The sequence below is a fragment of the Bacteroides sp. An19 genome (assembly GCF_002160215.1).
Lineage (GTDB): Bacteria > Bacteroidota > Bacteroidia > Bacteroidales > Bacteroidaceae > Phocaeicola > Phocaeicola intestinalis.
The window spans coordinates 1-57,671 of sequence record NZ_NFKD01000016.1 but is presented as its reverse complement, the minus strand read 5'-3'; the positions used below and the strand labels follow the sequence as shown (position 1 = coordinate 57,671).

General features: G+C 44.7%; 49 protein-coding genes and 2 tRNA genes. 32 read left to right on the top strand and 19 right to left on the bottom strand.

Annotated elements, in window-relative coordinates; genetic code table 11:
* The first annotated feature begins 141 nt into the window (after nt 1-141).
* Entirely contained in the window at nt 142-1,644 is a 1,503-nt protein-coding gene (locus B5F25_RS08615) for a family 10 glycosylhydrolase (protein ID WP_022039595.1), read from the top strand.
* A 250-nt stretch (nt 1,645-1,894) separates the two neighbouring features.
* Nucleotides 1,895-2,515, top strand: a complete 621-nt coding sequence (locus B5F25_RS08610; protein WP_022039594.1) for a porin family protein — start codon at nt 1,895-1,897, stop codon at nt 2,513-2,515.
* 98 nt (nt 2,516-2,613) lie between these two features.
* On the opposite strand, the gene B5F25_RS08605 is transcribed toward B5F25_RS08610, so the two are convergent.
* The 4 genes from B5F25_RS08605 to B5F25_RS08590 form a co-directional block, all read right to left on the bottom strand.
* A complete protein-coding gene (locus B5F25_RS08605) occupies nt 2,614-3,387 on the bottom strand; it encodes a prephenate dehydrogenase/arogenate dehydrogenase family protein (RefSeq protein WP_022039593.1) in 774 nt (257 codons plus the stop codon).
* Nucleotides 3,388-3,502: 115 nt separating this feature from the next.
* Nucleotides 3,503-4,570 carry a bifunctional 3-deoxy-7-phosphoheptulonate synthase/chorismate mutase type II gene (locus B5F25_RS08600; RefSeq protein WP_022039592.1) on the bottom strand — a complete coding sequence of 356 codons (1,068 nt, stop codon included), beginning with the start codon at nt 4,568-4,570 and terminating at the stop codon, nt 3,503-3,505.
* Nucleotides 4,571-4,696: 126 nt separating this feature from the next.
* Nucleotides 4,697-5,881, bottom strand: a complete 1,185-nt coding sequence (locus B5F25_RS08595) for an aminotransferase class I/II-fold pyridoxal phosphate-dependent enzyme (protein ID WP_087248948.1) — start codon at nt 5,879-5,881, stop codon at nt 4,697-4,699.
* Nucleotides 5,856-6,698, bottom strand: a complete 843-nt coding sequence (locus tag B5F25_RS08590) for a prephenate dehydratase (RefSeq protein ID WP_022039590.1) — start codon at nt 6,696-6,698, stop codon at nt 5,856-5,858. Before B5F25_RS08590 ends, B5F25_RS08595 begins: the two co-directional genes overlap by 26 nt.
* Nucleotides 6,699-7,128: 430 nt before the next feature.
* On the opposite strand from B5F25_RS08590, the gene B5F25_RS08585 reads away from it, so the two are divergent.
* From B5F25_RS08585 to B5F25_RS08575, 3 genes are all read left to right on the top strand, one after another.
* The gene (locus B5F25_RS08585; RefSeq protein ID WP_087208775.1) at nt 7,129-8,307 is read left to right on the top strand and encodes a PatB family C-S lyase; all 1,179 of its coding nucleotides are present in this window, start codon (nt 7,129-7,131) and stop codon (nt 8,305-8,307) included.
* 108 nt (nt 8,308-8,415) lie between these two features.
* Complete coding sequence (locus B5F25_RS08580; RefSeq protein ID WP_087248946.1) at nt 8,416-9,294, top strand: hypothetical protein; 879 nt, start codon at nt 8,416-8,418, stop codon at nt 9,292-9,294.
* A gap of 46 nt (nt 9,295-9,340) precedes the next feature.
* On the top strand, nt 9,341-11,299 hold the full coding sequence (locus B5F25_RS08575) for a biosynthetic peptidoglycan transglycosylase (protein WP_087248944.1): 1,959 nt from the start codon (nt 9,341-9,343) through the stop codon (nt 11,297-11,299).
* Between the two features lie 321 nt (nt 11,300-11,620).
* Here the strand turns inward: B5F25_RS08575 and B5F25_RS08570 are convergent, their stop codons facing one another.
* The gene (locus B5F25_RS08570; protein WP_087248942.1) at nt 11,621-12,595 is read right to left on the bottom strand and encodes an ROK family protein; all 975 of its coding nucleotides are present in this window, start codon (nt 12,593-12,595) and stop codon (nt 11,621-11,623) included.
* Between the two features lie 160 nt (nt 12,596-12,755).
* Between B5F25_RS08570 and B5F25_RS08565 the strand changes: the two genes are divergently transcribed.
* The 5 genes from B5F25_RS08565 to B5F25_RS08545 all read left to right on the top strand — a co-directional run bounded on the left by B5F25_RS08565 (nt 12,756) and on the right by B5F25_RS08545 (nt 18,584).
* A complete protein-coding gene (locus B5F25_RS08565) occupies nt 12,756-13,475 on the top strand; it encodes an ABC transporter ATP-binding protein (protein ID WP_022039062.1) in 720 nt (239 codons plus the stop codon).
* A gap of 8 nt (nt 13,476-13,483) precedes the next feature.
* Complete coding sequence (locus B5F25_RS08560; RefSeq protein ID WP_087248940.1) at nt 13,484-14,734, top strand: ABC transporter permease; 1,251 nt, start codon at nt 13,484-13,486, stop codon at nt 14,732-14,734.
* Nucleotides 14,735-14,761: 27 nt separating this feature from the next.
* Entirely contained in the window at nt 14,762-16,006 is a 1,245-nt protein-coding gene (locus B5F25_RS08555) for an ABC transporter permease (RefSeq protein WP_022039060.1), read from the top strand.
* Nucleotides 16,007-16,148: 142 nt separating this feature from the next.
* Nucleotides 16,149-17,249 (top strand): efflux RND transporter periplasmic adaptor subunit, encoded by a 1,101-nt coding sequence (locus B5F25_RS08550; RefSeq protein WP_022039059.1) that lies wholly within the window; start codon nt 16,149-16,151, stop codon nt 17,247-17,249.
* Between the two features lie 12 nt (nt 17,250-17,261).
* Nucleotides 17,262-18,584, top strand: a complete 1,323-nt coding sequence (locus tag B5F25_RS08545; protein ID WP_022039058.1) for a TolC family protein — start codon at nt 17,262-17,264, stop codon at nt 18,582-18,584.
* Between the two features lie 204 nt (nt 18,585-18,788).
* On the opposite strand, the gene B5F25_RS08540 is transcribed toward B5F25_RS08545, so the two are convergent.
* The 5 genes from B5F25_RS08540 to rsmI form a co-directional block, all read right to left on the bottom strand.
* Complete coding sequence (locus tag B5F25_RS08540; RefSeq protein WP_022039057.1) at nt 18,789-19,604, bottom strand: SDR family oxidoreductase; 816 nt, start codon at nt 19,602-19,604, stop codon at nt 18,789-18,791.
* Between the two features lie 28 nt (nt 19,605-19,632).
* Entirely contained in the window at nt 19,633-20,082 is a 450-nt protein-coding gene (locus tag B5F25_RS08535) for a transcriptional repressor (RefSeq protein ID WP_022039056.1), read from the bottom strand.
* Between the two features lie 21 nt (nt 20,083-20,103).
* Nucleotides 20,104-20,595 (bottom strand): DUF4251 domain-containing protein, encoded by a 492-nt coding sequence (locus tag B5F25_RS08530; RefSeq protein ID WP_087208766.1) that lies wholly within the window; start codon nt 20,593-20,595, stop codon nt 20,104-20,106.
* A 239-nt stretch (nt 20,596-20,834) separates the two neighbouring features.
* Nucleotides 20,835-21,689 carry a hypothetical protein gene (locus B5F25_RS08525; RefSeq protein ID WP_022039842.1) on the bottom strand — a complete coding sequence of 285 codons (855 nt, stop codon included), beginning with the start codon at nt 21,687-21,689 and terminating at the stop codon, nt 20,835-20,837.
* Between the two features lie 29 nt (nt 21,690-21,718).
* Nucleotides 21,719-22,393: a 16S rRNA (cytidine(1402)-2'-O)-methyltransferase gene (rsmI, locus tag B5F25_RS08520; protein ID WP_022039841.1), complete on the bottom strand. Its 675-nt coding sequence runs from the start codon at nt 22,391-22,393 to the stop codon at nt 21,719-21,721.
* A 183-nt stretch (nt 22,394-22,576) separates the two neighbouring features.
* Between rsmI and B5F25_RS08515 the strand changes: the two genes are divergently transcribed.
* The 3 genes from B5F25_RS08515 to B5F25_RS22445 all read left to right on the top strand — a co-directional run bounded on the left by B5F25_RS08515 (nt 22,577) and on the right by B5F25_RS22445 (nt 24,485).
* Nucleotides 22,577-23,182, top strand: a complete 606-nt coding sequence (locus B5F25_RS08515) for a thymidine kinase (RefSeq protein ID WP_022039840.1) — start codon at nt 22,577-22,579, stop codon at nt 23,180-23,182.
* Between the two features lie 120 nt (nt 23,183-23,302).
* Nucleotides 23,303-23,375 (top strand) — tRNA-Lys (locus tag B5F25_RS08510).
* 243 nt (nt 23,376-23,618) lie between these two features.
* Nucleotides 23,619-24,485 (top strand): Arm DNA-binding domain-containing protein, encoded by an 867-nt coding sequence (locus B5F25_RS22445; RefSeq protein ID WP_239414034.1) that lies wholly within the window; start codon nt 23,619-23,621, stop codon nt 24,483-24,485.
* Nucleotides 24,486-24,582: 97 nt separating this feature from the next.
* On the opposite strand, the gene B5F25_RS08500 is transcribed toward B5F25_RS22445, so the two are convergent.
* The 7 genes from B5F25_RS08500 to B5F25_RS08470 form a co-directional block, all read right to left on the bottom strand.
* Nucleotides 24,583-25,926, bottom strand: coding sequence for an MATE family efflux transporter (locus tag B5F25_RS08500; protein ID WP_087248957.1), 1,344 nt, complete (start codon nt 25,924-25,926; stop codon nt 24,583-24,585).
* 126 nt (nt 25,927-26,052) lie between these two features.
* Entirely contained in the window at nt 26,053-26,556 is a 504-nt protein-coding gene (locus tag B5F25_RS08495; RefSeq protein WP_072530493.1) for an HD domain-containing protein, read from the bottom strand.
* A 39-nt stretch (nt 26,557-26,595) separates the two neighbouring features.
* A complete protein-coding gene (locus B5F25_RS08490; RefSeq protein ID WP_087248939.1) occupies nt 26,596-27,306 on the bottom strand; it encodes a DUF542 domain-containing protein in 711 nt (236 codons plus the stop codon).
* Between the two features lie 91 nt (nt 27,307-27,397).
* Nucleotides 27,398-28,270 carry a bifunctional hydroxymethylpyrimidine kinase/phosphomethylpyrimidine kinase gene (thiD, locus tag B5F25_RS08485; RefSeq protein WP_072530490.1) on the bottom strand — a complete coding sequence of 291 codons (873 nt, stop codon included), beginning with the start codon at nt 28,268-28,270 and terminating at the stop codon, nt 27,398-27,400.
* Nucleotides 28,263-29,411: an aspartate aminotransferase family protein gene (locus B5F25_RS08480; protein ID WP_072542228.1), complete on the bottom strand. Its 1,149-nt coding sequence runs from the start codon at nt 29,409-29,411 to the stop codon at nt 28,263-28,265. The genes thiD and B5F25_RS08480 overlap by 8 nt, the downstream gene beginning before the upstream one ends.
* Before the next feature lie 14 nt (nt 29,412-29,425).
* Nucleotides 29,426-29,941 (bottom strand): pyridoxamine 5'-phosphate oxidase family protein, encoded by a 516-nt coding sequence (locus tag B5F25_RS08475; RefSeq protein ID WP_072530488.1) that lies wholly within the window; start codon nt 29,939-29,941, stop codon nt 29,426-29,428.
* Nucleotides 29,942-30,195: 254 nt separating this feature from the next.
* Nucleotides 30,196-30,969, bottom strand: a complete 774-nt coding sequence (locus B5F25_RS08470; protein WP_087248937.1) for an IS5 family transposase — start codon at nt 30,967-30,969, stop codon at nt 30,196-30,198.
* A 282-nt stretch (nt 30,970-31,251) separates the two neighbouring features.
* Between B5F25_RS08470 and B5F25_RS08465 the strand changes: the two genes are divergently transcribed.
* Complete coding sequence (locus tag B5F25_RS08465; protein ID WP_072532061.1) at nt 31,252-31,941, top strand: Crp/Fnr family transcriptional regulator; 690 nt, start codon at nt 31,252-31,254, stop codon at nt 31,939-31,941.
* Nucleotides 31,942-32,662: 721 nt separating this feature from the next.
* Here the strand turns inward: B5F25_RS08465 and tilS are convergent.
* On the bottom strand, nt 32,663-33,961 hold the full coding sequence (gene tilS / locus B5F25_RS08455) for a tRNA lysidine(34) synthetase TilS (protein ID WP_087248933.1): 1,299 nt from the start codon (nt 33,959-33,961) through the stop codon (nt 32,663-32,665).
* A gap of 211 nt (nt 33,962-34,172) precedes the next feature.
* Here tilS and feoB point away from each other — a divergent pair, with 211 nt between their 5' ends.
* From feoB to B5F25_RS08390, 14 genes are all read left to right on the top strand, one after another.
* Nucleotides 34,173-36,653: a ferrous iron transport protein B gene (feoB, locus tag B5F25_RS08450; protein ID WP_087248931.1), complete on the top strand. Its 2,481-nt coding sequence runs from the start codon at nt 34,173-34,175 to the stop codon at nt 36,651-36,653.
* Nucleotides 36,654-36,747: 94 nt separating this feature from the next.
* Complete coding sequence (locus tag B5F25_RS08445; protein WP_022039495.1) at nt 36,748-36,912, top strand: FeoB-associated Cys-rich membrane protein; 165 nt, start codon at nt 36,748-36,750, stop codon at nt 36,910-36,912.
* A 134-nt stretch (nt 36,913-37,046) separates the two neighbouring features.
* Nucleotides 37,047-37,232, top strand: a complete 186-nt coding sequence (locus B5F25_RS21625) for a hypothetical protein (protein ID WP_162614379.1) — start codon at nt 37,047-37,049, stop codon at nt 37,230-37,232.
* Entirely contained in the window at nt 37,226-37,819 is a 594-nt protein-coding gene (locus B5F25_RS08440) for a hypothetical protein (protein ID WP_241148380.1), read from the top strand. Before B5F25_RS21625 ends, B5F25_RS08440 begins: the two co-directional genes overlap by 7 nt.
* 179 nt (nt 37,820-37,998) lie before the next feature.
* Nucleotides 37,999-39,786 carry a hypothetical protein gene (locus B5F25_RS08435; RefSeq protein ID WP_087248927.1) on the top strand — a complete coding sequence of 596 codons (1,788 nt, stop codon included), beginning with the start codon at nt 37,999-38,001 and terminating at the stop codon, nt 39,784-39,786.
* A gap of 191 nt (nt 39,787-39,977) precedes the next feature.
* Nucleotides 39,978-40,364, top strand: coding sequence for a hypothetical protein (locus B5F25_RS08430; protein WP_087248925.1), 387 nt, complete (start codon nt 39,978-39,980; stop codon nt 40,362-40,364).
* Between the two features lie 199 nt (nt 40,365-40,563).
* Complete coding sequence (locus B5F25_RS08425; RefSeq protein WP_087248923.1) at nt 40,564-41,265, top strand: outer membrane beta-barrel protein; 702 nt, start codon at nt 40,564-40,566, stop codon at nt 41,263-41,265.
* Nucleotides 41,266-41,569: 304 nt separating this feature from the next.
* Nucleotides 41,570-41,641, top strand: a tRNA-Cys gene (locus tag B5F25_RS08420).
* Nucleotides 41,642-41,729: 88 nt separating this feature from the next.
* Complete coding sequence (locus B5F25_RS08415; RefSeq protein ID WP_087248921.1) at nt 41,730-42,989, top strand: glycoside hydrolase family 88 protein; 1,260 nt, start codon at nt 41,730-41,732, stop codon at nt 42,987-42,989.
* Nucleotides 42,990-43,343: 354 nt separating this feature from the next.
* Nucleotides 43,344-45,149 (top strand): LysM peptidoglycan-binding domain-containing protein, encoded by a 1,806-nt coding sequence (locus B5F25_RS08410; protein ID WP_022039502.1) that lies wholly within the window; start codon nt 43,344-43,346, stop codon nt 45,147-45,149.
* 281 nt (nt 45,150-45,430) lie between these two features.
* Nucleotides 45,431-46,123 carry a porin family protein gene (locus B5F25_RS08405; protein WP_162614380.1) on the top strand — a complete coding sequence of 231 codons (693 nt, stop codon included), beginning with the start codon at nt 45,431-45,433 and terminating at the stop codon, nt 46,121-46,123.
* A gap of 192 nt (nt 46,124-46,315) precedes the next feature.
* The gene (locus B5F25_RS08400) at nt 46,316-47,071 is read left to right on the top strand and encodes an exodeoxyribonuclease III (protein ID WP_087248917.1); all 756 of its coding nucleotides are present in this window, start codon (nt 46,316-46,318) and stop codon (nt 47,069-47,071) included.
* Nucleotides 47,068-47,436, top strand: a complete 369-nt coding sequence (locus B5F25_RS08395) for a diacylglycerol kinase family protein (RefSeq protein ID WP_087248916.1) — start codon at nt 47,068-47,070, stop codon at nt 47,434-47,436. The genes B5F25_RS08400 and B5F25_RS08395 overlap by 4 nt, the downstream gene beginning before the upstream one ends.
* A 4-nt stretch (nt 47,437-47,440) precedes the next feature.
* Nucleotides 47,441-48,001, top strand: a complete 561-nt coding sequence (locus tag B5F25_RS08390; RefSeq protein ID WP_087248914.1) for a phosphatase PAP2 family protein — start codon at nt 47,441-47,443, stop codon at nt 47,999-48,001.
* Between the two features lie 341 nt (nt 48,002-48,342).
* Here the strand turns inward: B5F25_RS08390 and B5F25_RS08385 are convergent, their stop codons facing one another.
* Complete coding sequence (locus B5F25_RS08385) at nt 48,343-48,807, bottom strand: MaoC family dehydratase (RefSeq protein WP_013618596.1); 465 nt, start codon at nt 48,805-48,807, stop codon at nt 48,343-48,345.
* 303 nt (nt 48,808-49,110) lie between these two features.
* Here B5F25_RS08385 and B5F25_RS08380 point away from each other — a divergent pair, with 303 nt between their 5' ends.
* From B5F25_RS08380 to B5F25_RS08365, 4 genes are all read left to right on the top strand, one after another.
* Complete coding sequence (locus tag B5F25_RS08380) at nt 49,111-51,612, top strand: heavy metal translocating P-type ATPase (protein WP_087248913.1); 2,502 nt, start codon at nt 49,111-49,113, stop codon at nt 51,610-51,612.
* A 105-nt stretch (nt 51,613-51,717) separates the two neighbouring features.
* Entirely contained in the window at nt 51,718-52,524 is an 807-nt protein-coding gene (locus B5F25_RS08375) for a hypothetical protein (protein ID WP_140406894.1), read from the top strand.
* Between the two features lie 2 nt (nt 52,525-52,526).
* Complete coding sequence (locus tag B5F25_RS08370) at nt 52,527-56,780, top strand: AAA domain-containing protein (RefSeq protein ID WP_087248909.1); 4,254 nt, start codon at nt 52,527-52,529, stop codon at nt 56,778-56,780.
* A gap of 13 nt (nt 56,781-56,793) precedes the next feature.
* Nucleotides 56,794-57,540, top strand: coding sequence for an SDR family NAD(P)-dependent oxidoreductase (locus tag B5F25_RS08365; RefSeq protein WP_087248954.1), 747 nt, complete (start codon nt 56,794-56,796; stop codon nt 57,538-57,540).
* Nucleotides 57,541-57,671 lie beyond the last annotated feature (131 nt).

Here is a 57,671-nt window from a genome sequence, read left to right as displayed (position 1 = left end):
AATCTTCACGCTGTAAGATTAATAATCTTACAAACGATGCAGCTATATTGCGGAGTATTATTTTTCCGAAATCCATCCGTATTTGGGAGAGTTTCTTTATCTTTGTTCCCCGACTAAAAACATTGAAACGAAAAGACAATAATGAAAGCGAAATTTTTCTTGGCGGCTTGCCTCTTCTGCCTGTGCTTCTGGCAGGCAATGACGGCACAGAATGCTTATCCGAAGCGTGAGTTCCGCGGAGCATGGATACAATGTGTAAACGGACAGTTTCAGGGGATGCCTGCACGGACCATGCAGACTGTATTGGTGAACCAACTTGACAAGCTGAAGGAGGCGGGCATCAACGCCATTATCTTTCAGGTACGGGCAGAGTGCGATGCACTTTATCGTTCATCATACGAACCGTGGAGCCGCTTCCTGACCGGTGTACAGGGCCAGGCACCCACTCCGATGTGGGATCCTTTGCAATTCATGATAGACGAGTGCCACAAGCGAGGCATGGAGCTTCATGCGTGGATTAATCCGTACCGGGCACAGACCAAGGGCACGACGGCGCTTTCTCCGCTTCATCCCTATAATAAATATCCCAATCTTTTCGTACGCTATGCGGGTCAGCTGTATTTCGACCCCGGACAGCCCGAGTCACGCAAGTACATTTGCCGCATTGTGCGTGACATTGTCTCGCGTTACGACATAGACGCCATCCACATGGACGATTATTTTTATCCCTATCCGGTGAACGGCATGGACTTTCCGGATAACGTCAGCTTTGCGGCATATGGAAGGGGCTTTACAAACAAGGCAGACTGGAGGCGCGATAATGTGAACGTATTGATAAAAGAGATTCACGAGACCGTACGCCAGTGCAAGCCGTGGGTGAAGTTCGGCGTATCGCCTTTCGGTATCTACCGCAACAAGAAATCAGACCCGAACGGAAGCAATACGAACGGGCTTCAGAACTACGATGACCTGTATGCCGATGTACTGTTGTGGGTGAACAACGGCTGGGTGGATTACAACATCCCGCAGGTATATTGGGAAATCGGGCATCCGGCGGCAGACTATGACACCTTGGTGCGCTGGTGGGCGAAGCATTCGGCGGCACGTCCGTTGTATATCGGTCAAGACGTAATGCGTACGGTTTCGAATGCTGATATAAAGAATCCTCGTCTGAACCAGATGCCGGCAAAGTATCAGTTGCAGCGCTCGCTTCCTGCCATCGGAGGAAGTTGCCAGTGGTATGCCGCCGCTGTGGTGGACAATCCGGGTAATTATCGCGACATGCTGGAAAAGGTTTATCACAAATATCCTGCCCTCCAGCCCCGTTATCCGTTTATGGACGACAAGGCTCCGAAAAAGGTGCGCAAGGTGAAGCCGGTATGGACCGAAGACGGATACATTCTGTTCTGGACGGCTCCGAAAGCCAAAGACGTGATGGATGAAGCGGTGCAATACGTGGTGTACCGCTTCGGGAATAAGGAAGATGTCAACCTGAAAGACCCTTCGCACATCGTAGCCATTACGCGCGATTGCTTCTATAAGCTTCCGTATGAGGACGGGAAGACAAAGTACCGCTATGTAGTGACTGCCCTCGACCGCTTGCAGAACGAATCGAAGGCGGTGAAGAAGAAAGTTAAATTATAGTCCTTAATTTGTTCCGGATAGTATCGTTTTATGTTGCGATGGTTATTAAAAAAGGCTTTTAGGCAGACTCTATGTTTGGAAAAGTTTGTATATTCCGTAAAATTTTCTAACTTTGTCTTAGTTTAATTTGCTGGAAGTGGGCTTTCTGTTCTTATCTAAAGGGAGCCATCCCTTCGCTTTCCGGCAAAAGAGATTATAAATGAGTTTCGGTCTGTTAAGGGAAGGGCCATGACTTAAAAAGAAAAGAGCTATGAAAAAGTTAGTGTTAACCGTATTGTTCGGAATGATTGCCTTGGTTGGTTTTTCACAAGTACGTTGGGATGCCCAGTTTGGCGTGAACTTCAGTAACATGACGAAGATGGACGATTCGAAAGCATTGCCTGGCTTTAATTTAGGTATCGGTATGGATTACAGCATCACGGATATGTGGTCGTTTAAGTCGGGGGTGATGTTTTCTTCCAAAGGATGGAAATATAAAGAGGATGGATACAAGGATACGTATCGTCCTGTTTATTTGGAAATACCGCTGATGGGAGCTTGGAAAACAAACATTACAGATAATGTTAAATTTGTTGTAAACGCAGGTCCTTATCTTGCTATCGGGCTTGGTGGAAAGAATAAGGAACATTGGGATAGTGGAGAAGATACTAAACTTTTTTCGGGAGAAGATGGACGTGATGCAATAATGAATCGCTTTGATCTTGGATTGCAATACGGAATTGGTTTTGAATTGGCAGACCGCTATCTGATTAATTTAACGGGACAGAACGGATTTATTTGTCCATTTAATGGTGACGTAATTGATGAAGATGGTGATAAAATTTCTCCAAAGAACATGAGTTTTGCTATTTCGGTAGGCTATATTTTCTGATAATTCAAACAATGTATAAATGTGCAAATGTGCTAATACGGAATTGGCACATTTGCACATTCTTATATTAGCACATTCTTTATTTTCACATTTCCACATTACTTTATATGTCCTCGAATCTTTTCCAGATAGGCACGCATCCTCCCGGCGTCTTTTTTGCTGATGATGTCCAGCAGCTCGTTCAGTTCGGTGCGGATGCCTTCCACGTGTGCCGGGGTGCGGGGATTGAACAGGATTTCCTGTAACAGGTAATCGTCTTCGCTCAATACGCCTTTGGCGATAGCCATGTGACGTTTGAATGTGGTGCCCGGCGCATCCTGGTGCTTCATCACCGCTGCAAAGGCGAAGGTAGACACAAACGGGATGGAAAGCGAGTATGCCATGGTCTCGTCGTGCTCCTCGAACGTATATTCGAAGATGTTCAAGCCCAGGCGTTGATACAGGTCTTTAAAGAATATCTTGCCCAGATGGTCGCCTTCCTTGATAATGATGGCGTTCTCCGAACTCAGTTGGTCTAAGTTGGCAAAGGTCGGTCCGAACATCGGGTGGGTAGATACATAACGGAATCCGCATTGCTCGTAGAACGCCTGCAGGTCGGTCTTGACCGAAGCGATATCGCTGATGATGCAATCCTTGGGCAAGAACGGCATTACCTGGTTGAAGGCTTGAAGGGTGTATTTTACGGTTACGGCGTTGATGACCAGTTCGGGACGGAAAGCCTCGATTTCTTCTTCTTTCGTAAACCGGTAGCAATTGTACATGAAGCGCAACCGCTTCGGGTCGGTTTCGAATACAGCCACTTCGTGCTCAAAGCTCAATACATCGGTAAAGAAGGAGCCCATTTTACCGGCTCCCAATATCAGAATCTTCATCTTTTTTATTTACGATTTACTATTTACGATTTAGCGATTTATCATTTAGTAATTTGTGTCTCATTCTTGTTGAAGCCCTAAATTGTAAATAGTAAATCGCTAAATCGTAAATCTTTTATTTATTAATGATTTCCAGTTGTTGGCGCACGCTTTCTTCGTGGATGGCTTCGAATACGGTCTTTACGAATTCGGGATCCATGCCGCAGAGGCTTCCCTGCGCTCCGCGCTTGTCGAGGATTTCGTTGTAACGTCCGGTCTGCAGGACGGTCATGTTGTGTTCCTTCTTGAACGTACCGATTTCGCGGCATACACGCATACGTTTTGCCAAAATCTCCATCAGGTTATTGTCGCACTCGTCTATCTGCTGGCGCAATTCGTGCAGGCTTTCGGTGGTCTGGTGTTCCTTGCGGATAACCAGCAGGTTGAGGATGTAGTCGAGTACATCGGGCGTGACTTGCTGCGAAGCGTCGCTCCAAGCGCTGTCCGGATTGCAGTGCGATTCTACGATGAGTCCGTCAAAACCTAAGTCCATGGCCTGCTGGCAGAGCGGGGCAATCAGTTCACGTTTGCCTCCGATGTGGCTCGGGTCGCACAGGATGGGCAGAGCCGGGATGCGGCGGCGCAATTCGATGGGGATATGCCATTGAGGCAAGTTACGGTAGATTTTCTTGTCGTACGAAGAAAAGCCGCGGTGGATAGCTGCCAGACGTTTCAGCCCTGCGGCGTTGATGCGTTCCAGTGCGCCAATCCATAACTCCAAGTCAGGATTAACAGGGTTCTTTACCAATACCGGGATATCCACGCCTTTCAGCGCGTCGGCTATCTCCTGTACGGCAAAGGGGTTTGCCGAGGTGCGTGCGCCAATCCACAGGATATCGATGCCAGCTTTCAGGCATTCGTACACGTGTTTGGCAGTAGCTACTTCGGTAGCTACATACATGCCGGTTTCCTTCTTCACGTTCTTCAGCCAAGCCAGCCCTTCCACGCCGATTCCTTCGAAGCCTCCGGGTTTGGTGCGTGGCTTCCAGATGCCTGCACGGAAGATTTTGACTCCTTTGTTGGCAAGTTGGGTTGCGGTTGACATCACTTGTTCTTCTGTTTCTGCACTGCAGGGGCCTGCAATGACAACGGGACGTTCTTTCGATACGCCTTCCAGTTCGATGGGTTGTAATTCGAGTTCCATATCTTTTGAATTTTTTGAGTTCGTAAGTTTAAGTTTGCTAAAACGCAGATTAACGCAGATTTTTATTGTTACAGAAAATGCAGAACTTTAAATTATTATCTGTGAAAATCTGCGTTTCATATCTGATTACATGATCGCTTGAATCCGTTTGAGCGCTTCCGCCAGCTTCTCGTCTTTGGCGCAGAGCGAGATGCGGATATACCGCTTGCCGTTGCTTCCGAAGATGAATCCGGGGGTGATGAATACACGGGCTTCGTGCAATACCTTTTCGGTCAGGTCTTCTACATCGGCATACGTGTCGGGGATTTTCCCCCACAGGAACATGCCTACTTGTTCGGGGTCGAACGTGCAACCCAAGGCGTGCATGATTTCCTCTGCCAGCTTCCGGCGGCGAAAGTACACGTTATAGTTGGCTTCCTCGTGCCATTCCGCGCTGTTCCGGTATGCTTGCGCTGCGGCAAGCTGCAAGGGGCGGAACGTGCCCGAGTCGATGTTGCTCTTTATCTTCAGTATCCATTGGATGAATGTGGCATTTGTGGCAATCATACCTACACGCCAGCCCGGCATGTTGTGGCTTTTGCTCATCGAGTTGAACTCGATGCAGCACTCTTTCGCCCCTTCAATGTTCAGGATGCTGATGGGCTTGCGGTTCAGAATGAAGCTGTACGGGTTGTCGTTTACTATCACGATGTTGTGCCGGCGTGCGAAGTCTACCAGCTTTTGATACAGTTCCAAGGTGGCATTGGCTCCGGTGGGCATGTTCGGATAATTGGTCCACATAATCTTCACGCGGCTCAGGTCCATCCGTTCCAGTTCGTCGAAGTCAGGTTGCCAGTGATTGTCTTCTCTGAGTGTATAGTTGACGATTTCGCTTCCCAGTATCTTGTTCAGGGATGTATAGGTAGGATAACCCGGATTGGGCACCAATACCTGATCGCCCGGATTCACCAAAGCCAGTGTCACGTGCAGGATGCCTTCCTTCGAGCCGATAAGCGGCTGGATTTCGGTATCCGGATTCAGGTCTACATCGTACCAGCGCTTGTACCAGTCTGCCATGGCACGGCGCAGTTCAGGGATGCCCACGGTAGGCTGATAGCCGTGCGCGTCGGGTTTCTTGGCGTTCTCGCACAACACGTTGATGGTTTCTTCCGAAGGCGGCATGTCAGGGCTTCCGATGCCCAGGCTGATGACGTCTTTTCCTTCGGCATTCATGCGTGCCACTTCTTTCAGCTTGCGGCTGAAATAATATTCGCTTACATTCGCCAGCCGGTCGGCAGGCTGGATGTTATAAAGTTGATTCTCCTTCTGCATATTCTCCTAATATTTTAAGTGCTTTGGTAAGCGGGGTTACGGCATCAATAGCTTGTTTATATCTCAGATAGTCGGTGAACATTACATCGACGTAGAACATGTATTCCCATTCGCGTCCGATGATGGGCAGCGACTGTATCTTGGTCAGGTTGATTTTATAGAACGAGAAGATAGACAAAACTTGCGAGAGGCTTCCTTCGTTATGGGGAAGAGAGAAAACGATACTCGACTTGTTCAGCTTCGGGCGTTCGCGTAAATCATCGGCTATCCAAGGGTCGCATACCACGAGAAAGCGGGTGAAGTTGTGTTTATTAGTTTCGATACCTTCTTGCAGGATTTTCATGCCATAGAGTTCGGCAGCATATTTCGAACAAATGGCAGCATGACCTTTCAGCCCTTTTTCTTTGATGTCTCGTGCACTGGCTGCGGTATCTTCGGTTTCTACTACTTTCAGCTGCGGATGGTGTTGCAGGAAGTCTCGGCATTGCGCCAGTGCTACAGGATGCGAGTTGACTTCGGTCAGTGTGCCCCAGTCTTCGCCGGGCAGGCACATAATGCTGTGGCTGATGCGCAATTTGTGTTCGCCTATGATGGTGGCTCCGCTATCACGAAGCAATTCATAGTTATGGAGCAGGCTACCCGCAATGGTATTTTCGATTGCCACCACTCCGAGGACGCTGTCGTCTTGCTTCATTTCGGCAAACACTTCTTCGAATGTGTTGCAACAAATCAGTTCGATGGTTTCGTCCTTAAAGTATTTGTGGGCCGCAATGTCGTGATACGAGCCCAAGACTCCTTGTATGGCTACTTTTTTCATTTTCAAAATGCTTTAAATAAAAAAAATCCCGTCTTCGTTTCGGAAGCGGGATTTCGTATCATTTTTTAGTTTGGTTTTCTCTCTTGTTTGTTATCGTTTAACGTATGCATACAAACTCCCGCTTCACTTCATTGCTAAAGTAAAAGTAATAAAAGAAAAAGAAGAAGTATGTAGCAAATGTTTTCATACGTTTGTTTTGTTAGTTTGTTAGCTTTCTGGGTGCAAATGTAATACTTTTCTTTAAAAAACAAACAATTTATGAACTTTTTCTTGAAATAATTTTGGAGATAATCAGAATCGGCTACCTTTGTGAGCTGTTTTCGGGGAAGATTTGACACTGATTGATATCGGTGTCTGACCAATCGGTAAACGAACTTTCCTAACGTTTGATTTCTAGTCTTTATAATGGCTGATACCTAACATATACCGTATGATTTATAATTTTGATGAACAAATAGACCGTCGCGGCACGGATGCCGAGAAGATAGACGGCATGAGAGCAATTTGGGGAAGAAGTGATTTAATTCCGATGTGGGTGGCAGATATGGATTTTGCTACTCCTTCTTTTGTAGTTGATGCCATACGCCGGCGTTGTGAGTGTCCGGTGTTAGGATATACCGCAAAACCGGACAGTTATTATCAGGCTATTATCCGTTGGGTGAAGGCACGCTATGGTATGGAGGTGAAACAAAGCCAGCTTCATTATGTACCAGGTATTGTACCAGGGCTGGGGATGGCACTCAATGCCTTTACCCGTCCGGGCGATAAAGTGTTGATTATGCCTCCTGTCTATCATCCTTTTGCCTGGCTGGTGACCCGTAACCGGCGCGAATTGATTACGTGTCCGCTGGTATTGAAAGACGGACATTACCGGATGGACTTGGAACTGTTTCGCCGGTTGGCGAAAGACATAAAAGTATTTATCTTATGCAATCCTCATAACCCGGGAGGCGTGGTATGGACACGTAAGGAACTGGAAGCCATAGCGGCTATCTGTGCCGAAAACAATGTACTGGTATTCTCTGATGAGATACATGCCGACCTTACGCTTCCTCCCTACAAGCATGTGCCTTTTGCACTTATTTCGGAAGAAGCCCGTGAACATTCGGTTACGTTTATGGCTCCAAGTAAGGCTTTTAATATGCCGGGCTTAGCGGCTTCGCATGTCATCATATATAATAAGGAATTATTGAACCGTTTTCATACTTACGTGGAGGCAGGCGAACTGGATATGGGACACGTTTTTGCTTTCCTTGCAGTAGAGGCAGCCTATTCGCACGGCACGGAGTGGCTGGAACAATGTATCGCCTATATCCAAGGTAATATCGATTATGTAGACGAATGTCTGAAAACGCATATGCCCAAGATAAAGGCTATGCGTCCGATGGCATCCTACTTAATTTGGCTGGATTGCCGGGAACTTGGTTTACCGCAAAAAGAATTGAATGCTTTTTTTGTAGAAAAGGCTGGGCTGGCATTGAACGATGGAGAAATGTTCGGCAAAGAAGGCATTGGTTTCATGCGGATGAACGTAGGCTGTCCACGTGCTGTAGTAGAACGGGCGATGAAACAACTGGAAGCGGCATATCGCGGGTTACCAATTGCCTGAAATCCCTATCACAAATAGGAAAGTCCCTACCAATGTGTGGGGACTTTCTGTTGCAGGAGGAATTTTATCCTCCTATTTTTGTATCAAGAAATTTAAACCGTTACCCATATGAAGACAAAAAAATGTATATGGAGCCTGCTCCTTGTCATCTGTTGCCTGACATCATCGGCCATGGCTTCCGGATTGGGGGATATCCGCATCAATGCCCGCTTCCTTACCGACCGGATGGCGTTTGAACTGAATTTGACCCAAACACAGTACAACGATCTGTACGAGGTCAATTACGACTTTTTTCATTGCGTCGACCCGTATGTAGCCGCTATGGCACGTTCGGAGTCATATGCGCTTGATGCTTATTATCGTTATCTGGACGAACGGAACGATGACTTGCGCTGGATTTTGTCCAGTGCCGAGTATGTGCGGTTTATGGCATTGGATTATTTTTTCCGTCCGGTTTATGCGATGAACAATATCTGTTATCTGCGTGTTTACAAAATGTACCCCAATCGTACGTTCTTTTATTTCGACCGTCCGGCACACTACTTGACTTATTGTGGGGCACATAGCCGGCACCATTGTGGCGGAAGAAGTTTTTATCAGAAACGTTACCCAAGGGTGTACCATCATGCGATATATCGAGGAGATTTCCGTTGTCGTCCCGATAATAGGAAGCACGATTTTATGGCAAGGCGTCCATCCTCTGGACCCGGTTATCATTTTACCCCTGCGCATCGTCCTCCGCATCCGGCAATGAGTCCGGAGAAGCCCCACAGACCTGCGCATCGTCCGGACATCCGGCCTTCTCATCCGGCTAAACCACATCCCCGGCGTCCGAATGTAAAACCATCACGGACGGATAAACCCGGCAAACATCCGATAGCCAAGCCTGTACATCCGAACCGTAAACCACAGGCACGTCCGCGTTCGGAACGTCCGGAACGGAATGTATCAAAAGAAAGAGGCAACAGACTCTTGCACAGAACCTGAGGATGATGTATTTTTGTGGGTGATTAGTTGACAAGATACCCAGAATATGATGATATTGAAGCGAATCGGTATAGTGATAGTCTTGCTCGCGATATTTTCGGGAGCAGGACTTTTTTTGTTCCGTGGCACTTTGCTGCGTCATGTGGTAAAGGGAAAGATAGAAACTTATTCGGACCGTTATGGACTTCGGATAGCGTATGCTTCGTTAAAGATGCCTTCACTTGCTACGGTCCGGGTAGAAGGGGTAAGTGTGGTTCCTTTGCATCGGGATACGTTGTTGAAACTCCGTTCGGCAGAAGTTGAGCTCGAACTCTTACCTTTGTTGCAGGGAAATTTGTCGGTAAAAAGCATGCATACCGATGGCTTGACGTGCCGGTTTGTCAAATGCGGAGGTAAATCGAATTACGATTTGTTCTTTCAGCGTATACCACAGGAGCCGCGTGGGCAGGAAACAGAAGATGTTGTTCCTATCGGTTATGCCAGGCGGGTAGAACAAGCGTTGGGAGCATTGTTTCGTTTGCTCCCCGAAGATGCTACGCTTCGTCACACTACGTTTATGGGTGAGCGTGATTCACTTCAGACCGTTTTTATGATTCCGGACCTTGTATTGGAAGACCGGAAATTTGTTTCTGAAATCGCAGTATCGGAAGAGAAGATGAACGGGAAATGGCGAGTAGCAGGTACACTTGACTGCAAGACGCGCCTGATAGAAGGAAGTATTGCTTCGGCTGAATCCGGAAAGCGTATCGTGGTGCCTTATATTCTTCCGCATTACCAGACGTTTGTGGCATTCGACTCAGTGGCATTCAGTATGAAACAGGAACCGTTTTCGGCCGGCAATCAAACTCTTACCGGATATACCGAAGTGGGTGGGCTGGAAATACATCACAAGGCTTTGTCGCCCGACACGATTGGATTAGACAAGGGAGAAGTAGAATATATGGTACATGTCGGTGAACGTGCGTTCGAGTTGGATAGTGCTACTACCGTCCGTTTCAACCGCCTTTCGTTTCATCCTTTCGTGCGTGCCGACAAGACCGACAGATGGCACTTCACAGCATCTGTTCATCGTCCTTCTTTCCCGGCACAAGATTTGTTTGCTTCTCTTCCTTCTGCCCTGTTCAGTCATTTGCGGGGCTTGGAGGTAGAAGGAGAATTGAGTTATGACCTGAATGCCGATGTGGATTTCAACTGTCTTGACAGTTTGAAATTTTCTTCCAATCTTCGTGGGCACGGATTTCGTATTCATCGTATGGGGACTACCGACTTGTCACGGATGAGTACGGAGTTCGAGTATACGGCTTACGAGCACGACACCCCTGTGCGTACATTTGCCATTGGCCCGTCAAATCCTCATTTCCGTCCGCTTTCGTGCATTTCCCCTTTGCTTCAGATGGCAGTGATGCAATCCGAGGACGGTAGTTTTTATTATCACGATGGCTTTTATCCCGGTGCTATCCAAGAGGCATTGGCATATGATTTACAAAAAGGAGGGTTTGCCCGTGGAGGCAGTTCCATTACGATGCAGTTGGTAAAAAATGTTTTTCTGAATCGCCATAAGAATATTGCACGCAAGCTGGAAGAAGCCTTGATAGTCTGGCTTATCGAGTCGCAGCATCTCACCTCGAAAGAACGTATGTACGAAGTTTATCTGAATATTATCGAATGGGGACCGTTGGTATATGGGGCGGCCGAGGCAAGCCGTTTTTATTTCGAAAAAGAACCGTCTGAGCTGACGGTCAGTGAAGCTATTTTCCTGGCATCCATCATTCCACGGCCGAAACATTTCCGTTCGGTGTTTAATCCTGATGCCACATTGCGTGAAAATCAGTTGGGATATTATCGTGTCATTGCCCGGCGTCTTGCGGTCAAAGGACTGATGACGGAAGAGGAGGCTGAAGCATTTGTGCCTGATGTACAAATCAGAGGGGAGGCCCGTCAGCTGGTGCTTCAGCCAGACACACTGATATCGCCGGTACATGCTACTGCATGGGAGGCTGAATGAATATAGCTGCATCGTACGACGGATATAGCTGCCTTGCTTGTAAGATTATTAATCTTCATGCCGAAAGATTATTAATCTTCACGCTGTAAGATTAATAATCTTACAAACAATGCAGTTATATTGCGAAAAAGCCAATGTCTTGCTTGTCATGCCGGATGTGTAATCCGGCGTAATTGAAAAAGCTGATTTGCAACCCTGCGTGACACTGGAAACAGGCTTTGTTCTACTATAAGTTGTAATTGTAAGGATCTAAAATTAAAGCCGGACGATACATCACGTACCATCCGGATTTGATTGTTTTTTGTCGTTTATACCGACTTGTTAGTTTTCTTTTACTTCCCATCCCAAAGCGCTGGCGCCTAATACGGCTGCATCAGCATCTTTCAGTTGAGAAAGAAGTATTTTTGTTTTGCCTTTGAAGATGTTCAGCACATTGTCTTCCATAGCTTTCTGGATAGGCTTCATGATGTAATCGCCCGATTTGGCCAATCCTCCGAACAGGATGATGGCTTCAGGGCTGGAGAAAGCAATGAAATTAGCCAGCGCACGGCCCAATATGTCGCCCGTGAACTCAAAAATATCTTGAGCCAGCTTGTCGCCTTTTACGGCTGCATCATAAACGTCTTTCGATTGGATTTCTTCGGCCGGGACATTGCGCAGCAGGCTGGGCTCGGAACGTGCTACCAGAAATTCGCGTGCCGTACGTGCCACACCGGTTGCTGAACAATAAGTCTCCAGACATCCTTTACGGCCGCATCCGCAGATACGTCCTTCCTTGTCTACGATGACGTGACCCAGTTCGCCTGCGAATCCATCGTGACCGTATACCAGTTGTCCATTAATGACAATACCGCTTCCTACGCCTGTACCTAAAGTAATCATGATAAAGTCTTTCATACCGCGTGCGGCTCCATAGGTCATTTCACCGATGGCAGCTGCATTGGCATCGTTGGTCAGGGCAGTAGGAATACCCAGACGTTCTTCGAACATGGCAGCCAGGGGGATGATGCCTTTCCATGGCAGGTTAGGCGCAAATTCGATAGTGCCACTATAATAATTGCCGTTGGGCGCACCTACACCCATCCCTTTGATTTTGTCGGAACCTCCGAATTGTTCCAATAACGGACGCATCCGCTCGCATACGGCATCGACGTAATCTTCTACTTTTTCAAATTGGTGTGTCTTGATAGAATCGGAAGCCAGTACGGTTCCGCGTGAATCAACAATACCGAACACGGTGTTTGTTCCACCGATGTCCATACCTACTACGTAGGGTTTTTCCATATTTGTTGCCATGACATTAAATCGTTTAAAGGTTAGTTATGAGAACAAAAGTAAGCAATCGGGCACAACGGAGCAAATTTTTAATGAATTTATTTAAGCTGTTGCGTAACTTTTTATATCTTAGCAGCGTCTAAAGGGCATAAAAACGAAAGAAAAACCAAAGTTTTACATTATGATACAACTAAAGGATATCAATAAAACTTACCACAACGGAGCTCCGCTTCATGTGTTGAAAGGCATTGATTTGACTATCGGGAAGGGAGAATTTGTTTCTATTATGGGAGCTTCAGGTTCGGGAAAATCCACCTTATTAAATATATTGGGCATTCTTGACAATTATGATTCGGGTGAATATTACCTGAATGATGTGCTTATCAAAAATCTGAGCGAGACGCGTGCAGCCGAATACCGCAACCGGATGATCGGGTTTATTTTTCAATCGTTCAACTTGATTTCGTTCAAGAATGCCATGGAGAACGTGGCCCTACCGCTTTTCTACCAAGGTGTGAACCGAAAGAAACGGAACGAACTGGCTATGGAATACCTCGACAAGCTGGGACTGAAAGAGTGGGCACACCATATGCCCAACGAACTTTCGGGCGGGCAAAAGCAACGTGTGGCCATTGCGCGTGCTTTGATATCGAAGCCGCAGATTATTTTGGCTGATGAACCTACCGGTGCACTGGACAGCAAGACTTCGGTGGAAGTGATGAATATCTTGAAAGACCTGCATGACCGGGAGGGACTGACCATCGTGGTGGTGACGCACGAGAGTGGCGTGGCCAACCAGACGAACAAGATAATCCATATCAAAGACGGCGTCATTGAACGTATTGAAGACAACATTGACCATAACGCTTCACCTTTCGGACAAAATGGTTTCATGAAATAAGTAATCTTATGGTAGACTTAATACAAGAAATATATGGCACCATTATGCGTAATAAATTGCGCACGGCTCTGACGGGCTTTTCGGTGGCATGGGGGATATTTATGCTTATTGTGTTGCTGGGTGCAGGCAACGGACTGATACATGCCTTCGAAGGACAATCGGAAGATATGCTAATGAACTCGATGAAAATCTATCCGGGATATACTTCAAAGCCGTTTCAAGGCATGCAGGAAGGAAGAAGCATTTCACTGGATAACCGTGACCGGGAGTTGAGTGCTACGGCTTTTCCCGAACATGTCATTGCTACGGGGGCTACGGTGAGCCAGAGCGATGTCACTCTAACCTATGGCAAAGAGTTTTTAAGCATAGGGGTGGATGGGGTATTTCCCAATTATCCAGAACTGGAAGCAATGAAACTGAAAGAAGGGCGTTTCATCAACGAACGCGATATGGCAGAACGCCGCAAAGTGATGATTCTCCATGAAAAGACTGTAGGAATGCTTTTTCCGCAAGGACATGCAATAGGAAAATACGTCAATGCCAGTGGAGTCGGTTATCAGATAGTCGGGGTCTATAAGGACCAGAATAGCTTCTCGCCTACTGCGCTTGTACCTTTTACTACCTTACAGACGGTGTACAGTAAGGGAGACAGTATTGACAACATTATGTTTACCACCAAGGGCTTGACAAACGAAGCCGACAATGATGCTTTCGAAGCCGACTATCGCCGTATGCTGGGAAGCCAGAAACAATTCGACCCGTCTGACGACAGTGCCATTTGGATATGGAACCGCTTCACGCAATACCTTCAGCAGCAGACTGCCACAAAGATCTTGCATATAGCCATTTGGGTAATCGGAATTTTTACTTTATTAAGCGGCATTGTGGGCGTGAGCAACATTATGCTGATAACGGTACGCGAACGTACGCACGAGTTCGGTATTCGTAAGGCGTTGGGAGCAAAGCCTTTGTCTATTCTCCGGCTGATTATTTCAGAAAGTGTGACCATTACGACTTTTTTCGGATACCTTGGCATGGTAGCAGGTATAGCGGTGACCGAGTATATGAACATGGTGGCAGGTAAGCAGACCATGGATATGGGAGTGTTTTCAATGACTTTCTTTGAAAATCCGACGGTCGACCTTTCCATTGCCATTGAAGCTACTTTGACATTGATTATTGCAGGAACATTAGCTGGACTTTTTCCTGCATTGAAAGCTGTAAAAATCCGTCCGATAGAGGCATTGAGGGCAGACTAGTACATTGACAAGAGAAATATTTAAGTTATGAAACAGTTCGATTTAGATGTTTGGGAAGAGATATTGGTTACCATTACCCGTAACAAAACCCGCAGTTTGCTGACAGCTTTCGGTATCTTTTGGGGGATTTTTATGCTCATTGCACTGATGGGGGGAGCGCAAGGCATGCAGCAGATGCTTTCGCGGGAATTTGAAGGATTTGCCACCAATTCAGGATTCATGGGTGCGAACAAGACCAGCAAGGCTTATAAAGGATTCCAGCAAGGACGGTACTGGGATTTGGAAAATAGTGATGTAGACCGTGTCCGCCGGAGTGTAAACGAAGTAGATATTATTACTCCCAGCTTGGCAAAGTGGGGAGTGGATGTGATTTATAATGAGCAGAAAATTTCGGGAACATTGAAAGGGCTTTATCCCGAATATGGCAAGATAGAGGAACCGATGATTACTTACGGACGATACTTGAATGACATGGATGTGAAAGACCGGCGCAGGGTATGTGTCATAGGAAAACGTATCTACGAGACGCTTTTTCCCGGTAAGGAGAATCCGTGTGGAAGGTTCATCAAGATTAATGGCATCTATTATCAGGTAATTGGAGTAAGTGTTTCATCGGGGAATATTTCTATAAACGGGCGTTCGGAAACTTCTGTGACTATCCCTTTCACTACGATGCAGCAAAACTATAACTTCGGGCAAAAGGTGCAACTCTTGTGTTATACCGCCCGCAAGGGATACTCTATCAGCGAGGTGGAAAAGAAAGTGGCACAAGTGGTGAAACGTGCGCATTACATTCATCCCGATGACAGCCAGGCAATGATACAGGTGAATGCAGAGGCTATGTTCAGTATGATGGACAATTTGTTTTCGGGTATCCGTATCCTGGGATGGATGGTAGGATTAGGTACCCTGCTTGCAGGTGCCATCGGTGTGAGCAATATCATGATGGTAACGGTAAAAGAACGTACGGTGGAAATAGGTATCCGCCGTGCCATCGGTGCCCGGCCGAATGATATTCTGCAACAGATTCTTTCAGAAAGCATGGTTTTGACCATCCTTGCCGGTATGGCGGGAATTGCTTTTGCAGTCTTCTTGCTGAATGTGGTCGAGGTAGGAACTTCCGAGCCGAATGCACCCACACATTTCTTGATTAGTTTTTGGGAAGCTGTCGGGGCATGTGTCCTTTTGCTTTTCCTTGGCTTGCTTGCGGGACTGGCTCCTGCTTATCGTGCAATGTCGGTAAAGCCGATTGATGCGATTCGTGACGAGTGACGCCTACCACAGACTGCACTGATTTAAAAAATAAAAACGGGAATAGAAAATTTGCCATAAGAGTGCACAGACGAGGAAATCTTTTTTATCTGTGTAATCTGTAGTGAACAAAAAAAAGAAACAAATAAAAACCATAACCTATATGAAGAAGTTTATGAAAATTGCTGTACTGGTTCTGATAGCCATTGTGTTTATTGGGACATTTGTATTTCTTTATCAGAAATCGCAGCCGGAAAAAGTGAGTTATCAAGTGTTGAAGGCAGAAACCAAAGACTTGGTACAGACTACTGTTGCCACGGGAAAGATAGAGCCACGTGACGAGGTGGAAATCAAGCCACAAATATCGGGTATCATAGCTGAAGTGTATAAAGAGGCAGGACAGACCGTGAAAGAAGGTGAGGTTATTGCCAAAGTAAAAGTGATTCCTGAACTGGGCACACTTAATGCGGCAGAGAGCCGGGTCCGGCTGGCAGAGATGAACGGCAAACAGGCAGAAATCGATTTGGAACGTATGGAAAAACTTTACCAAGGTAAGCTGGTAAGTAATGAAGAATACGAAAAGACGTTGCTTGCTGCCAAACAGGCACGTGAAGAACTTCAGGCAGCAAAAGACAATCTGGAAATCGTGAAAGAAGGCATTACGAAAAACAGTGCTTCATTCAGTAGTACGTTGATACGTTCTACGATTACCGGATTGATATTGGATGTACCTATCAAGGTGGGAAATTCGGTGATAATGAGTAATACCTTCAATGACGGAACGACGATTGCTACTGTGGCAGATATGAGTGACTTGATATTCCGTGGAAATGTAGATGAGACTGAAGTGGGACGTATCCGCGAAGGGATTCCAGTGAAAATCACCTTAGGAGCCTTACAGAATATGAAGTTTGATGCCGTATTGGAATATATATCTCCTAAAAGTACAGAAAATAATGGCGCCAATCAGTTTGAAATCAAAGCTGCTATCGATGTGCCCGATAGTGTGACTATCCGTTCGGGGTACAGCGCCAATGCAGAGATGGAATTGCAACATGTTGACGGCGCGTTAACTGTTCCCGAAAGTGCCGTCGAATTTAGCGGTGATTCTACTTTTGTTTATGTATTGACAGACAGTGTGCCTGACCAGAAGTTCAAACGCCAGCAAATCGTAACAGGTATCAGTAATGGCATCGATACGGAAGTGAAACAAGGATTAAAGTCCGGTGACAAGGTTCGCGGACTGAAAATAGAAGACCAATAAATATTCGCGATGATGAAATTCAGTTATTTATTTATAGGGATAGGAGCCATGTGTATGCCTGTGCATGCTCAGCAGGCATGGACATTGAAGAAATGCATTGATTATGCCATCGAACATAACCTAACCATCAAGCAGCAGGAAGCTTCTGCCGAGCAGAGCAAGATAGAACTGAGCACAGCGAAAAACAGCCGTCTGCCCGATCTGAACGGAAGTGCATCGCACTCTTTTAGCTTCGGCCGAAGTTTGCAGGCAGACAATACTTACAATAGCATCAATACCCAAAATACAGGCTTCAGCCTTTCTACCAGTGTACCGCTTTTTACCGGATTGCAGATTCCTAACAACATTGCCCTCTCGAAACTTAACCTGCAGGCGGCTCTTGAAGACCTGAATGCTGCTAAAGAAAATGTCAGTATACAAGTGGCATCCAGTTATTTGCAGGTCTTGTTTAATGACGAATTGGCACGTGTGGCGCACGAACAGGTCGACCTCAGCCGTGAAATGCTGGTACAGCGCGAAGCTTATTTCCGAAATGGCAAGGCCTCGGAGTCGGAACTATATGAGGCTAAGTCACGCGTGGCTCAAGATGAGTTGTCGGCAGTGCAGGCAGACAACGACTATCAGTTGGCATTGCTTGACCTCAGTCAACTGCTTGAGTTACCTTCTCCTGACGGATTTGCTATCGTTTCGCCCCAAACTGATGCCGTGGAGAATTTGGGCACCCCGCTTCCACCTGCTGAAATCTATGCCGATGCCTTGCTGATAAAGCCTGTCATCAAGGCGGCGCAATATCGTTTGGAAGGAGCACAAAAGAGCATCCGCATCGCACAAAGTGCTTACTATCCTCAGCTGAGTTTAGGAGCAGGGTTGAGTACTAATTATTATAAAATGTCAGGCATGGACAATGCAGGCTTCGGTTCACAGCTGCGAGATAATTTTAGCCAGTATGTGGGGCTGACATTGAGCATCCCTATCTTCAACCGTCTGGCAACGCGCAATCGTGTACGGAGTGCACGCATCCAACAAACTACGTTGGGATGGCAACTGGAAGATAGCAAAAAAACTTTGTACAAGGAAATACAACAGGCGTATTATAATACGTTGAGTGCGCAGACACAATACACCAGTAGCCGTACTGCAGCCGAAGCTGCTAAGGCATCATTCGACTTAATGAAAGAACGTTACATGAATGGCAAGGCGAATGCTACCGAGTTTAATGAGTCGCGCACGGCATGGATGCGTGCGGTGTCCGATCAGCTGCAGGCGAAATACAACTATATCTTCCGCTTCAAAATACTAGACTTTTACCGTGGCGTGCCTTTGGAGCTGAAATGATGTGCTAAATTTCTTGGCAGTACTGATTCAGAAAAAGGATAATCCTCTTCGTTGAAGAAGATTATCCTCTTTTTTTGAATGTTCGCATAGAAGAAACTGTTTTGAACTTATCATGTGCTGATTGGGGTTTGCAGACTTTCATTTTTTATATGTCGAAACACATAGGATTTATAAATTTGTAATGGTGAGTACACCTGTAGTTAATCAGACGCCGCTGAATGCGCTGAAGCCGCCGTCTACAGCCAATACAGCACCCGTGATGAAGCTGGCAGCATCACTACATAAGAACTGTACAGCACCGTTCAGTTCAGAAATATCACCAAACCGCCGCATCGGGGTTTTGGCAATGACCTTCTTGCTACGGTCGGTTAACGAACCGTCGGGGTTTATCAGGATGGCACGGTTCTGGTTGCCGATGAAGAAACCGGGGGCGATGGCATTGACACGGATTTTCTCGCTGAACTTGATTGCCATTTCCTGTGCCATCCAGCGTGTAAAGTTTTCTACAGCACTTTTCGCCATTGAATAACCAGGTACACGGGTGATGGATTCGTAGGCAGCCATCGAAGAAACGTTAACGATAGCACCACTCTGTTGCTTTGCCATGATTTCACCGAACACCAGACAAGGGTAAACCGTTCCGTTCAGGTTCAGGTCAACCACTTTGTCCAAATCTTCAACTTTCATGTCGAAGATGTTTTGGTCTACTGTCAGTGTACCACCTGGAATATTTCCTCCTGCGGCATTGACCAAAATGTCTACTCGTCCCCACTGGGCCAGTACTTCGTCTTTTACTGCATTCAGACTTTCAATGTCGAGTACGTTACATACTGTACCTCTTATTTCACCTCCTGTCTGTTTCAGGCGTTCTACAGCTGCATCTACGCGGTCTTTGTGGGCACCGATAATGATTACTTTAGCACCGGCACGTAAAAAACCTTCTGCAATATTACTCCCTAACACACCGGAGCCGCCGGTTACGACGGCTACTTTTCCGGCAATACTGAAAATTTCGTTCATAATGTTTTTACTTTAATTAAATGGATATTTAGATTGGTTGTTTATTCGCTTGCCTGCGTTGACGAGTACAATCGCGGCAGATTCCCTTCGCCATATAGTTGATACTGTGCATGTCGAAACCTTCGGGCAGATTTACCACAGGAATGTGTATTCCTTTAAAACAGAATGTACGGTGACACACTTCGCAATAAAAATGCGTATGCATGTCGTCAATGCTGCATGCATTTTCTCCCGAACAGATTTCGTATTTCAGCGACCCGCTGCCGTCTTCGATGTCATGTATCAGATGGTGGGCAAGAAAAGTGTTTAAGGTACGAAATATAGTTGATTTATCAACCGTTTCGAGTATTGTCTCTAAGTCAAGCAACGAAACCGGATGTTCAGCTTCTACCATTGCCTTGAATACTAAAAGACGTATGGAAGTAGGTTTTACGCTTTTCTTTTCCAGCCGGTCAATATAGTATTGGTTATTTTCCATAAAAACGGATATCTTTATTTATTATTGCATTTCTTCGGCCACTATTTCTCCACTGTAACGGATTGGTTGCCTGTTGTGCATCGTGACAGAAACCGTTACAGAACCTCCTGTAGAAATGTCGAGATAAAAATCGAAAACATCTTCTTCGGTTTTCGAAGAAAAGCGGACTTCGTATCCTTTCTTTTTCTTTTCAAGGCAAAAGCCCGTAATTTCCGATTGGAAATGTAAGCCTTTTCCACCTCCGTAAGGCACCGAGTAAGCTCTTCCGAAATAGGGAAGATATACGTCTACCGAGTCGTTTTTCATCTTCAGGCTGTAAGAACTTGTCAACGGAATACTCCTTCCCCGCATGGGATAAGCCATCGATACATCTACCGTGAAACAACGGTTGTCCAGTTGTTTCTCAATGTAAATTTCGGTTGTATCCTTTTTTGTCTCACTTGCCTGCGTTCCGGCATTTCCGGTCAAGCATACACATGCCCAAAGTATGAAAAGCAAACAGATTTTTCTCATTTGTTTTTGTTTATGCTGATTTCGGATTGCAAGTTAGCTAAAAAAAATGAGAACTTACCTTATAAAATGAATAATTGTTTGGATAAATAAAGATAAACTTAGGTATTTGGCTATATTAGATTGGATAATTTTGTTTGGAGAAATTCAAAACAACTCCGAAGTGTTGGTGTGAGAGAACATGTAAAATGAATTGTGCCCAACATTTATCGGGCACAATTCATTGTTTAATATGAGCCGTGTTAACGTACTTGGATAACCAGATAGCGTGATACACTCCAGAACTGGCTGGGGTTTGTGATTTTCAGAGTCAACTGTCCTTTGTCATCTTTTACCAGTTCGTATGAACCTTCAGGATGTGTAGTCAGCAGTTCAGCGCGTTTGGAGTAAAGTTTGATTTCTTTGTCCTGACGGATATCAATTTCAGTAAAATAATCCTTGTTAAATTCGTTATCTTTTAATACATCTCCACGTTTCAGGATTTTCTGGTCTTTCAGTTCCGATTTTGTTCCGAATACATACCAGGCAGTATTCAGTGCCTTGTCTTGTGCCACTACAGTTTCTGTTTTGGCTTCATTTTCTGCCGTCAGTTCGTCTACGTTTTTGTTCAAGTCGGCTACAGCTTCATCCAGTTCAGCAATGCGGATGTTTTTCGAAGCCAGTTCTGCCTGCAAGGTTTCTATTTGCTTTTGTTTCGATTCCAGTTCAGCGGTCAGGTTCTGGATTGCTTTTTTCAGTTGTGCAGACTGGTAGTTGCTATTTTGCAGCTGTTTCTCCAGTTCTGCAATTCGTGCACGATTGGCTTGCAATTTCTGGCTGATGAAACGGATATCTTCCTTGATTTTCTCTGCACTCGATTTGCTTTCCATTGCATCACCTTTCAAGTCAACACGGTTTTCGGCTTCATTAATTTCGCGGAAGCCTTCTTGTATCTCGTTGAAAGCTCCCATAATCTCATCGAGTTCTGCATCCCGATTAGACAATTCCAGCATCAATGAGTCGTTTTGAACTTGTAATGCGTCTTTTTTCTGCCCCGAATTTGTACAGGAAGCCAATAAGGCTGCTGCGCATAGCGAAAATAAAACAACTTTCTTCATAGTTTCTTATCTGTTTAGAATTTATACTTTTATTTTTCTTTCCCTGCAAGTATGATTACTATTTCTCCTTTAGGTTCGGCAACGGTGAAATGCGCTATTACTTCTGCAAGCGTCCCTCGTACGCTTTCCTCATGTATTTTTGAAATTTCCCGACAAACAGAAACCTGCCGTTCTTCACCGAAAAGTTCGGCGAATTGGGTTAAGGTTTTTACCAGCCTGTATGGAGATTCATAAAATATCATCGTCCGTGTCTCTTCTGCCAGTGAGTTCAAACGTGTCATCCGTCCTTTTTTCTGAGGCAAGAAACCTTCGAAACAGAAGCGTTCATCCGGCAGTCCTGAGGCTACCAATGCCGGAACAAAGGCTGTTGCCCCCGGCAGGCATTGCACTTCGATGCCGTTCCTTACGCATTCGCGGACAACCAGAAATCCCGGGTCGGAAATGCCTGGCGTGCCTGCATCCGATATCAAGGCGATGTTTTCTCCAGCCTTGAGCCGCGTGATGATGCTCTCCAGTACCTGATGTTCATTGAACTTATGGTAAGATTGCAGGGCGTTCTTGATTTCGAAGTGCTTCAGCAGAATACCCGATGTGCGGGTGTCTTCCGCTAAAATCAAGTCGACCTCTTTCAGCACCCGTATGGCACGCAATGTCATGTCTTCTAAATTGCCTACTGGAGTAGGTACTACATACAGTTTACCCATATTTGTCATTTATAATATAGCAAAGGTAGAAAGTTTTTGATTGTATGTGTTAATTTGCTCCATTATTTAACAGAAGTTGTATTATTCTAGCCTAAAACATCGTTTTTTAGTCTGGACTGTATTCTTTTTTACTTTAGAAAACGTACTTTTGCAACCGCAATTATTCAAACAGAAGATCATATCATGGTAGTATTTTCAGAAGACCATACACAAGAGACTTTTCGTCGTGGACGAATTGAGGTGATATGCGGTTCGATGTTTTCGGGTAAAACTGAAGAACTGATACGCCGCCTGAAGCGTGCAATGTTTGCTCGTCAACAAGTAGAAATATTCAAACCAGCTATCGACACACGCTATTCGGAGGCGGAAGTGGTGTCACACGATAATAATTCCATTAAGTCAACTCCGGTAGAAACATCAGCGAGCATTCTTTTGCTTGGCTCCGAAATTGATGTGGTTGGTATTGATGAAGCACAATTCTTTGATGAAGGCTTGATAGGTATCTGCAACGAACTGGCTAACCGCGGGGTACGGGTTATCATCGCCGGTTTAGATATGGATTACAAAGGTGTTCCTTTCGGTCCGATACCCGGATTGTGTGCCATAGCCGATGAAGTGACGAAAGTGCATGCTATTTGTGTGAAATGTGGTGATTTGGCATATATTTCTCACCGCACGGTAGCGGATGACAAGCGTGTGTTGCTTGGCGAAAAAGAAGAATACGAGCCTTTATGCCGGAGATGTTACCAAAAAGCGTTACGAGGGAAATCTGGTAGGGAAACAGAGTAAGGAGGTCGGGGAAAGAACCGAAAAATGAAATAATCAGAAAAAAAACTTCAAAAGTTTTGCCAGTTCAAGAAAAGTGTCTATCTTTGCACCCGCAATCAGAAATGATGGCAAAACAGGTTTGATTCGCTAGCTCAGCAGGTAGAGCACAACACTTTTAATGTTGGGGTCTTGGGTTCGAGCCCCAAGCGGATCACTCAAACAAAAAGCAAAACAATGAAAACCGCTGATAATCAATCATTATCAGCGGTTTTTCTTTTTATCCATACCGCAAATTGAAGCAGAATACCGCATCTTACTGGAGGTGAAATAGGTGGACTTAATTTCCACATAAAAACAAGTCCACCTGATTGGATTATATTTCACTGATTTTCTGTGTTTTGCATAAAACAAACTCTTTTCAAAACATGTATTTTTACACCATCAAAAAAAGAAGAGTATGGCAATGCAAAGAAACTATTTTACGGTATTGTTTTTCCTGAAGAAATCAAAGCTGCTAAAAAATGGAGAAGCACCAATCTGTATGCGTATCACAATAAACGGAAAACGTGCAGAGGTACAAATCAAGTTACTTATTCCATTTATGATAATTACAATTTCAGGAACATTCTTAAGACCTCCATTTCTGCTATTTGTTGCAAACTCATCAATAGCCCCTATACCAGGAACAAACATGGAATCAGAAAACAAATGGAAGGATCTGCTTAGGGCTATTAGATATGACAAGTATAACAATAGTTGGTTAATATATACTTCAGATGGAATGTATGAATTTAAAGACTTATGGACCTCAGAAAGAATATCAAGACTAAATACTCCACCCATAAGTGTCATGGGATTAAACGTAATGGAGCAAATCAATGAAGATGAATGGATTATAGGCTCCTTTAGTGGCCTGTATATATGGAATAAAACTTTTGAAACATATTATGATGCTTTAAACAACAATATAGAAGCTCAAAGTTATGGTTTGCCTTTCTCTAATAATCAAGTATCAGGTCTTGTTTTCTACAACAATGAGCAAACAATACTATTTGATTATAATAATGGAGCTAGCACAATCGAATCTAAAAATGGTTTTATCAAAATGCCAGACAAATACAAAACAAGGCCAATGTCACTATGGAATCTGTCTTTAGAAATACATACTGGCAGAATTGTTACCTTTTTAGGAATCATGACATTACTAATACCATGCATATTAGGTATCACAATTATTATAATTCTTATAAGCGGTTGGAAAATAAGTAAATTAAAATGCTTTATTAGGAGTGCAACTTCTTATATAAAGAAAGTATATAAATAATTTTAAAGTTTATCATATAAATAGGGATATACGGAATTAAGTATTGTTTATGCTTTTTATAATAGACAATACTTGTTCCGTATAATGGATATAAAATTCAGTTATTTATTAACAACGATTTTCTATTAACAAACTTAAATGCAGGTAAAAGAAATAATACAGCAAACGTCCAAGCAATGGGGTCTCCAAAACAAATAGCCCAGAATTTGAATATGGGGACTGCAAAAACACTAACAAATGTCCTTGCCAGCATTTCTGATATTCCGGAAAACAAAGCCAGTCGAGTATAACCTACCCCTTGGATAGTATATCTGAATATAAATGAAACTCCCAATACAATAAAGAATATTGCAGAAATCCTTATGAACAAAGCTGCATTCTCAATAACATCAATCTCTGAGGAATCAATAAACAACAGAACCAATTCTTTTGAGAAACTCCAAACAATTATATTCAATATTAAAACACATACTATTACTATTTTTAAAGCTGATTTTATTCCTAACCATATTCTTTCAGGTTTTCCAGCACCATAGTTCTGTCCACTATAAGTAGCCATAGCTATACCAAGACTTTCAAGCAAACAGACAAAAAATATTTTAATTCTCATTGCGGAAGTATATGCAGCAATATAAACAGTTCCAAGAAAATTATTGGCACTTTGCAGCATAATCATCCCTATAGCTATTATTGAAACCTGCAGTCCCATAGGAATACCTATATACAATAACTGCCTTGCAATTCTTAAATCAAATTTTTTATCGTGTTTGGAACCCTTAAGTATATCATACTTTCTGTAAATGTATATATAACAAAGTAAGGCTGATATTCCTTGTGAAAGCACCGTTGCAATAGCTGCACCAGTTACACCCCAATCCAATAAGAGAATAGTCAATAAATCCAATAATATATTTATCAGAGTTGATAAAGCCAAAAACAAAAAAGGTGTTCTACTATCTCCAATAGCACGTAGAATACTTGAAAAAAGATTATAGAAGAAAGTAAATGGAATACCCAAAAATGTAATGAGCAAATATATATAAGCTTTATTCATTATCTTTTCAGGAGTTTTCATCCAACCCAATATATCCGAGCACAACAGGCTTGTTATTATGGCAATCATTATAGACATTACTGCTGAAATCTTCAGACTAATAAAAATATATCTACGCAATGTCAAATAATCATGTGCACCAAATTTCTGAGCCATAGGGATTCCAAAACCACAACAACAGCCTGTACAAAATCCCAATATAAGGGTTATCACAGAAGTACCTGCACCAACAGCCGCAAGAGAGTTTATACCTAAAAATTTACCAACTATTACTGCATCAACTATAGAGTATGTCTGCTGGAGAAGATTGCCCAACAAAAGAGGGACTGTAAAATTAATCAAAACAGTCAATGGAGATCCAGATGTCATATCTCTATTACTTGCTATTTTCAACATACCAGAATTTATATACTTAAAAATGACTACTAAATAAAAAAATCCCCCAGACAGGGGATTCCTTCATTTAGATCTTACTACAATATAAAAACAGTATTCTCAAGCTATATCATAAAATCAGTTAGCTTTCAAATACATATCTTCTAAACATTGTATTCCTGATTGTGTTCTAAATATCTTATTTCTTACATTCTCAATCATTTCAGCAGAGAATCCATCCTCGAATATATTAACAAGAAAGTCTGCTTCAACAAGCAACTGATAATCTATTCCACTGATATTTGTATATGTGTGATGATGACCGACTAACCAACAAACCCGTTCTATCTGTTCACATGTATAATTACCTGTTTTTATCAAGAGTTTCTCCGCTTCTGCCGGACCTTCAAGTTCCTGGTGTTTTCCATCACAAACTCCATACTTCTGTTCACATATACGTATGCCAATATCATGAACAATTGCTGCTGTTTCAAGAATAAAAAGAGTTTCTTCGTCCAATTGTTCTTGTCTTCCAAGCAATGAAGCAAAATTATATACTTTGATAAAATGTTGTATTCGTTTAGCATCACCCCGATAGTATTCTATCATAGAGGAAATTAGCTGCAAATGTGTTGTATTCATAATTTCATTCTGTAAAAATAGGATTTACGTCATAATTAATCATCTTACCCATTCTCTCTCCAATTTCTCAAATTGAGGAAATAGAATATTATTTTCAATGAATATATGCTCAAATAAATCCTCTACAAACGTTTCCAGTTCAACCATCATCTGTTCATAATTTATACAAAGATTTTCATCCGGTACTCTAAAACCGTTTGTAATCTTTCTCAAATGCATATAGCGCATCCTTTCATTTTCATGCTCCATTGTCATTACTCTGATAGGATTTGAAATTGTTCCACAATGCATAGTCTCTATATATTCTTCATTATGTGAAGCATCGAACAATTCATACAAATATGGGAATAACACACTCTCTTCTTTCTGAAAATGCGATTCCAATTCGTGCATTGACAACTTAACCTGATTAAACAATTCATTTAATTCAGGATATTCCATTCCATAATTGTCCTTCACATTCTCAATCATAGAAAGAAGATAAGCCCCTTTTTCCTTTGTATTCCTGTGATGATACTTTATAATATAATCTAAAAGCAAATCTAAAGGCCATAAATAAAATGGTGTTCCCTGATGTGATATATTTTCCAAATCGTGGAGGACTTCATCTATATTAGCGCTATTTTCTCCAGATAAATCTTCCAAACTCATATTTCCATTGCAATAGTCTATCCCATATCTGAAGAAAACAGACGCACTTGCAGAGTTTTCTAAGACAATATCCTTTACTTTCTTACATCTAAGTTCCATAAAATCAATATCTATTTTAAAATATTATGCAATAATCATTTTATATATCAAGATTTCACACTCTAGATAATTAATAACATCAAACAATATATCACCTATTATTTCTGTCTTGAGAGATATTCATTCTATATCTGAGATTTTCTTTCTGTAATTTAGTATAATTCTTGTAGAATGGAAAAACCGGCCCAAAACCTGTCCCGAAAGAAAATTTTGCTCCATAACTTATGGCCTTATGAATAAAATCTTCAGATTTATCTATTGCATCAATAATATTCCATCCTCTTGCTAAATAAGTAGCAATAGATGATGCGAACATATCACCCGTTCCATTCACATTCTTTGTTTTAATTATAGGTTTAATATATTCCCTAAAATCACCATTTTGTGGACAATAAAAATAATCTGCAAGTTTATCTTTATATGGCACAGATTTTATTATCACAGAATTACCCCAAATAGAAAGTTCCTTCAAGTCGTCTAGAATCCCATGTATATTCAATTTTCGCCCGAGTAGAATCTCTGCCTCTCGCATATTAGGTGTAATGATAGTGGCTAGTGGCATCAGTTTCTTTTTATAACAAAAAATAGCTTCATCTTCAAGAAGTTGATCACCCGAGGAACTAACCATAACAGGATCTACCACCAACGGTATACCAGCATAGTTTTTTATCGTCTCAGAGACTTTCAATACCAAATCTTTCGAATACAGCATTCCAGTCTTAATACAGTCGGCCTCGACATCCTCCATAAAAGACTGTATTTGAGACACTACCATATCAACAGGTATTAAACAAACATCCTTTACATGCTCTGTATCTTCATCAACAACACATGTGATAGCCCCTGCAGCGTATCCTCCACATGCAGATATTGCCTTGACATCTGCCTGTATCCCTGCAGAGCCAAGAGGTTCACTACCTGCTATAACAAAAACCCTGTAAGGGACCTTTCCTTCCTTAATCATTCTTACATCCTAATTTATCCAAACAACATACTAACTTATCAATGAAATAATCAACTTCCGACTTTGTAATACATAATGGAGGCAATATTCTCAGAATATTCCTACCAGAATATCCGGTAAAGATATGGTGATTGAACAGAAGCATCTCTCGGATCTTTGACACAGATATGGCAAACTCAACTCCTATCATTAGCCCACGTCCTCTAACATCAGTGATTAATGGCGATTCAATAGAACGCAGTTTGTGTATGAAATAATCTCCCACATTATTTGCATTTTCTATCAGGTTTTCAGTTTTCATGACCTGTATCACCGACAATGCAGCAGCACACCCAAGATGATTACCGCCAAATGTAGTTCCAAGCATTCCCTTACGAGGTTTGAAAACGTCACTTATCAGAACACCTGAAAATGGAAAGCCGTTGGCTATACCTTTGGCTACAGTAATGATATCCGGTTTAATGCCACTCCATTGATGAGCAAAGAACTTTCCTGTACGCCCGTAGCCAGACTGTATTTCATCCATAATTAGAATTGCGCCATATTGTATAGTCAGCTTACGCAATTCTTTAAGAAAATCATCCTCTGGAACTCTTATTCCACCAACCCCAGAAATACCTTCTATTATTACAGCACAAACATCTCCACTACGCAATACACTTTCCACCTCAGCTATATCCATTCCTGAAAAATATACATTATCATTGCAATTAAGAGGAGCTGTGATCAAAGGATTGTCTGTTACCTCTACTGCTGCTGATGTACGACCATGAAAAGAGTTTCTGAATGCTATCACCTTTTTCTTTCCGGTATGGAACGAGGCTAGTTTAAGGGCATTCTCATTTGCCTCAGCTCCAGAATTTACAAAAAATGCACTATAATCAGAATACCCGGAGATTTCCCCCAATTCATATGCAAGCTTCTCCTGAAGTTTATTAACTACTGAGTTAGAGTAAAACATCAGATTCTGCATCTGCTCATACATACATTTTACAAGGTACGGATGAGAATGCCCTATTGATATTACAGCATGTCCACCATAAAAATCCAAATATGAATTACCGTTGTCATCGTAAACATAACAACCAGAACCCCTAACAATATTTATAGGGAATATAGAATAAACATCAAACAAATTCATAATCTAATATTTTACTACTCCATCCTTCCATACTTCATTTCATCGCCATTCTTATCGTATTGTTTACGCTTGCCTGTTGGAGGAGCCGACAAGGTTACTTTGACTACAGCTGTACGATGAAGGCTTCTTTTAACTGCTTCCTCAAAAGCGTCCATGTGTTTTGGCAGAAAGCGTTGGCTAATTAATCTCAATGCCAAAATCTTTTCTTCATTATCAGTAACAACCTCAGCTTTTCCAAATGCAATAGCCGAACGGTACTGAAGAGTGAAAGTTCCATCTTTAGGACCAACCGTAGGTTGGCATTTTGTAACAGCAGAAAGACATACTTCTGGATTTACTGCTATAGCATCAAGTTTATCACCTTCTGGAGCACAATGAAAATACCAAATATCATCACCATTACTGGCCAAAGATAATGGTACTCCATATGCAGTACCGTCCGGTCTTGTAAAACTAACCGTTATATATGGAGCTTTGCGCATTATTTCCAATGCCCAGTTGCTGTCCATTTCCCTACTTACTTTTCTCATAAAGTTCTAAATATGCTTAAATATTTGCCTAATATTACAGGTAAGAACAACCTCTGTTCTATTACCTAGGTATAAAATATTCTATAACTATACGACAAAATTACCTTAGATGAAAAAAATACGATGTAATAAAAATGACACCATTGATATTTATTAGAGAAAATACCTGATGAAATAATCAATCCAATACATTTTCATTCTTAACTGTATGTTTTATTCAGCGAATATTTCAAATCTAAGAAGCTGTTTTGATTTCATTCGATAAATTTGTTAAGCATGATTTGGATGAATGCGATTTGTACCATGGCTTCCGCAGTTTCAGCGAGGAATTCATAATCGATGGTTAGCCTTCTGAAGTTTTCCAGCCATGAGAAAGAGCGTTCCACAATCCAGCGCTTAGGCAGAACTTGAAACTTGGTTGGACATTCGTCCGGCCTGAGCACGACATCCAATACCCATCCGAATTTCTTCTTGACCCAATCAGCCAACTTTCCCTTATAACCACCGTCTGCCAGGATTTTCACCAAGCGCGGGAATTTATAAGCAAGTTTCTCTATGACTTGCGGAGCGCCTTTGCTGTCATGCAGGTTGGCTTCATGGATTGCGACGGCTAACGGAAGACCAAGCGTATCGACAATTATGTGCTCTTTCCGCCCCTTGGTTTTCTTGTTCCCGTCTATACCGCGGTCAGAATCAACATGATGGGAAGTCTTCACACTTCTGGAATCCATGATGCCAAGGCTGGGGCTTTCCTGACGCCCTGCCTGTTTACGGATGAAAGCGTGCAAGGTATCCATCACCTCTTCAAACACGCCTTCAAGCTTCCATTTACGGAAATAGTAATAGACGGTTTGCCAAGGGGCGAAGTCAGAGGGAAGCATACGCCACAGGCAGCCGGTCTTGTTGATATAAAGGATTGCATTCATTATCTCTTTAAGAGAATGTTTTCGGTTCCTCGCTTGCGGTTCTAAAATATTTTTTATAACTTGCCACTGTTTTTCAGTCAGGTCGGTTGGATAGTGTGTCATAACTTTATAGTTTGGTACCTTTAAAGATATAACATTTTTCCAATTGGCCTGCTGATTTCAAATTTTAAGGAGACTGTAACATTATTCTTGAATCAATTCAAAACAGTTTCTAAACTTTTGAAAAGCATATAATATACATACATGAAACTTCATCTATGAATAAAACACTATGTTCACATAATCCTCAGTAATCTGATAATCAGATTGGATATTAGTCCGGATAAAGTTTCATAATGTCGGCAGAAAATACTAACTTTGTACATTTTCAAAAAGAATAAGATTATGGAGACAATTGAATTTAATGACTATTATAAAGATATATTATTCTCAATACCACTATTCCGTGATTTAAATACTATATTAAAAAAGAGACTCATTCAGGAACTTGATTTTAATTTATTCAAGATTCAAAATAATGAAATAATTGCAGAACAAGGAGAAGCCTGTTCCAGGCTATATATCTTATTAAAAGGAGAATTAGAGGTCAATATTATTGATGCAAATGGCAATGAGGTTCTAATCGAAAATATTGTGGCCCCACGTGCATTTGCAACTCCTCATTTGTTTAAAGAAGACAACAGATTCCCCGCAACATTTAAAACGATTGAAGAATCTATACTTCTGACAGCTACAAAGGATTCCACATTCCGTCTCATCAGTGAATGTCCTGATATTTTAAGAAGTTTTCTTTGTGTATCCGGAAAATGTAATATATGTACAACTGTACGTTTGGATGTTTTATCCAGAAAAACAATTAGAGAACGTATCCTAGTATATCTGTTTAAAAAGCAGGCTAAAGACTCTAATATCATTAAGATGCCTCATACTTTAACGCAGCTGGCTGAATATTTGAATGTTACAAGACCTGCATTATCAACTGAATTCAATAAAATGGAAAAGGAAGGATTAATAAAAAGAATACCTAATGGTAACATAGAATTAAACTTGGCTAAAATTAAAAGGCCCATATAATATCAAGATTAATTTCAATTATAATAGAAGACCTGACAAATAGCTCATTTACTTTTATTTCATGACTATTTGCCAGGTCTTCTATTTTCTACTTACAGTAAATTATATGTAATTTACTCAATTGAGCGTTCTGTTTAATATACATTTTATTATCGAAACTTGAATTCAGAATAATTACCACCAAAACTCATACAGGAATCGTCACTTACAAAAGATTTGTGGGTTTATATTCAGTGATATCCATCCCCAGTCTTGCCAGCTGTTATGGTTACCTCCTTTTACAATATCCATTGTTGAAGTCCCGAACATTACAGAATAGCCTAAAGACAAACTTACATCCTTCATTATCTTCCAGTCCAGCTGATAATCAATTGATAAATCCAAAACAGCTTCTTAATTTTTCTGATAAATTTGTTTTGCGGATATGAATCAATGTATGATTGAAAGGTTCAATATCTGTTTCAGGCTGTCTTCCTTTTACGTTCTCCATATGGAAACCGTACGGTTTCCATATCGAAAACATACGGTTTCCATATCAAGAACGTACGGTTTTGATATGGAAACTATAAAAGGAAGCTATCTGGATTAATAACGCAACCCAATCAGATACTTCAATTATATGGCTTGGGGAATTTGATTATAAATGCCCATAACATTTTTCTTACCCTGGAGCGACAGGGAAACGACCTTTAAAAACGCCCTATAAAGACTGCTCCAACCATTAGAGAATGGCTGGAGTATCTTTTTTTACCCGCAACATCAATACCCGACGGGTCTGTCCCGTTACCCGGAAACGATTATCGGTACGTTCGTTTACCAGCCATACGATATCATCACCGGCACACACCACATATTGGTTTTCTTTATCGAACAAAGAGTACTTGCGGTCGCGCAAATAGTCGCGCACCTTCTTGAATCCACGCATACCAAAGGGAACGAACTTATCGCCCGCCTGCCATTTACGCAATACCAGCGGAGCCTTTACCTTCGAAGCATCCAGACAAGCCACATGCACATCTTTCGGCACTTGGAAGCCTGCATTCACCTCAACCGTTTCCTGCTGCAAAGTCCATACCACTTCTTCCGTTTCTTCCCGTTTTCTGACCAGCAGGCAATCACGGTCGCGCAGAACCACATAATCCGCCGAATAAAACAACCTGCCCGATTCTCCATCCAAGCTACGGTAAATATCATTCAGTTGCGCCGAATTGAATCCCAGCGGATGCAACAATTCAAACAAAACCGTCTGCGGAGACACTTCCCGCAGCACAGAACTGATATGAATGCGCCCTTCATCATCCTTTACCCGCTTGCAAGACTCTTCCATTGACGAACGATAGACCGCCTCTACATCAGCAAGCCTACGCGCGGTCCCGGCGATGGTCTCGCTTACCGACGGATTGATTTCTTTCAATAGCGGAAGCACATCGAGCCGTATTTTATTACGCATAAACACATCCTTTGCATTAGTACTGTCGGTCACATAGTCCTGCCCCAACTGCTTCAGATAGCACAAAATCTCCTCACGGCTCACCTCCAGAAGCGGACGCACCACCTTGCCGTTCTTTGCCGCAATGCCTTTCAATCCCTGTATGCCTGTTCCCCGAACCAGATTCAACAAGAAAGTCTCTACACTATCGTCACGATGATGAGCCACAGCGATTGCCTGCGCTTGCTCTTGCATACGGATTTGTTCGAACCAAGCATAGCGAAGCTCGCGTGCTGCCATCTCTACCGAGACATGATGCGCAGCGGCATATGCCTTCGTATCAAAATCAGCCACATGCAAAGGCACTTCCAGCCTTGCACACAAAGTCCGCACAAAAGCCTCATCCCGGTCCGATTCCGTCCCGCGCAAATGGAAATTACAATGGGCTGCCACACATCGTACACCCGATTCCACCAGCACACGCAACAAAGCTACCGAGTCGGCTCCCCCACTCAGTGCCACCACAACCGTATCACCTCCGGCAAACAAATCTTTCTCGCGGACAAATCGCAATATTTTCCTTTTAAACATAAAGCAAAGATAAGAAAAATACCTGACTATATGCAATGCCTCATGCACCTATGTGCAAAACCTCTTGCAGATAAGTGCTCCCAACACCCCATATACATACATTCTGAAGCGAAAACCGATGCAACTTCTTTACATTCTATTTAAAAACAATCTAAATAACTTGCATAGCAAAAATCTATCCTATATCTTTGCCGCAAAATAAACGGCAACTATGAGACTATCAGAACTTAAAACTGGAGAAAAAGGAGTCATCATCAAGGTAATGGGGCACGGAGGATTCCGCCGGCGCATCATCGAGATGGGCTTCATCAAGGGAAAGACGGTGGAAGTACTGCTGAACGCACCGCTGAAAGACCCTATCAAATACAAAATCATGGGATACGAGATTTCACTCCGCCGGCAAGAGGCAGAGATGATTGAAGTGATGAGCGAAGAAGAAGCACGTGCCTCCATGCACGAAGACCGGGTGCTCAACCCCATCGAAGAAGACATTCCCGTATCCGAAGAAAAGCTGAAGGAAATAGCACAGGGCAAACGGCGCACCATCAACGTGGCACTGGTGGGGAACCCCAACTGCGGCAAGACTTCACTTTTCAACATCGCTTCGGGAGCGCACGAACATGTAGGCAACTATAGCGGAGTAACGGTAGATGCCAAAGAAGGGCATTTCGATTTCCAAGGCTATCACTTCCGGCTGGTCGACCTGCCGGGCACCTATTCGCTCTCGGCATACAGTCCCGAAGAACTTTACGTGCGTAAGCACATCATCGATGAGACACCCGACGTCATTATCAACGTAGTGGATGCAGGCAACTTGGAGCGCAACCTCTATCTCACCACCCAACTCATCGACATGAATGTGCGCATGGTGGTGGCACTCAACATGTACGACGCACTGGAGCATAGCGGAAATACCCTCGACCATAAAACACTGGGGCAACTGTTAGGCGTACCTATGGTGCCCACCGTAAGCCGCACAGGAAAAGGCATCGATACACTTTTCCACGTCATCATCGGGCTATACGAAGGTGCCGACTTCATGGGGCAAAAAGATGAGATAAAGAATGAAGCCCTGCGCGAACTACGCCAATGGCACGACCAGTACGCGCCCGACCACAAGTTCGGAAGCAAGGAAGAAGAAGTACAAGAGTTTGACTCGAAAAGCTATATCCGCCACATCCACATCAACCACGGACCGGAACTGGAGCGCAGTATCGATGCCGTAAAGAAAGAAATCTGCAAGAACGAGAACATCCGTTACAAATACTCCACCCGCTTCCTGGCCATCAAGCTGCTGGAAAACGACAAGGATATCGAGCAGCACGTCATCTCTACCCTTCCCAACGGCACAGAAGTCATCCAGATACGCGACAGAGAAGCCGAACGCATCCGCCGGGCGATGAACGAAGACAGCGAACAAGCCATCACCGATGCCAAATACGGCTTTATCTCGGGCGCACTGAAAGAAACTTTCGTGGAGAAGAACCAGAACACCGAAGCATTCACCCGTGTGGTAGACAGCATCGTGACCCACAAGATATGGGGCTTCCCCATCTTCTTCCTTTTCCTTTACATCATGTTCGAGTGCACCTTCATCCTTGGTGCCTACCCGCAGGAGTGGATTGAATGGCTGGTAGCACAAATCGGTTCACTGGCCGAACATTACATGCCCGCAGGCCCGCTCAAGGATTTGGTCATCGATGGCATCATCGGAGGTGTGGGAGGCGTCATCGTATTCTTGCCCAACATCCTGCTGCTCTACATCTTCATCTCGTTCATGGAAGATACGGGTTACATGGCACGCGCGGCATTCATCATGGATAAAATCATGCACAAAATGGGATTGCACGGCAAGTCGTTCATCCCCCTCATCATGGGCTTCGGATGCAATGTACCGGCTATCATGGCTTCGCGCATCATCGAAAGCCGCAAGGCACGCCTGGTCACCATGCTCATCAACCCGCTGATGTCGTGCAGCGCCCGCCTGCCCATCTATCTGGTATTGATAGGAGCCTTCTTCCCCAGCCACGCCAGCCTGGTATTGCTCTCGCTCTACGTAGCCGGCATCCTGCTCGCCGTGCTCATGGCACGCATCTTCAGCAAGTTCATCGTAAAAGGCGAAGATGCTCCTTTCGTCATGGAACTTCCACCCTACCGTATGCCTACGGCAAAATCGGTGGCACGCCACACCTGGGAAAAAGGCGCGCAATACCTCAAGAAGATGGGAGGGATCATCATGATAGCGTCCATCATCATCTGGTTCCTCGGATATTATCCCAACCACGACCGGTATGAAACTACCGCCGAACAGCAGGAGAACTCCTACATCGGCCAGATAGGCAAAGCCATCGAGCCCGTTATCGAACCGTTAGGATTCGACTGGAAGATGGGCATCGGCATCTTGTCGGGCGTAGGAGCCAAAGAGCTGGTGGTCAGTACGCTGGGCGTACTCTATACCAACGAAGAAGACATCGAGAATGTCAATCTCTCCGAACGCATCCCCATCACGCCCTTAGTGGCATACGGCTATATGCTCTTCGTACTGATATACTTCCCCTGCATCGCCACCATAGCGGCTATCAAGAACGAGTCGGGAAGCTGGAAGTGGGCAGCTTTTGCGGCTTGCTATACCACCGTACTTGCCTGGATAGTGGCGTTTGCGGTGCATCAGATAGGGAAATTATTTATTTAATTGACTAGTTGACATCGGTTTTAATTAGATAAATACATGCTATTAAAGACCTAGTACCTGGTCAACTAGTGCCTAGTTCCTAAAAATAAAACTCATGGACACACAAACTATCCTTGTTTATATCATCGTGCTGCTCTGCGTTATTTACGCAGGGCGGCACTTCCTGAAGTTCTTCAAGAAGAAGAAACCGGGACAAACCGATTGCGGGTGCGGATGCGGATGTGCCGGATGCCAGAAAGGGAAACACAAGAAACCTTGAAAGCATTGCCCGATTAACCAATATTCACTATCCGCCAATAGGGAGCTTCCGGTTTCTTTCCGTCATACAGATGAAACCAATTAAAGAAGCCAAAGTTATGAAAAAGTTAGAAGCTGTTTTGAATTTATCGTGCGATGATTTGGGATGAGTTTTTGAGGCATTTTTGCTTCTGTGATGAGGAAGATAGCGGGCTATCTGACGAAGAACAGGAGCGAAAAGGACCAAAAAATCGCCCAAAGCACACACGAAAACGGATACATCAAGCCAAGAAAAACTTTTTGGAGAAATTCAAAACAGCTTCTTATTCTTTTTATTGTTAGTAATCTTTTCCACCTCCGCCTTCGCGCAGAAGGTGGAACACGGAGTGTTAGTCGGCGGAGGTATCGGATTCCCCATGCAGGACAGCAAGCAACTTATTCCGCCTACCAACGAATTACGCTACGACCATAACCTGAAAGGAAACGGGATGATAGGATACCGCTTACGCTTCCTGCCTCAGCGGAAACACTTCTTCGACCTCGACCTTACCATCGGATTCCAAGGTATGAGCACACAAAAATACGTGCCGTTCCTTTCTAAACAAGACGGCACTTACACCGGCAATGAAGGAGATGAGTTCAGCGAGTTCGTCATGCCCGTATCCATAGCTGCCAGCTGGAACTACCGCATCACCGGGAAGTTCTTCTTCGGGCTGGGTATGGCTCCTACCCTCTATGTACGCCCGCAAGCCGTATTCGACCTGCCCGTCTTGACTAAAGTGGGCTATCGCATAGGAAAGCATTGCGAGCTTGCCCTCTCCTACCAATACGGATGCCTCGACGTGCTGAAGCATTTCAACAAAGGAGCGGCAAACGGACGCAAAGGGCATCTGTCCGACCTCATGCTCTCCGTGTACGTTCCTTTCTGAGCAAACAGAAACAAATAGATGCGAACAACAGACATAAATTGAAAAGTAATCTGCGAAATCTGCGTCAATCTGCGTTTCAACTAACGAACGCAGAGGCGCAGAAGCAGATATTTTTTTAACTGAAACGACATACATATTTCAACGGATTTTGCTTAATTTTGTCATGAAACCCAAAAAGCATGAAAACAAAAGCCCGATATATGTACCGCTTTCTTGTATACGCAATTACCTTTATTTTCTTTTTGACCGGACTTTTCTCCTGTCAAGAAAAAGCTAGTATAGCTACCTACCAATTAACACAAGCCCACAAACTGTTGTACACCCATCCAGAACAAGCATACTTGCTACTGGACAGTATAGAATATCCCGAAAATCTGAATGCACAACAAAATGCCCGATGGTGCATGATGATGGGGCAAATAGCCGACACACTTCATACCGACCTCCCTTATAGTCACCAATTAGAACGAGCGGTACATTACTATCAACATAAAGGAAGTGCAAATGAACAGGCACGCATCTTGCTTTATTTAGGCAGGGCATATGTAGAAGATGGGAACTATGAAGATGCCATGCATACTTATTTAAAAGCACAGGATATAGCTCTAAAAATAAAAGACTTTAATCTTGCTGGTTATATTAACAGTTATATGGGAGATATGTACGAATTCAAAGCTATGTACCCTAAAGCAAAGGATAAATATTTGCAAGCCGCCGATTTCTTTAAATTTGCCAAGAATCAGCGCAGCCAAGCTTTCGCTTTACGCGATGCCGGACGGCAGGCTGCATTCTCTGACTCACTCAATATAGGGTTACATTATATGCAAGAAGCCGAAAAATTAATACGGCCTATAGGAAACCTCTCTGATATTGGAAGTATCATAAATGGCATAGGCAATATTTTCCAAATGAAAGGTGAATATGCTAAAGCTAAAAATTGTTTCAAACAAACGATAAAAGAGAATTACCCCTATTGCCTACCTGATTTTTTAGCCCTAAGCCATATATACATCCAAGAAAATCAATTGGACAGCGCACGTTTATGCCTCCAAGCGGCAGAACAGCTTAACAACAATACAAAATTAACGAACCTAAATGAAGACATTCCCATTGGAATGCTTCAAGCTCGTGCGCTAATAGAAGAGAAAAAGCATAATTACAAACAAGCATTAACATATCTAAAGGAATATATAGAATTATCAGATTCAATCATGTTCCTCAGGAGCCAAAATGAAGTCATCACAGCAGAAAAGAAATACAACCAAAGCAAATTGTCTGCCGAAAACAAACGGCTAAAACTAATAAAACACCGATATTTCACCGGGGGCATACTTCTCCTACTTTTTGCTTCATTAATGACTATTATCTACCAATTACGATTAAACAAGAAAAACAAAAAAATCAACCACCAGGAATTGGAACTTCAAAACAAGAATGCAAAATTAAATATGCTGGCAAAGGATTTGGCTCTCAATAAAGCCGAATTACAAAATCTATCCTTAAAAATAGCTGAACAACAACGGCTCAATATAGACAATGTTTTACTGGAGACCCAATATGTCGAGAAACAACAAGAAACAAAAAACTTAAACCTGCAAATCCAGCAACAACGGTTACAATTATTTCAAGAAGCCAACATTACAAAAAGACTGTACAGATTATCTGAAAAAATAGTTGCCGGTAAACAAAAACCACTATTGGGGAACAAAGATTGGGCAGCCATTGAAACACTCATACGTTCAATCTATCCGCCTATCTACGAATTCTTACAAAATAATAACTTGACCGATAAAGAACAACAATGTGCCTACTTGTCTGTATTTGGATTCGACACTAATAGAGAAGCTGTACTTTTAGGTGTACAAGTAGATTCTGTCAACAAATATCGCTCAAGAGTACGCCAAAAATTACAACTGACCGGACAAAAAATCAACATACACGACTTTTTGCATAGTTTATTAGACTAAAACACTTATTTTCAATAAAATACAGAAAGTTCCATCCTATAATTTGTCCCATACTCTGTCCTATCAATAAAAAGATAACTTCCTATAAATCAACATCTCTTTGTCCCGTTTCTAAAAGCTATTCTTCTTGAAAAATTTTCTTGTCCTACATAACTTTGCACCATTAAAATAACCATAAAACAAAAAACGACATGAAGAAAAAGCAAAAAGTACAACTGATTTTATTAATAGGGATAACTTTACTGACTGCAATTCCTATTCAAAGCAGAAAATGCCATTGGAGAGACACATGGCATACAAATAGCAAAATGCAAACTATATCATTAGATGCCAATCAGCTTATAGAAGGTGACCTTGATGAAATCACCCAAGTTTTGTCTCTTAAATTTTTGCAAGATATAGGTTCTGTATGCCTTACCATTACAAATCAAGAAGGTGAAATTACATACAAAGAAACCATTCAAACTGGGTCAACCCCTTTGTACGTAATTTCCTTAAAACATCTGAATATAGAAAAAGGAATAGTCTCCATTACAGATGGTAAAAACACCATTTACAGTTTTATTGAATTACAATAATGTGAGTGAGTAAAGGCAAGCCCCTTCCTTTTCCCCGCTAAAAGAAACCGGAAGTGCCTGCCCCAACCACCTAAAAAGAAAGGAGGTGAGTGCGAAAATAGAAAGAAAAGAAACCAAAAACAAAACAACAACACACTTTAATAGTGAAGAATAGTGAAGAAATACATAACAATCCATTCAAAACAACCATTACATCATTATGAACGTAAAATTATCCATTATACTCATACTGTCTCTTCTAAATATCCTGCCAATAGCATCCCAACAAGTAAAGTTTGGCGTAGAAGCCGGAGCAAACCTGTCACACTATCTGGCAAGTCAAAAGCATACGGCAGAACAAACAGGAGGAATGAAAGCCGGGTTCCAAGTAGGGGCAACCGTCGACTATGAGTTCAAAAAACATTGGACACTTTCATCCGGACTGACACTTTTACAGAACCGGAGCACCATGAAATTCTCGCCTTACATGGTGACACATTTTCCTAAGACAGACACTAAAATAAACAACCTGATCCTGCCCCTCAAGATAGGTTATAACTTCCACATTACCGAGCGTTTCTGCCTGATGCCGTCTATCGGCCTTTATGCAGCATACGGCTTCAGCGCAGGAAGTTCCTCGCTGGAAATTGTACAGCCCGATGGAGAAGGTGCACGCACGGAAACACACCAATGGAATCCGATGAAAGGATATTCGTACCCCATCGAAGGAAGCCCGAACAATGCACATGCCCTTCTCACTCCTTTCCGCCACTGGGAATATGGAGGAACTGCCGGACTGAAAGCAATCATAGCCGAACATTACACCGTCAGTTTCAATTACATGGTAGGCATCAAACAGGTGCACGACCTGTTAGGATTGCGGAACTCTAATTTCCAACTGAATATCGGATACCGGTTTTAAACGGCATACCTTTTTGATGCGATAATGCCCAAGCGCAATCTGCACGCTCTCCACAGAAGAAACAGATTGCGCTGGCTTCGTATTTCAAAAAGACAACGATTCAAACATGCCTTTTGATGAACACAAGTGAGTTCGCCGTTTAACGATGCACATGAGTACAATAAAGAGCATTTCTTGAAAAGACAGATAGAAAACTGATGGAAAACATGAAGAAAAATGAAAAATTTCGGTGGAAAGTATTGCAGATTCAAAAAATAGTCATACCTTTGCAACGCATTTGAGAAACACAAGTGTAACAACCAATGGTTCCTTGGATGAGTGGCTTAGTCAGCGGTCTGCAAAACCGTGCACGGCGGTTCGAATCCGCCAGGAACCTCAAAGCATGAAGGTCGGCTGAATGTTCAGCCGGCCTTTTTTCGTTAACCGTAAAAGAAATAAAACCTAACCCTAAAAAACTATCGAGCATGAAAACATTCGTATGCGCCGTATGCCTGCTTCTTGCCGCCTGCTGCACCCTTTCCACTCATGCGCAAACACGCTATTCGCAACGCATGGCGGAATCACAAGGCAAACAATGGACACACGGCAAATCGTGGGACTACGTGAACGGGCTGGTAGCCAAGTCGCTCCTGAACCTTTGCGAGCAATACCAATATGCCGACTGGACTGCCAACTATTACCAATGGGCTAAAGAATATGCTGATAACGCCATCAATCCCGACGGCACCTTCAAGAACTTCAAGAAAGGAAACATTGACAACATCAATTCGGGCAAGGTGCTCTTCGCCCTTTACCGCCACGAAAAAGCCTTGGACGAGCAGAACGGCACGCACAATGCCGACCGCTACAAAAAGGCTGCCGACTGGCTACGCAATTACCTGGTGAACGACTATTCGCGTATCCAGACAGGCGATGCCAAAGGTTGTTTCTTCCACAAAGATATCTATCCGGGACAGATGTGGCTGGACGGCCTCTATATGGGAGCCGCCTTCTATGCCGAATGGCAAGCCAACTTCGACCCCAACAATACAAAGGCATGGACCGACATTGCGCACCAGTTCAAGACCATCGCCCGTCATACCTACGATGCCGGCAAGCAATTGTATTATCACGCATGGTCTGCCAATCCCGAAGACGCCAACTCGTTCTGGGCAAACAAGACTGAACCGCATAAAGGATGTTCAAAAGAGTTTTGGGGACGGGGCATGGGCTGGTATTTCGCCGCACTGGTCGACGTACTGGAAGTGATGCCCCAGTCGCACCCCGACTGCAATGAGCTGAAGACCATCGTAAATACCGTAGCCAAGGGGCTGGCACGCTGGCAAGACCGAGAGAGCGGCGTATGGTACCAATTGCTGCAATACGACGACTCGTTCGTAAGCCGATGCGGCATCGCCAATTACCTGGAGTCCTCGGCTTCGAGCATGTTTACCTACGCTTATCTGAAAGGCATCCGCCTCGGCATCCTGCCCGAAAGCTATAAGGACGTAGCCGAAAAGGCATACCAAGGATTGCTGAAAACCTTTGTCACCACCAACGAAAACGGCACCATCAACCTGAACCAAAGTTGCCGTTCGGCAGGATTGGGTCCGGCAAAAGATCCCTCGCGCGACGGTACACCCGACTATTACCTGTGCGGTAAAGACGTAACCATCGTAAACAATGAAGGCAAAGCCATCGGCCCTTTCATCATGGCTTGCCTGGAATACGAATTAGTGAAATAAGTTTATCATTTTTCACCACAGAGGACACAGAGCCTTTTAAATTTTTATGAATTCCGCAAAATGCCCATAGTATAAGAGGAAGTTAAAAGAAGTTATACCTTCGGCAGGAGTTAAAAGCCAATAGTCTTGCTATGGCTTCCATGAACTAATGTATTGGCTTCTAACTCCTTTTAACTCCTTGTTGGGAAAATACGGATATTCAATTATATTTTCCTGTGTGGTACCCTGTATCCTGTGGTGAACTTTTTATTTCCCAAAAAATCTTACACGGAGAGCAAATTCTTGGGAATATCCATTAGCCTACCGATAAAAATGCGTATTTTTGCCCGTTCAAACAATTCAAGAGACAAAAAGATGAAATTCATTCATATTCTTTGCGTAGCGGCTGCGTTGTGGATAGGTAATCCCGTACTGAACGCACAGACCGCGGGCGATGCGGGATTTTTCCTGCATACCGTGGCACAGGGGCAAAGCTTATATTCTATTTCACGGATGTACAATGTGCCGGTAAGTGATATCGTGCGTCTGAATCCCGGGAGCGACCAGAAAATCCGCACGGGCGAAACGTTGAAAATCCCGCAAGCATCTGCTGCCAAGCAGGGACCGCAGTATCATACCATTCAGCGGGGGGAAACCCTGTATCAGCTGACTGTGAAATATGGGGTGACTGCGCAAGCCATTTGTGCTGCAAATCCTGGTCTGAGTGCCAGCAATTTCCGTGTGGGGCAGGTTATCGTGGTTCCGGTTCCTGATGAAAAGACAGAGGCACAACCTTCTTCTACTCTTGCAAAACAGGGTTCGGAACAGGCGAAAGACGAATGGAAGACAATGCACAAGGTGCAACGCCGTGAAACCATATTCAGTATCTGCCGCCAGTATGGCATCAGTGAAGAAGAATTGCTGGCGGCGAACCCTGAGCTGAAGAAAGGTAAGCTGAAACGGGGAACCTTTCTTTTTATCCCTTATCCAGAGGCGGAACGCCAGGCTATGGCAGAGGTGATAGAGGCGGCAAAACAGGCTGCTGCCGAGCCTACCAACGAGGAGCTGTTCAGGCAAAATGCTGCTGAAAAGAAGCCTATTAATACGATTAAAGTGGCACTGGTGCTCCCTTTTTCGAAAGAGAACGGTGCACAGCGCGAGCCACAGACACGTATTGTGGAGTTTTACGAAGGTTTTCTGATGGCGGCAGACAGCCTGAAACGTCAGGGAGTGTCGATGGATATCTATGCCTACGATACCAAGGAGACTAAGGCAGGTGCCGAAAAAATTCTGGCAGACAGCCGGATGAAAGAGATGGATTTGATTGTGGGGCCGGTAAATGCCGCTTCGATTGCTCCCTTGACGGATTTTGCCCGGCAGAACAATATCCGGTTGGTGGTGCCGTTTGCTCCTAAGGTAGACCAGGTGTTCAACAATCCTTTGCTTTACCAGGTGAATACGCCACAATCGTATCTGTACTCGGAGGTATACGAACATTTTCTCCGTAAGTTCGGGCGGAGTAATGTGGTGTTCCTTGATGATGGTACGCCCGACCCTGAAAAAGCCGATTTCATTAAGGGAATGAAGGCGGAACTGAAGGATAACGGTGTGCGTTTTACCCAGATACGCCTGGAGGGGGAAATTGACCCTGCCCGGGTTATCAGTGCGATGGACACGCTGCAACAGAACATTTTCGTACCGCTTTCGGCACGCAGTACAGCGTTGACAAAACTGGTTCCTCATCTTACGCTGGTGCGCAAGGAACATCCGCATTTCGACATGCACCTCTTCGGTTATCCTGAATGGCAGACCTACACGCAGGATTTCCTTGCCAACTTTTACGAACTGGACACGTATTTTTATTCGTCGTTTTATACCAACAACCTGTTTCCAGCCGCCGTGGACTTCACACATGCCTACCGGCACTGGTATAGCAAGGATATGGCGAATATCTATCCCAAATACGGCATGCTGGGGTTTGACATCGGTTATTATTTCCTGAAAGGGCTTTCGCAGTATGGCAACAAATTGGAAGACAATCTGGACCGTATGAAGGTGGTACCGATACAGACCGGATTCAAGTTTGAGCGGGTCAATAACTGGGGCGGATTCATCAACCGCAAGATATTCTTCGTACATTTCTCGCAAAATTACGAACTGGTCAAACTTGATTTTGAATAAGTAAGTATGCAAAATGAAATGATATTATCAGAAACACAGATTTTCGCGGATTAACGCAGATTACTTTAATTTACGATTTGACAATTTACTATTTGAGCATTAAATCGTACTTCGTAAATCGAAAAATAGTAAATCAAAAGAATCCGCGAAAATCTGCGTTAATCTGCGTTTCTGAGCTGACACATTATATAAACTATTTGAATATCCGCAAACATCCCATGTAGGGGCAATTAGGTGGAATGCGGATATTAAAATAAACTAATTCTCAACATCTACTTATGATGAAAAGACTTTACATACTTATCATTACCGGACTATGCCTGCTGGGGGCATCTCCCGCCCAGGCGCAACTGCAAGACCAGCGGAGCAACCTCTCCATAGGCGTAAACGGCGGCGTCAATTTCAGCTCTATCAGTATCACGCCCAGTTTCAAGCAAGGCAAACAGGTAGGGCCGGCATTTGGACTGACCGTGCGTTATATCGGCGAAAAATATTTCAAGATGATATGCGGTATACAGGGAGAAGTGAATTTCTCGCAACGCGGATGGAAGGAAGTGATAGAAGATGGGACAGGCGATACATATCACCGCACGATGAGCTACATCGAAATCCCCCTGCTCGCCCACCTGGCTTTCGGTAAGGACAAGGGGAACGGCGTGCGTTTCGTGCTCAACCTGGGACCGCAAGTGGGATACCTGATAGGGGAAAAAGAAACGATGAGCGACCCTTGGGACCCTTCGGGACGTACTCCCAACGAGCAATACGGCAAGATGGCAGACCGGAAGTTCGATTATGGCATTGTAGGCGGGGGCGGCATGGAGGTACGTACGGGTATCGGTCATTTTGTGCTGGAAGCCCGTTATTACTTCGGCTTGTCGGATTTTTACAACAATTCAAAGAAGGACCCGTTTTCGCGCTCGGCACATTCGTACATCGGTGCCCGGCTGACTTATCTGTTTGACTTAAAGAAATAAGTAAGTAATCAAAATTAAAGATATTATCTTTTGAGGAGTTAAGGAGTTAAGGAGTTAAGAAGTTAAGCCAATACCTCTTGTGTATGCGGTTCTTTGACTTGCTATTGGCTTAACTCCTAACGGAGCAAAGCGGAGTGATAACTCCTTAACTTCTTAACTCCTATAATTCAACATCTACTAAAAAAAGAACGTATGAAACTCATCTCTTGGAACGTAAACGGACTGCGGGCGTGCTGCGACAAAGGCTTCCGCGACGCATTCACTCAGTTAAATGCCGATTTCTTCTGCCTGCAGGAGACCAAAATGCAGGCAGGGCAGCTCGACCTGGCTTTCGACGGCTATACCTCGTATTGGAACTATGCCGAGAAGAAAGGCTATTCGGGCACCGCCATCTTTACCCGCCACCAGCCCCTGAACGTAAGCTACGGCATGGGCATCGACGAACACGACCGTGAAGGACGTGTCATCACCTTGGAAATGGAGAACTTCTATTTAGTAACGGTCTATACCCCCAACTCGCAGGACGGACTGAAGCGCCTGGACTACCGGATGACGTGGGAGGATGCCTTCCGCCGGTACCTCTTGGAGCTTGACGCAAAGAAGCCCGTGCTGGTATGCGGCGACCTGAACGTGGCGCACAAGGAGATAGACCTGAAGAATCCGAAGACCAACCGCATGAACGCAGGCTTCACCGACCAGGAACGCGAGAAGTTCCAGACCCTGCTGGACGCGGGATTCATCGATACGTTCCGCTATTTCTATCCCGAACAGGAAGGCATTTACTCGTGGTGGTCGTACCGCTTCCGGGCACGCGAGAAGAACGCGGGGTGGCGCATCGATTACTTCCTCGCCTCGGCACGGCTCGCCGGCAAGCTGGAGAGCGCAGCCATCCATACCGAAATATTCGGTTCCGACCATTGCCCAGTAGAGGTGTGCGTAAGGATATGAAAAACGACGGCTTTACCTTCCGCAAGCGGATGAAGAGTTTCCGCTATGCATTCCGCGGGATATACCTGCTCGTCCGCTACGAACACAATGCGTGGATACATTGTGCCATCACCGCATGCGTGCTGGCGGCAGGCTTTCTTGCCGGATTATCGCGCATGGAATGGGTCGCCATCGTCCTGTGCATCGGCATGGTATTTGCCGCCGAAGCCCTCAATTCCTCCATCGAGGCGCTTGCCGACAGGGTATCTCCAGCATACGATGAAGCCATCAGGCGGACCAAAGACCTGGCCGCCGGAGCCGTATTGATTCTCGCTATCGCTTCCGCGGCAATCGGGCTTTTGATATTTATCCCCAAACTATACTGAACAGATGAAGCTGAAAGCATTTACACTATACATCCTGCTCCTCCTTACGCTTCCGCTTTCCGCCCAGCAAATCGAGGTCAGCGGTTCGCGCAAGGCGGTGCGCACGTCGGGCGATGTGGGAGCGGTATTGCTTCCCGTGGCAGGACTGACCGCCGTATTGATTCAAAAAGACTGGGAAGGGTTGAAACAAGGGGCATTCTCCGCCCTTGCCACGGCAGGCGTCACGTATGCCTTGAAGTACAGCATCAGGAAAGACCGCCCCGACCACAGCGACCGCCATTCGTTCCCCTCGATGCATACCGCCACATCGTTTGCCGCGGCGGCATTCATCCAAAGGCGGTACGGCTGGAAATGGGGGCTTCCGGCATACGTGCTGTCCACCTACGTGGGCTGGAGCCGGATATACGGCAAAAAGCATGACGGATGGGACGTACTTGCCGGAGCAGCCATCGGCGCCGGATGCTCGTACATCTTCACCCGCCCGTTTGCCCAAAAGCACCAGCTGGCAATCAATCCCGTAGCCGGCGACGGATGTGTCGGGATTTATACTTCGATGAGGTTTTAAGGAAGGAGTTAAGGAGTTAGAAGGAGTTAAGGAGTTAAGGAGTTAGAAGCCAATAGTTTTTTGAATATCCGCATTTCACCCAATTGCTTTGTAGGGGCGTATCGCATACGCCCGAATACGTCAACTAATCCACGTGGATGTCTTCAGGGCGTATGCCATACGCCCCTACATGGGATGTTTGCGGATATTCAATTAGTTTTGTTGGTGGAAGCACTCGTGAAGGTATTGGCTTAACTTCTTCTAACTCCTTAACTCCTCTAACTCCTTCTAACTCCTTCTAACTCCTCTAACTCCTTCTAACTCCTTCTAACTCCTCTAACTCCTTCTAACTCCTTAAATATTCAACAGAAATAATACAAGAACGTGGCGATGCCTTCCAAGGCTTTCTTCTTCTGTCCCTCGATTTCGATGAAGAACTTAATTTCGGCCTTTGCCGTGCCGCGCAAGTTGACCAGCGAATGGAGTTCAGCCGTCATGCGGATGCGTTGCCCCGACAATACAGCCTGGCCGAAACGCATCTTGTCCATCCCATAGTTTACCATCATCTTCAGGTTGTTCACTTCGATAATCTGATTCCAGAAATACGGAAGCAGGGAAAGGGTCAGATAACCGTGTACAATGGTGCTCTTGAAAGGGCTTTCCGTTTTCGCACGTTCCACGTCCACATGAATCCATTGATGATCCAGCGTAGCGTCGGCAAACTGGTTGATACGCTCTTGCGTCACTTCCAGCCAATCGGACACGCCGATTTGCTGGCCTAACAATCTCTCAAATTCTTCGTACGAATTAATTACTACTTTGCTCATACACCTTATGTTTAAAAACTTGTTATGAAGAACAAAGGTAAATAAAAAAACAGATAAGATTGCATGAGTTTAGAAGTATTTTGCCGATAAATGTCGGATTTTGTGGGCTTTTTGTCTGTTTGTAGCAAATAGTTGCTTGTGCCGGATTTTATTGCGGAGTCAAGTCGTACATGACTCCGAATTTCCAGTCAAGAATTTTTCGCAAACCAATTTTGTTTTACTATAAAATATATCCATAATAATATAAAGGTATATCCGAAAGGCTTGTTAACTTTGTAACCAAACTATAAAATGCGAATTGATATGAGTCAATCTACAATCCATAAACAGACGTTTCCCGTATTGGGTATGAGTTGCGCTGCTTGTGCCGCACGGGTGGACAAGACCCTGAACCGCCAGCCTGGCGTATGTGAAGCAAGTGTGAATTATGCAGCGGCTACGGCCACCATAACTTATGATGAAACGCAATGTTCGCCCGGACAGTTGAAGAAAGCTGTGCAAGATGCGGGTTATGACCTGGTGACTGATACGGAAAAGAATAGTGTTGAAGTGGCTGAAAATGCTCATACCGAGCGTTACAAGCATTTGCGTTTCCGTACCTTGTGTGCCATAGCCCTGGCTTTGCCTGTTGCTGTTATCGGCATGTTCTTCATGGATATGCCCTATGCCAACTGGATTATGTGGATTCTTTCCACACCCGTGATTTTCTGGATGGGGAGTGAGTTCTACATCAATGCCTGGAAGCAATTGAAACATCGTTCTGCCAATATGGACACGCTGGTGGCAAACAGCACCGGCATCGCTTACCTGTTCAGCCTGTTCAATCTGTTCTTTCCTGATTTCTGGTTAGAGCGTGGCGTGATGCCTCACGTCTATTTTGAGGCGTCAAGCGTGATTATTGCCTTTATCTTGCTGGGACGTATGCTGGAGGAACGTGCCAAGGGACAGACGTCCAACTCTATTAAGAAGCTGATGGGCTTGCAACCCCGTACCGTGACCCTCGTCCATGCCGACGGGACGATGCAGGTGGTTGGTATTGATGAGGTGAAGGCAGGGGATATGCTGGTGGTAAAACCGGGCGAACGTATCGCTGTAGACGGAAAGGTGACCGAAGGAAACTCGTATGTTGACGAGAGTATGCTAAGCGGCGAACCCGTGCCGGTATGGAAAAAAGAAGCCGACAATGTCTATGCCGGAACCATCAATCAAAAGGGAAGTTTCCGTTTCCGTGCTGAAAAGGTGGGAGCCGATACGATGCTGGCACACATCATCCGTGCCGTGCAAGAGGCGCAGGGAAGCAAGGCACCGGTACAGAAGCTGGTTGATAAGATAGCTGGTATTTTTGTTCCTGCCATTATGGGGATAGCCCTGCTTACGTTTATTCTGTGGCTGGTATTGGGCGGGACAAATGGTTTTACCCACGGTTTGCTGTCTGCCGTAACGGTGCTGATTATCGCTTGTCCTTGTGCATTGGGGCTTGCCACTCCTACCGCCATTATGGTGGGTATAGGCAAGGGGGCTGAACAAGGCATTCTCATCAAAGATGCCGAGAGCCTGGAGGTAGCGAAAAAGATAGACACGATTGTGCTGGACAAGACCGGTACCATTACCGAAGGGAAACCCGTCGTAACCGATGCCGTATGGAATACGCAGGACAAATATCTGCAAGCCGTTTTCTATGCATTAGAAAGATGTTCCGAGCATCCGTTGGCAAATGCGGTTGTACAGTATGCGGAAAGTCTTGCTGATGCCGGAGCACGCATTGTTATCGAGCATGCGGAAAGTGTGACAGGGCAGGGCATTAAAGGTACATCGAACGGCAAAGCTTATTATGTGGGTAATTCCCGCTTGCTGGCAGAACATCATATCCGTATTGCTGATGAATTACAGAAACAGGCGGATGTCTTTGCTTCCGAAGCCAAAACGGTTGTATGGTTTGCCGACGCCGAAGTAGCGTTGGGGGTATTTGCCATAGCCGACCGTATCAAGCCCACTTCGAAAGCTGCCGTCGAAAACCTGCAACGCCAAGGCATATCGGTGATGATGCTTACCGGTGACAATCGGGTGACGGCGCAAAGTATAGCCCGCCAGGTAGGTATCAATGATTTCCGTGCAGAGATGCTTCCGCAAGACAAGGCAGAGGTTATCAGGCATCTTCAGGCAGAAGGCAGGCACGTGGCGATGGTGGGCGATGGCATCAATGATAGTTCGGCACTGGCACATGCCGACCTCAGCATTGCGATGGGGCAAGGAAGCGATCTGGCGATGGATGTGGCAAAGATGACTTTGATTTCGTCCGATTTAGGTAAGATAAGCGATGCCATCCGGCTTTCGGTCTTCACCACCCGTACCATCCGCGAGAACCTGTTCTGGGCATTTATTTATAACCTGATAGGTGTGCCCATTGCTGCCGGTATCCTTTATCCGATAAATGGTTTTCTGCTCAATCCCATGCTGGCTGGGGCGGCAATGGCTATGAGTAGTGTTAGTGTAGTGACTAATAGCCTGCGCCTGCACCGCAAGCGCATCGGAAAACCGGTAGAGGCTGTATCTGTGGAGCCTGTTCCCGGGCAGGTCGTTTCGCATGCCTTAAGCCGTACCTATCGTGTAGAGGGAATGATGTGCAATCATTGCCGCACGTATGTGGAAAAGGCGTTGAATTCGATAGCAGGAGTAGAAGCACAGGTGACACTGGAACCTCCTGTCGCTACTCTTACTTATGCTGATGGCAAAGCATTGCCATTGGATGCTTTGCAACAGGTAATTACCGAAAAGGCTGGAGACTATACCATTAGCGAGGAATGAAAAAGGAGTTAACGCCTTTTAACTCCTTTATCCCCTGCAGAGGAGTATTTTGGAAAAATAAAAATCGTATCTTTGTCTCATTGTATAACATTAGGAAATGAAGATATGAAAAAGACTCTTGTAAGAAGTTTATTATACATTGTCCTGCTGGCTGGAATTGTTTCGTTTGCTTCGTGTAAGGACGATGATTATGGAGCTATTTTTTTGTCGCTTTCATCAGAGGCAGACTTGGATTTTACCGACAGTGTCCTGACGCTCAGCCCGTACAGCGCAGGGGCTACGTTTCATATTTCGGGTGGTGACGGGATGTATGTCATTACCAATCCCGATACCACTGTTATCGACTATCGGTATGATGGGAATGTATTGACCGTGATACCTGTAGGACTGGGCAGTGCCGAACTGAACATTACCGACCGGGCATGGAACCGGTATACCCTGCAGGTTACCGTGGCTTATCCCGAAACAACCTATACGATAAGCCGCATTGAAGGCGTGGTGCAAGGTGCAGAGCTTACACAAAGCCAGACACTTGCCATTCAACGTGATATTGAGAGCGCCCCGTTGGTGCAGGCAGGTGGAAAATATGTGTTCACCTATACCGATAAGGAGGCTGCGTCGGGTATTGTCACCATCTATCCTTCGGCTTCGACCAGTAATATGTTGCATGGTATCTTTACGCAGACAGAGGATACGGATCAGACTCGGATACATATCGTACTGACCAACGGAAGTACTTATGAATTTATATTGGGTATGACTTCTGTACTATTACCCGGATATGATGACAGCCGGACGGAGACGAGTCCTGCGCGAGTCTTGATGCAGGATGTTACCGAGACCTACCGTTCACTGTATCCGGCATTGGAGAAAGCATATTGTGTGCAGCATATTCCTGGTGAAGCCCTCTGAACATGGCAGAACGCATCGAACTTCAGGCGTTTGATTTGTACCGGCGAATCGAACAGATACATCATAGACCTCCAGTTGCTCCCGAAAATATAAAGCCTAAATACGCCGCCCTTTACAAGGTGTTGGAGGAGGCTTGTTACGAGTTGACGCAAGGCATTACCCTTTCGTTTTCCAACTTGTTTTCCAGGCTGGACTATGTATGCAAGGAAAAGGGGATGACACCATCCGACCGTTATGCCGTCCAGACCATGCGCCGGAATGCTAAGGAAGCGATGCACAAGGGATTCTCTCCCGATAAAGAAACCTATCTTTCCGATTTGCGTGCACTTTGCCGTTTTGTGTCGGTGGCGTTCGGTGAAGATATTCCGGTATCACTGATAGCAGACCTTCCTCATCAGAACCGTCCGTATCACGTCTCTTCTTTGAAGCATGTACCGTATGTGCGTGCGGTGGTCTCCAGCTGGACCGATGAACGTATTTATGCAGCTACCGATAACGGAGAAGACCCGTTTATCATCATCAATTACAGGGAAGGCGGATATAACGGTGATATGGCTTATTTGTCCGGGCTTCTGACTGAAAACATGCAGCTCAATCTGCTGGATGTACGTATCGACGAACATCACGAGTATGTTCCGAAACTGATTGTGGTACACCCTGATTACCTGATAGATATCAGTTCACTTGCCGTTTGCTTCCGTGAGTACGGGCATCATCCGCTCAATTATTTCATCAACAAAATCAGGCCGAAAGCCAATACATACCATATCCTATTGGGAAACCTTGCCGGACAGTTTCTCGATGATTACATCAACGAGCAGGAGGATATTCCTGTCACTTATGCCCAAACGGTGAAGAAATTCTTCGCTACATCGGCATTGGAGTTCTGTACGTGTGAGATTCCCAATGATTTCCACTCCTTGGCACAGACACAGATGATGAACATACGTTCGTTTGTTCACGACCTTTTGCCGCATAACCTGGAAGCGTTCGAGCGGCGGGAGGCTTGGCTGGAAGCATCTTTCATTTGCGAAAGTCTCGGCCTTCAAGGGCGTGCCGACCTGTTGCAAAAGGACCTGAAGGTGCTTATCGAACAGAAATCGGGCAAACGGGATGAGTACAATCATCGTCATAAAGAAGACCATTATGTGCAGATGATGCTTTATCAGGGGGTACTGATGTACGGTTTCGGCAGGAGTGCCGATGATACGCAAACTCTTCTGTTGTATTCGAAATACCAGGACGGGCTGATGCTGGAACACTTTTCGGAAAGCTTGTTTCGCGAATGTATCCGTTTGCGCAATCAGATTGTGGCAAACGAAATGATATTGGCAAACGGGGGTATCGCTGCAATCATAGACCAACTGGATGTGGAGGTACTGAATGAGAAGAAAGACCACGGCAAGCTTTGGACCCGTTATCAGGAACCTGAATTGTGCAGTCTGATTCACCTCCTCAAGCAGGGAGACCCGTTGGAACAAGCTTATTTCCGCCGTTTTTTCACTTTTGTATCCAAGGAGCAATTATTGGGAAAGACGGGAGGGAATACCGGTTCATCGCAAGGGTTTGCCGGTTTGTGGCATACGCCCCTTGCCGAAAAAATAGAGGCGGGTAACATCCTGTTGGGCTTGAAGATTCTTTCCCGCCGTCAGAGTGCACCGGGTAAAGGATACGATCGGATAGAATTGAGTGTTCCTCGGCAGGGAGATGATTTCCTTCCTAATTTCCGTACGGGAGATATAGTCGTGCTGTATGCTTATCGTGGTCAACCTGATGTGCGCCGGCATATCCTGATGAAAGGTAATCTGGTAGAGATTTATCCCGACAGGATACTTGTCCAGTTACGTAACGGACAACAGAATCCCGACATCATCGGAACGGATACAGATACTTTTGCCATTGAGCACGATTTCTCGGATGCTTCTGCCGGCAATGCCATCCGTGGACTGTATGCTTTCCTTTCCGCTTCTACCGACCGAAAGGACTTATTGCTGGGCAGGCGTGTGCCCGGACGGGATACTTCACGTACATTGAACGGTTCGTACGGAAGGTTTGATGAACTGGTCTTGAAAGCAAAGCAATGCGATGATTATTTCCTGCTGGTTGGTCCACCGGGAACGGGCAAGACTTCGTGTGCCCTGCGCTATATGGTGGAAGAAGCATTGACCGACCCGGCGTGTTCTTTGTTGCTTTTGTCTTATACCAATCGTGCTGTAGATGAAATCTGCAATATGCTGACCAGTTCGGGCATTGCCGGACGGCATCCCTTTATCCGCATCGGGAACGAACTGGCCTGCGATAAGCGGTTTGTGCCTTATCTGTTGAATAATAGTCTTGCCGATTGTCCTAAACTGGCAGATATCCGTGGGAAGATACTCCGCACCCGTATTTTCGTGGGAACTACTACCGCCATTAACGGACGTCCTTACCTCTTCCAGTTAAAACGTTTCACCCTTGCTATCATCGATGAGGCTTCGCAGATATTGGAGCCCGACCTTATAGGCATTCTTTCTGCGCGTCACAAAGACGGGAATGCCATTGGCAAGTTTGTCCTGATAGGCGATTACAAGCAATTACCTGCCATTGCTTTGCAAAGCGAGGAAGAAGCCCGGGTGACCGACCCGTTGCTGCTGGAAATCGGATTGAATGATTGCCGTAATTCTTTGTTCGAGCGCTTGTACCGTGGGTGCAAACCAGAGTTTTGCAGTATTTTGCACAAGCAAGGACGGATGCATCCTTTAATTGCAGAGTTTCCTGACCATGCGTTTTATTCCCGCGAACAATTGGAACCGGTACCGCTTCCGCATCAGCAAGAAGCGTTGCCTTACGTCCTTCGTGAACCCGAAGACAACCTTGACCGGCTGATGTTGTACCGGCGTATGGTGTTCATTGCATCCGATACGCCGGCAGATACGGCTCATTCCGAAAAGAGTAATCTTTACGAAGCACGCATTGTCGCTACTTTGCTTTGTCGCATCTACCGGTTTATGGGAACGGCTTTTGATGCTGGCAAGACTGTAGGGGTTATTGTGCCTTATCGCAATCAGATAGCCATGATACGGCGGGAAGTGGCACACCTGGATATCCCTGAGCTGGAGAAAGTAACCATCGATACGGTAGAGCGTTATCAGGGAAGCCAGCGTGATGTCATTATCTATTCGTTTACCGTACGCGATTTCAATCAGCTAAACTTCTTGACTGCCAATACGTTTCGTGAAGGCGATGCGATAATCGACCGTAAGCTGAATGTGGCAATCACCCGTGCCCGTAAGCAACTTTTCCTGACCGGAAACCCACGAATATTGGGAGCCAGCCTTACGTTTTACAAGCTGATGGAGTATATCCGTATGCATAACGGTTATATCCACGTGCCACTCGACCGGTTTTGCCAAGGTGATTTCGAATTGCCTGACCTCAAATCGGGATGGGACTTGTGTTCTGATAATTATCCCTTGTCGCAGCCTTTTGGGCAAACATTCGATGCAGTAGTCGCAGATTTGTTTCCCAAGATACCTGTCAATGTCAACGATGATACACAGGTACGTGAACAGATAGCTTACGGACGTTGCGATTTTCAGTTTGCCGGGTATCCTGACCGGCTGGTACAACTGTATACCTATTATTATATGCGGCGCAGTTATTGTGCGGCCCGCGCTTTCTACGAACTGGTAGGAGGATGGCTTTTCCCTGCTGTCCGCAACGTGTCGGCAAGGGTGGTTTTTTGCGACCTTGCCTACGAGGGTGGAGCTTCGGGACTGGCATTTGCCGATGTGTGCAAACGTTTGCCGCACATCGACCTTGCCTATCTGGGGGTGTGTCCGGTAGAAGAAATGCTTGATATTGCGCGTCTGATGTTTCGTTCGGATGCTTACCGTCTGGTACAGACAAATTTCTATACTCAAGCAGAGAAAGTGCCTCCGGCTTTCTGGAAAATGCATGCAAAAGTATCGGAACTGATAGTTTTCAATGTGTCGAACCTGTTCGACCGCATTACGCCCGGAAAGGCACGCGGCTGGGCCGAATACCTGAACCGGTTGATTGCGGATTACCCGCTCAACCATTATGCCGTGTTTTATCGGGATGATACGGGTGAACGTGCCAACCGTCATTCTTACGATGTGTTCTGTGCACACCTTTCTCCGGCATTTGCCATGCTTAATGAACGTATGCCCCTGAATGGAGACTTTTATTATAACCGGCATGCCGGAAGTGTTCCTGCATCAGAATCTTTTATCTATGAAGTACGAACTACTTAACTTCTTGACTTTTATGAATCTACAGAATCAGAAACGTGCAGTCATTGTAGGAGCTACCTCCGGCATCGGATATGAAACCGCCTATCTTTTGCTGAAAGAAGGCTGGATACTGGGCATAGCCGGACGTCGTGAAGGGTTGTTGAAGGCATTTCAGCGTAAGGCTCCTGCGCGCATTTATTACCGTGTAATAGACATCCGGAAAGAAAATGCCCCTATCGAACTGGAGGCGTTGATAACTGATTTAGGTGGTATGGACTTGTATCTGCATTGTTCCGGTATCGGACATCAGAATTACAACCTCGATGCCGATATCGAGACTGATACGGTACAGACCAATGTAGTAGGGTTCACCCGTATGGTAGATGCGGCATTCCGTTATTTCGGAAACCGGGGCGAAGGGCACATTGCTGTAATCAGCTCCATTGCCGGCACCAAGGGACTGGGCATCGCTCCTGCTTATTCGGCAACCAAAAGATATCAGAATACCTACATCGACGCCCTTGAACAGCTTGCCTGCATGCATGGCTGGACAGGTATATGTTTTACCGATATCCGTCCAGGGTTTGTCCAGACAGATTTGTTGAACGACGGAAAACATTATCCGTTCCTGATGCGTCCCGGTAAGGTGGCACGTTGCATTGTCCGTGCTATTCACAGCAAGCAGCGTATGGTAGTCATCGACTGGCGTTACCGTCTGCTGGTAGGAGCCTGGCGTTTGCTTCCCCGCTGGTTATGGAAACGTCTGCCGGTTAAGAATTGAGAAACGGTTTTGAGAAGCTGTTTTGAATTTATCGTGCGCTGATTTGGGATGAGTTTTTGAGGCATTTTCGCTTCTGTGATGAGGAAGATAGCGGGCTATCTGACGAAGAACAGGAGCGAAAAGGACCAAAA

Excerpts from the sequence above, each read along its gene's own strand:
- B5F25_RS08615 (WP_022039595.1), top strand. The coding sequence starts at position 142 with ATGAAAGCGAAATTTTTCTTGGCGGCTTGCCTCTTCTGCCTGTGCTTC.
- B5F25_RS08610 (WP_022039594.1), top strand. The coding sequence starts at position 1,895 with ATGAAAAAGTTAGTGTTAACCGTATTGTTCGGAATGATTGCCTTGGTT.
- B5F25_RS08605 (WP_022039593.1), bottom strand. The coding sequence starts at position 3,387 with ATGAAGATTCTGATATTGGGAGCCGGTAAAATGGGCTCCTTCTTTACC.
- B5F25_RS08600 (WP_022039592.1), bottom strand. The coding sequence starts at position 4,570 with ATGGAACTCGAATTACAACCCATCGAACTGGAAGGCGTATCGAAAGAA.
- B5F25_RS08595 (WP_087248948.1), bottom strand. The coding sequence starts at position 5,881 with ATGCAGAAGGAGAATCAACTTTATAACATCCAGCCTGCCGACCGGCTG.
- B5F25_RS08590 (WP_022039590.1), bottom strand. The coding sequence starts at position 6,698 with ATGAAAAAAGTAGCCATACAAGGAGTCTTGGGCTCGTATCACGACATT.
- B5F25_RS08585 (WP_087208775.1), top strand. The coding sequence starts at position 7,129 with ATGATTTATAATTTTGATGAACAAATAGACCGTCGCGGCACGGATGCC.
- B5F25_RS08580 (WP_087248946.1), top strand. The coding sequence starts at position 8,416 with ATGAAGACAAAAAAATGTATATGGAGCCTGCTCCTTGTCATCTGTTGC.
- B5F25_RS08575 (WP_087248944.1), top strand. The coding sequence starts at position 9,341 with ATGATGATATTGAAGCGAATCGGTATAGTGATAGTCTTGCTCGCGATA.
- B5F25_RS08570 (WP_087248942.1), bottom strand. The coding sequence starts at position 12,595 with ATGGCAACAAATATGGAAAAACCCTACGTAGTAGGTATGGACATCGGT.
- B5F25_RS08565 (WP_022039062.1), top strand. The coding sequence starts at position 12,756 with ATGATACAACTAAAGGATATCAATAAAACTTACCACAACGGAGCTCCG.
- B5F25_RS08560 (WP_087248940.1), top strand. The coding sequence starts at position 13,484 with ATGGTAGACTTAATACAAGAAATATATGGCACCATTATGCGTAATAAA.
- B5F25_RS08555 (WP_022039060.1), top strand. The coding sequence starts at position 14,762 with ATGAAACAGTTCGATTTAGATGTTTGGGAAGAGATATTGGTTACCATT.
- B5F25_RS08550 (WP_022039059.1), top strand. The coding sequence starts at position 16,149 with ATGAAGAAGTTTATGAAAATTGCTGTACTGGTTCTGATAGCCATTGTG.
- B5F25_RS08545 (WP_022039058.1), top strand. The coding sequence starts at position 17,262 with ATGAAATTCAGTTATTTATTTATAGGGATAGGAGCCATGTGTATGCCT.
- B5F25_RS08540 (WP_022039057.1), bottom strand. The coding sequence starts at position 19,604 with ATGAACGAAATTTTCAGTATTGCCGGAAAAGTAGCCGTCGTAACCGGC.
- B5F25_RS08535 (WP_022039056.1), bottom strand. The coding sequence starts at position 20,082 with ATGGAAAATAACCAATACTATATTGACCGGCTGGAAAAGAAAAGCGTA.
- B5F25_RS08530 (WP_087208766.1), bottom strand. The coding sequence starts at position 20,595 with ATGAGAAAAATCTGTTTGCTTTTCATACTTTGGGCATGTGTATGCTTG.
- B5F25_RS08525 (WP_022039842.1), bottom strand. The coding sequence starts at position 21,689 with ATGAAGAAAGTTGTTTTATTTTCGCTATGCGCAGCAGCCTTATTGGCT.
- rsmI (WP_022039841.1), bottom strand. The coding sequence starts at position 22,393 with ATGGGTAAACTGTATGTAGTACCTACTCCAGTAGGCAATTTAGAAGAC.
- B5F25_RS08515 (WP_022039840.1), top strand. The coding sequence starts at position 22,577 with ATGGTAGTATTTTCAGAAGACCATACACAAGAGACTTTTCGTCGTGGA.
- B5F25_RS22445 (WP_239414034.1), top strand. The coding sequence starts at position 23,619 with ATGGCAATGCAAAGAAACTATTTTACGGTATTGTTTTTCCTGAAGAAA.
- B5F25_RS08495 (WP_072530493.1), bottom strand. The coding sequence starts at position 26,556 with ATGAATACAACACATTTGCAGCTAATTTCCTCTATGATAGAATACTAT.
- B5F25_RS08490 (WP_087248939.1), bottom strand. The coding sequence starts at position 27,306 with ATGGAACTTAGATGTAAGAAAGTAAAGGATATTGTCTTAGAAAACTCT.
- thiD (WP_072530490.1), bottom strand. The coding sequence starts at position 28,270 with ATGATTAAGGAAGGAAAGGTCCCTTACAGGGTTTTTGTTATAGCAGGT.
- B5F25_RS08480 (WP_072542228.1), bottom strand. The coding sequence starts at position 29,411 with ATGAATTTGTTTGATGTTTATTCTATATTCCCTATAAATATTGTTAGG.
- B5F25_RS08475 (WP_072530488.1), bottom strand. The coding sequence starts at position 29,941 with ATGAGAAAAGTAAGTAGGGAAATGGACAGCAACTGGGCATTGGAAATA.
- B5F25_RS08470 (WP_087248937.1), bottom strand. The coding sequence starts at position 30,969 with ATGACACACTATCCAACCGACCTGACTGAAAAACAGTGGCAAGTTATA.
- B5F25_RS08465 (WP_072532061.1), top strand. The coding sequence starts at position 31,252 with ATGGAGACAATTGAATTTAATGACTATTATAAAGATATATTATTCTCA.
- tilS (WP_087248933.1), bottom strand. The coding sequence starts at position 33,961 with ATGTTTAAAAGGAAAATATTGCGATTTGTCCGCGAGAAAGATTTGTTT.
- feoB (WP_087248931.1), top strand. The coding sequence starts at position 34,173 with ATGAGACTATCAGAACTTAAAACTGGAGAAAAAGGAGTCATCATCAAG.
- B5F25_RS08445 (WP_022039495.1), top strand. The coding sequence starts at position 36,748 with ATGGACACACAAACTATCCTTGTTTATATCATCGTGCTGCTCTGCGTT.
- B5F25_RS21625 (WP_162614379.1), top strand. The coding sequence starts at position 37,047 with ATGATTTGGGATGAGTTTTTGAGGCATTTTTGCTTCTGTGATGAGGAA.
- B5F25_RS08435 (WP_087248927.1), top strand. The coding sequence starts at position 37,999 with ATGAAAACAAAAGCCCGATATATGTACCGCTTTCTTGTATACGCAATT.
- B5F25_RS08430 (WP_087248925.1), top strand. The coding sequence starts at position 39,978 with ATGAAGAAAAAGCAAAAAGTACAACTGATTTTATTAATAGGGATAACT.
- B5F25_RS08425 (WP_087248923.1), top strand. The coding sequence starts at position 40,564 with ATGAACGTAAAATTATCCATTATACTCATACTGTCTCTTCTAAATATC.
- B5F25_RS08415 (WP_087248921.1), top strand. The coding sequence starts at position 41,730 with ATGAAAACATTCGTATGCGCCGTATGCCTGCTTCTTGCCGCCTGCTGC.
- B5F25_RS08410 (WP_022039502.1), top strand. The coding sequence starts at position 43,344 with ATGAAATTCATTCATATTCTTTGCGTAGCGGCTGCGTTGTGGATAGGT.
- B5F25_RS08405 (WP_162614380.1), top strand. The coding sequence starts at position 45,431 with ATGAAAAGACTTTACATACTTATCATTACCGGACTATGCCTGCTGGGG.
- B5F25_RS08400 (WP_087248917.1), top strand. The coding sequence starts at position 46,316 with ATGAAACTCATCTCTTGGAACGTAAACGGACTGCGGGCGTGCTGCGAC.
- B5F25_RS08395 (WP_087248916.1), top strand. The coding sequence starts at position 47,068 with ATGAAAAACGACGGCTTTACCTTCCGCAAGCGGATGAAGAGTTTCCGC.
- B5F25_RS08390 (WP_087248914.1), top strand. The coding sequence starts at position 47,441 with ATGAAGCTGAAAGCATTTACACTATACATCCTGCTCCTCCTTACGCTT.
- B5F25_RS08385 (WP_013618596.1), bottom strand. The coding sequence starts at position 48,807 with ATGAGCAAAGTAGTAATTAATTCGTACGAAGAATTTGAGAGATTGTTA.
- B5F25_RS08380 (WP_087248913.1), top strand. The coding sequence starts at position 49,111 with ATGAGTCAATCTACAATCCATAAACAGACGTTTCCCGTATTGGGTATG.
- B5F25_RS08375 (WP_140406894.1), top strand. The coding sequence starts at position 51,718 with ATGAAAAAGACTCTTGTAAGAAGTTTATTATACATTGTCCTGCTGGCT.
- B5F25_RS08370 (WP_087248909.1), top strand. The coding sequence starts at position 52,527 with ATGGCAGAACGCATCGAACTTCAGGCGTTTGATTTGTACCGGCGAATC.
- B5F25_RS08365 (WP_087248954.1), top strand. The coding sequence starts at position 56,794 with ATGAATCTACAGAATCAGAAACGTGCAGTCATTGTAGGAGCTACCTCC.